This window comes from Streptomyces sp. NPDC101490 (genome assembly GCF_044767145.1).
Taxonomy (GTDB): Bacteria; Actinomycetota; Actinomycetes; order Streptomycetales; family Streptomycetaceae; genus Streptomyces.
On the sequence record NZ_JBIWNI010000001.1, the window covers coordinates 82,384 to 139,164 of the forward strand.

The following is a 56,781-nucleotide window of genomic DNA, read 5'->3' on the forward strand; positions in this document are numbered from 1 at the left end:
GGGTAGTCGGCTTGCGGGCCCCTGGGGCAGGGTGGGCCAGGTTGGGTTGATCGACTTTTCCCGAGGATTCCTTGTTGTCCGCTTTCATTGCATAAAATTCCTGGAGATGAGGGTTGGATCGACCTGTAGAGTCGCCTCAATTCGAAATCGTCATGCCGTTCGGATAGCGGCGGTGCGCACGAATCTGGACGCGTATTTGGGGAGGATGTCTAGTGGTGTCCATGAAAAGAAGGTCGTCTTTCGGGTGTCCCAGGAGGGGCCGTCTGATACCGGGCGTGGTGGCTGGCGCCATGATCACCTCGATCATGGCGGCCGTGCCCGCAACCGCCCTCACGTCGCAGGTGCCGCCCGGGGTGGCCGTGAGCCCGGCGTCCATTACCGATCCCGTCGCTGGCGGGTCGTTGAGCGATGAGGACTACGCGCTGCGGCGGGCCGCCGAGACGGGCCAGCCGTACGAGGTCGTCTCCCGGCGGTCGGAGAGCTCCGACACATGGGCCCAGCCCGACGGGTCGTTCAAGCTCGCCGAGCACGGGACGCCGGTGCGGCTGTGGCGTGAGGGGGGCTGGATCGCTGCGGACCCGACCCTGGAGTTTGCCGCGGACGGGTCGGTGGTCACCCGGGCGACCAGTGTCGCGGTGAGGTTCTCCGGCGGCGGGACCGCGCCGCTGATCCAGGGGGCGATGAACGGCCGGTCGCTGTCGCTGACCTGGCCGAACGCACTGCCCAGGCCCACCCTGGACGGCAACGTCGCCACTTACGCCGAGGTGCTGGCGGGCGTGGACCTCCAGCTGAAGGCGGAGGTGGAGGGTTTCTCGCAGGTCTTCGTGGTCAAGACGCCGCAGGCGGCGCAGAATCCTGAGCTGGCCCGTCTGCAGTTCGGTGTCAGCACCGACGGGCTCACGGTGGCGAAGGACCCGGAGACGGGGAGCCTGTCGGCCGTGGATCCCGGCGGGCAGGTCGTCTTCTCCAGCTCGGCGCCGATGATGTGGGACTCCACGAGGGTGTCCGCACCGGCTGCGAAGTCCGCCGCACCGGTTGCGGGGACCGTGGGAGCCGTAGACGACGGCAGTGCGTTCGACCCGGGTCTGGGCGCGCAGGACGCGGTGATGCCGACGGAGCTGACGGCGGACTCGCTGACGATCACTCCGGACCAGGGCCTGCTGACTGGTGCGGACACCACTTACCCGGTGTACATCGACCCGAGCTGGGGCTACGGGGACCGGCAGAAGTGGAACTGGACCCGGGTCTACAAGGCGTACCCGGGGCAGTCGTTCTGGAACTCCAAGGACCCCGTGCGGGTGGGCTACGAGTCCCAGACCGGCGGGTCGAATCGAGTCTCGCGGTCGTTCTTCCAGCTGGATGTGTCGCATCTGAAGGGCACGGAGGTGGAGTCGGCAAGGCTCCGGGTGAAGAACACCTGGTCGTGGTCGTGCCAGTCCCGTCCGGTACACCTCTACCCGACTGGCGACATCAGCTCCCGGACCAGCTGGAACAACCAGCCGGGCAAGCTCACGGGATCACCGCTGTCCACGGTCAACGATTCCAAGGGCTGGATTCCTCCGTCGGGGGACTCGGCGTGCCCGGCGGGCAACTTAGGGTTCGACGTCACCAGCTGGGTCAAGAGCAAGGCCCTGACGGGCTCCGAGAGCGTCACCTTCGGTCTGTACGCCGATGAGACCGACACCTTCGGCTGGAAGAAGTTCGACCCGAAGACCGTCGTCCTGGAGACCAAATACAATACGCCTCCGAACCTCCCGAGCAAGCTCGGCACCAGCCCGCTCACCCCGTGCGCGAGCGGCGGGGCTCTCGGCAACGTGACCGTCGGCCTGTACGCCACGATCACCGACGAGGACAAGGGGAACCTGACGGCCGAGTTCGAGGTGTACGAGAACAAGGCCGGTACCGCCACCCGCGTGCTGGCCAAGTCCGTGCCCGCGCTCAACGGCCGGGTGGCGACCCTGTCCGTCCCGGCGGCCCAGACCCCCGGCGGAGACGGCGTCAGTTACACCTGGCGGGTCCGTGCCCTCGACTCCGACAGGGCCGATTCCGGCTGGAAGACCGCCCCGTGCGCCTTCAAGGTGGATCGGCAGCGCCCGAAGAAGCCGCCGGTGATCGTCTCGCCCGTCCTTGGCGACGGCAAGCCGCTTTTCCCTCCGGGTGATGCGGGGTGGCCGGACCGCACGGGCGACGCCCGCCAGAAGGTGACGTTCACGTTTCTGCCGATCGAGCGAGACATCAAAAAGATCTTCTGGTGGACCGATACGGACCCGGACGTCAACGAGGTGGCGCCTGCCAACGGTGTCTACTCCGGTCTGGTGATGGTTCCGTCCTACGGCCCGCACATGGTCTACGCGTACAGCGTCGACGCGGCCGGCAACCGGTCCGATACCGCGACCTACCTCTACTACGCGAACAGGGACCAGGATCGGGACGAACCCAATGACATCAACGGCGACTGGTTCAAGGACATATGGAGCCCTGACAGCAACGGGACCCTGATCGGCTACACGGGCCACGGCGACCGGGTTTTCTCCGCCATGAACGCCGCGTCCGGCGGAGCCGTCTTTCCCGGCCAGCAGGTCGCCATGGTCGGGGACTGGCAGCAGGACGGCTACAACGACCTCTTGGCCCTCGTTCCCAATCCCAACCTCAACGGCGAGAAGGACCTCCAGGTCTACAGGAACAACGGCTCCGGACTCGTCAACACTGACGAAGGCCCCAAGACCCTGCGCCCGTCCGGGGGGAGCGGCAAGTACTGGAACCAGGCCGACCAGATCATCGGTGGGGACTTCGACGCCGACACCAAGCCCGACGTCCTGGTCAAGCAAGCGGACAAACTGTGGTTCTACCGCGGTGCCCGGACCGAGGTGCTAGGTGCATTCCGCGGCGGCCTCGTTCCGATCGGGGACGCGGCCTCGCGGTGGAACAAGTACACGATCGTCTCCACCGGCGACATCAACGGCGACAGACTCCCCGACCTGCTCCTGCGCGACGACGCCACCGGGGACGTCTTCCGCTCCCACGCCACCGCCGATCCCGGCAACCCGGCGAAGGCGAACTTCGCCACCTGGGGACGTAACCCGGTGAAGATCACCACGGGTCTGAAGATGTCTCTCTATCCGCAGATCGGCACGTCCGGCGACCTCGACGGCGACGGCTCCGGCGACGGCGTTACCGACGGTGACAGGATCATCGACCTGTGGGCCCGCAAGGCCGACAACACCATGGTGGGCATGCGCGGCAAGGGGACACCCACCAGCCTCACCGGCTTCGACGCCCCCTACGTCATCGATGGCATCACCGGCGGCATTCGCCTCGCGCCCAAGACCGTGATCGCCTCCGGCCACTCCATCACTGCCCAGGCATCCACCCTGACCATGGGCACCGAAGGCACCCTCTCCATCGCCAACAAGGCCGGTACCAAGGTCTGGAGCCGCACGGGTCCCTCGGGTTCCTTCGCGCGTGTCGAGGACAGCGGCAACATTGCCATCTGCATCACGGACAACGCCTGCACCAAGGTCACCGGCGCGACCAACCCCGGAGAAGGTTTCGCCGTCCTCAAGGACTCCGGCGACCTCACCGTCTACAACGACAAGAGCCACTCTCTCTGGTCCAGCGGCACGGCTGTCCGCCACGACTACAACCGCGACGGTCGCAGCGACATCGCGAACTGGTACGACTACGGCGACGGACACGACGAGATCCACAGCTTCGCCGCCAACTCGGACGGCTCGTTCAGGGCCCCCCAGCACGCCTGGACCACCCCGGCCGGCAACTACTGGGCCGAGAACATGAAGCACACCACCGGCGACTTCAACGGTGACGGCATCGGTGACATCGCAGCCTTCTACGGCTTCCAGGACGGCAGGATGAACCTGCGCACCTGGCTCGGTAAGGGGGACGGGAACTTCAACGCGCCCTTCGTCTCCTGGGAGGTCCCCTCCGGTCACTCGAGCTTCGACGCGATCCACGTGCAGTCGGGTGACTTCAACGGCGACGGTCGCGACGATGTCGCCACCTGGTACTCCTACGGCGATGGCAGCGACAAGCTGTTCACCTTCACCGCCAACGTCAAGGGGGGCTTCAACTACCCCCTCTCCTCCTTCTACCGGGCCGACGGCTGGTACGTGCCGAACATGAAATTCGCGACGGGTGACTACAACGGGGACGGCCGTGACGACCTCGGCGTGTTCTACGGCTACTCCAACGGTGACAGCAAGCTGTTCACCTTCACCGCCAAGCCCGATGGTGCCTTCGGGGAGCCCGTCGACAACTGGTCCAGCACCAGCTGGGGCAGCCTTGCGGCCACCTCCGTACACTCGGGCGACTTCAACGGTGACGGCCGGGACGACATCGTCACCTGGTACGACTACGCTGACGGACGCGACGCCATGATCACCTTCACGACGGGTACGGACGGGAAGTTCACCCGGAGCGAGAAGGAGGCGTGGACCGAATCGGCAGGTGTCTTCTGGCGCGGCAGCCTGAAGATCGTCACCGGTGACTTCAACGGTGACGGCCGGGACGACGTCGGTGGCCTGTACGGCTACGCGAACGGCGGTGTGAGGATGCTCACCTGGACCGCCAAGGCCGACGGAACGATCAACAACCACCTCGGCGGCTGGGAAGTCGGTCCCGGGAGCTGGAACTTCGACACCGTCCGTCTGATCGAGAGATACAGCCCGGCATAACGGTGCCCCGGGCGGTCACCCCGGAACCGTGACGACGGAACAGGCATGGGCCCCGGTGGCCACGGAGAGGGATCTCCGTGGCCACCGGAAGGCCAGTGCCTGTTCCGCGTCCGGGGGAGCACTCCGGCGGTACGGGCTCCACGAATGTCCGTGAGAGCTGACGAAACGGGGCGTTCACACCCCCCATCCCTGCGCGGGCAGCGGATGTGGGAGCGTAAAAGGGTGAGTGAGACACCGACGAACACCACCCTTCAATACCGCGTGGACGGACGCGACGACGCTCCCGTCCTGGTCCTCGGACCCTCGCTGGGCACCACGTTCCACATGTGGGACCGGCAGATCCCCGAACTCACCAAGGACTGGCGGGTCGTCCGGTTCGACCTTCCCGGGCACGGCGGCGCCCCCACCCAGCCCTTCAGCTCCGTCGCCGAACTGGGCGACCGGCTGCTCGCCACCCTCGACACCCTCGGCGTCCAGCGCTTCGGATACGCGGGCTGCTCCCTCGGCGGGGCCGTCGGCCTCGACCTCGCCCTGCGCGCACCCCACCGGATCGCCTCCCTCGCCCTGGTCGCCGCCTCGCCCCGGTTCGGCACCGCCGACGAGTTCCGCCAGCGCGGTGTCGTCGTCCGCGCCAACGGCCTGGAGCCGATGGCACGGACCGCCCCCGAACAGTGGTTCACCCCGGTCTTCGCCGGGGCGCAGCCCGCCATCGTCGACTGGGCCGTCCAGATGGTGCGCACCACCGACCCCACCTGTTACGTCGCCGCCTGCGAGGCCCTCGCCGTCTTCGACGTCCGGGCGGCCCTGGACCGGATCGGCGTGCCCGTCCTGGTCCTCGTCGGTTCCGAGGACCAGGTCACCGGGCCCGCCGAGGCCCGCACCCTGGTCGCGGGCATCCCCGACGCCCGGCTCGCCGTCGTCCCCGGCGCCTCGCACCTCGCCCCCGTCGAACAGCCCGCCGCCGTGACGGACCTGCTGCTGGAGCACCTGGCGGGCACCGCACCCGACACCAGCGGGCCGCTGACCCTGCCGCCGCTGCCCGCCGTCCCCGTGGCCGAGCCCGCCCCGCTCGCGGAGCCGGCGGACGAGGGGCGGCCCGACCCGTACGAGCGGGGGCTCGCCCTGCGCCGCGAGGTCCTCGGCGACGCCCATGTCGACCGCGCTTTGGCCGACGACCCCGACGGGGACTTCCAGGACCTCCTCACCCGGTACGCCTGGGGCGAGGTGTGGAGCCGCGAGGCCCTCGACCGGCGCACCCGCAGCGTCGTCACCCTGACCGCGCTCGTCGCGGGCGGCCACCGCGAGGCCCTCGCCGACCACACCCGCGCGGCCCTCCGCAACGGCCTGTCCGCCGCCGAACTGCGCGAGATCGTGCTCCACGCGGGCGTGTACTGCGGGTTCCCGGCCGCCGAGACCGCCCTGCGGGTCGTCGCCCGCGCCGTCGAGGAGGAGACCAGGCCCCCGGCGTAGTGTGGAGAGGGTGAAGCTGACGAAGAAGTCCCACGCCTGCGTCCGGCTGGAGAAGGACGGGCGGACGCTCGTCCTCGACCCGGGCGTCTTCACCGAGGAGGACGCCGTCCTCGGCGCCGACGCCCTGCTCGTCACCCACGAGCACCCCGACCACTTCGACGAGGGGCGGCTGCGGGCGGCCCTGGAGGCCGATCCGGCCGTCGAGCTGTGGACGCTGCGGAGCGTCGCGGAGCAGCTCACGGCCGCCTTCCCCGGCCGGGTGCACACGGTGGGGCACGGCGACGCGTTCACGGCGGCGGGGTTCGACGTGCGGGTGCACGGCGAACTGCACGCCGTGATCCACCCGGACATCCCCCGCGTCACCAACGTGGGCTTCCTCGTGGACGGCGCCGTCTTCCACCCGGGGGACGCGCTCACCGTTCCCGAGGAGCCCGTCGACACGCTGCTCCTGCCCGTCATGGCGCCGTGGAACAAGATCTCCGAGGTCATCGACTACGTCCGCGAGGTCCGTCCGCGCAGGGCGTACGACATCCACGACGCCCTGCTGACCGACCTCGCCCGCCCCCTCTACGACCGCCAGATCGGCGCCCTCGGCGGCACCGACCACCAGCGGCTCACCCCCGGGACCTCCGCCGAGGTCCTCGTCCCCGGGGCGCCCGCCGGGGGCTGAGCGGCCCCGCGCGGCCGCCGCCCCGAGCCCGGCGCGACGGCGATTGTCGGACCCCGCACGTAGGCTTGCGCCCATGCGCATCGCCACCTGGAACGTCAATTCCATCACCGCCCGGCTCCCCCGACTCCTCGCCTGGCTGGAGAGCACCGGCACCGACGTGCTGTGCATCCAGGAGACCAAGTGCACCGCCGAGCAGTTCCCCACCGAGGAGCTGCGCGCCCTCGGTTACGAGTCCGCGGTCAACGCCACGGGCCGGTGGAACGGCGTGGCGCTGGTCTCCCGCGTCGGCCTCGCCGATGTCGTCACCGGGCTGCCCGGCGGCCCGGAGTACGACGGCGCGGAGGAACCCCGGGCGATCTCCGCGACCTGCGGCCCGGTCCGCGTCTGGTCGGTGTACGTGCCGAACGGCCGGGAGGTCGGCCACGACCACTACGCGTACAAGCTGCGCTGGCTGGACGCGCTGCGCACGGCCGTCGGGCCCGACGCGGCGGGCGAGCGGCCCTTCGCGGTCCTCGGCGACTACAACATCGCGCCCACCGACGACGACGTCTGGGACGTCACCGTCTTCGAGGGCGCCACGCACATCACGGAGCCGGAGCGGGCGGCCCTCGCCGAGCTGCGTGCCGCGGGCCTCTCCGACGTGGTGCCGCGCCCCCTCAAGTACGACCACCCGTACACGTACTGGGACTACCGCCAGCTCTCGTTCCCGAAGAACAAGGGAATGCGCATCGACCTGGTCTACGGCAACAAGCCCTTCGCCGAGGCGGTCCGCGACAGCTATGTGGACCGCGAGGAGCGCAAGGGCAAGGGAGCGTCCGACCACGCTCCCGTCGTGGTCGATCTCGACGTGTAGGCCGCCCCGGGTCCGCCGCGTGCCCGCCCCGGTCCCGGCGCGCGGCGGGACACCCGGCCCGGCGGCCGTGACGTCCCCGCGTGCCGGGTGGTCGACCGGCGGGCGTCGGTGCGACGCTGGTGCGATGAACATCCCGTTCCTGGACAACTGGCTGAAGCGGCGCGAGCCCGGGCCGGTCACCTCCCCGCTGGCCGAGGCCCTCGACCGCGACCCCGTGGGCGTGGGCGAACTGCTCGCCGAGTGCGAGCTGCTGCGGGCCCGCGCGGACCGGTCCGGGGTCGCCCTCGACGACACCCCGCGCTCCCTCCAGGAGCTGGACCAGCTGCCGCCCCGCTGGCGCGACGACCCCGAGGAGCTGCCCTGGGTGGGGAACGACGCGGGGCTCTACCTCGGCACGGTGATCGTACGGAACGTGCCGGGGGCCCGCTGGCACGTGTGGCCGGACTCGGGACCGGTGGTGCGACTGGCCTCCGGGCGGGAGATCCAGGTCGTCGAGGCGGGACTCGACTGGGCGATGACGGGCTCGCCCGAACTCTCCCAGGTGTACGCGGAGGCCTCCGAGCACTGATCCCCTCGGCCCAGCCCGCGCCACCCTTCCGCAGTAAATACGGCTTATTGCGGTTTCATGCGTGTCGGGCGTGAAGTCCCTTTTCCGGTGGATAGTTTGCGCTGACTCGACACCGCTGAGAAATGGGGCAGGGCAGCGTATGGCCGTCGTCGATCCGCTGATCGAACTGCGTGACGTCAACAAACACTTCGGCACGTTGCACGTCCTCCAGTCCATCGATCTCACCATCGGCCGGGGGGAGGTGGTCGTCGTCATCGGCCCGTCCGGCTCCGGCAAGTCCACCCTCTGCCGGGCGATGAACCGTCTGGAGAGCGTCGAGTCCGGCGAGATCCTCATCGACGGTCAGCCACTGCCGGAGGAGGGCAAGGCGCTCGCCCGGCTGCGCGCGGAAGTCGGCATGGTCTTCCAGTCGTTCAACCTCTTCGCGCACAAGACCGTCCTCGCCAACGTCTCCCTCGCGCAGATCAAGGTCCGCAAGCGCGGGAAGGCGGAGGCCGACCGGCGCTCGCGCGAACTCCTCGACCGGGTGGGACTCGCCGCGCACGCCGACAAGTACCCGGCCCAGCTCTCCGGCGGCCAGCAGCAGCGCGTGGCCATCGCCCGCGCCCTCGCGATGGATCCCAAGGCGCTCCTCTTCGACGAACCGACCTCGGCCCTCGACCCGGAGATGATCAACGAGGTCCTGGAAGTCATGCAGCAACTCGCCCAGGAGGGCATGACGATGGTGGTCGTCACCCATGAGATGGGCTTCGCCCGCTCGGCGGCCAACCGGGTCGTCTTCATGGCCGACGGGAAGATCGTCGAGGACCGCGCGCCGGAGGACTTCTTCACCGCCCCGCGCAGCGAGCGCGCCAAGGACTTCCTCTCCAAGATCCTGAAGCACTGAGGGGCGGGCAACCATGCAGCGCACGCGCCGAACCCCGGCCCCGCTCGTCCTGCTGCTCGCCGTGGCGACGGCGCTCGGCGGCTGCGGAAGGGAGGGCAGCCCGCCCGTGAAGGGCCCGCAGCCCGACCAACTCCCCGTCTACCAGGTCCAGAAGTCCTTCACGCTGCCCGACTCCCCCACCTGGGAGCGGGCGAAGAAGCGCGGCCGGCTGGTCGTCGGAGCCAAGGAGGACCAGCCGTACATGGGGGAGAAGGACCCCGCGACCGGCCGCTACTCCGGCTTCGACATCGAGATCGCCAAGATGATGGCGGCCTCCCTCGGCTTCGACCCGGCCGGCGTCGACTTCCGGACGATCGCCTCCGCCAACCGCGAGACCGCCCTGCAGAACGGCCAGATCGACTACTACGTCGGCACCTACACCATCAACGCCAACCGCAAGAAGCTCGTCGGCTTCGCCGGGCCCTACTACCTGGCGGGCCAGTCCCTCCTGGTCCGCACCGACGAGAACGACATCCACGGCCCCCAGGACCTGGCGGGCAAGCGCGTCTGCTCGGCGACCGGCTCGACCCCGTACCAGCGGATCGAGAAGGACTACCCGAAGGCCCAGCTCGTCGCCTACGACACCTACTCGGCCTGTGTCGACAACCTGCTGACCTACCAGGTCGACGCGGTGACCACCGACGACACCATCCTCATGGGCTACGCCGCCAAGGTGCCGAACGAACTCAAGGTCGTCGGCAAGCCGTTCTCCGAGGAGCCCTACGGCATCGGCGTCCCGCGCGACGACAACGCGCTGCGCTTCGCCCTCGACGACGCCCTCGCCTTCCACGAGAAGAACGGCGACTGGAAGAAGGCGTATGACGCGACCCTCGGCCTCTCCGGGGTCCCCGCCCCTCAGCCGCCGCCCATCGACCGCTACCCGGCGAGCTGACCGGAGGAACTCCCATGGACGTCCTGACCGACAACTTCTCGCTCTACGGCAAGGGTTTCCTCGGCACCGTCGAACTCACCGTCTACTCCTCGGCCCTCGCCCTCGTGCTGGGCTTCCTGATGGCCTCCTTCCGGGTCGCGCCCGTCGGCTCCTTCCGGGTCTTCGGCACGGTCTGGGTGACCCTCCTGCGCAACACCCCGCTGACCCTGCTCTTCTTCGCCGTCATGCTGGGCCTGCCCCGCTTCGGACTCGTCCTGCCCTTCGAGCTGTTCGCGGTCCTCGCGCTCGGCTGCTACACCTCGGCCTTCATCTGCGAGGTGCTGCGCTCCGGCATCAACACGGTGCCGCGCGGCCAGGGCGAGGCGGCCCGCAGCCTCGGCATGACCTTCACCCAGACGCTCGGCACGGTCGTGCTGCCCCAGGCGTTCCGCACGGTCATCCCGCCGATCGGCTCCACCCTGATCGCGCTCGCCAAGAACTCCGCCATCGCGGGGGCGTTCAGCGTCACCGAACTCCTCGGCACCTACAAGACGCTCAGCGAACTCGGCTACGACATCGTCTGGACCTTCGTCTGGATCGCCGTCGGCTACCTGATCATCACCCTCACCATCAGCGCCCTCTTCCACGTCATGGAGAAGCGCTGGGGAGTCGCCCGATGACCGAGTCCACCGCCCTCTACGACGTCCCCGGCCCGCACGCCCGGCGACGCCATCTGATCTACGGCCTGGTGTCCACCGCGCTGATCCTCGCGCTGGCCGGCTGGATCCTCTACCTCCTCTTCGCCAACGACCAGTTCACCTCCACCAAGTGGTCGCCCTTCCTCTACAAGGGCATCCAGGAACTGCTGCTCCAGGGGCTCGGGAACACGCTCAAGGCCTTCGCCTACGCCTCGGTGCTCTCGCTCGTCCTCGGCGCCGTCCTCGCCGTCGGGCGCCTCTCCGAACACCGGCCGGTGCGCTGGGTGTCGACGCTGGTCGTCGAGTTCTTCCGCGCCATGCCCGTCCTCGTGATGATCTTCTTCATCTTCGTGGCGCTCAAGGTGCAGCCGCTGCCCGCGCTGGTCGCCGGACTGACCCTCTACAACGGCTCGGTCCTGGCCGAGGTCTTCCGTACCGGCATCCACGCCGTCGCACGGGGCCAGGGCGAGGCGGCGTACGCGCTCGGGATGCGCAAGACCCAGGTCATGACCTTCGTCCTGGCTCCGCAGGCCGTCCGGGCGATGCTGCCCGCGATCATCAGCCAGCTGGTGGTGGCCCTCAAGGACACCTCGCTGGGATACCTCATCACCTACGAGGAGTTCCTGCACGCGGGCAAGCTCATCGCATCGAACCTCGACTACGACCTGCCGTTCATCCCGGTGGTCATGGTGATCTCGCCGATCTACATCGGCATGTGCATGCTGCTCTCGTGGTTCGCCACCTGGGTGGCCAGGAGGGAGCGCCGCAGTCCGAAGACGGAGGCCGTGGGGGTCGCCCCGGCCGAACCGGAGACGCTGCTGCCGGGACGGTAGCGGCGGACCGCCACCCCGCCCGGCAGCAGCCGGTGATCACTCCTTCCGCAGCGGTACCGACACGTACGACGGGTCGGCCGGGGGAGAGGAGAAGGTCAGCTGCGCGCCGGTCGGGTTGTGCTCGATGTACAGCGGATCCACGGTGTCGACGACCAGCGCCAGCCGGTGCCCGGCCGGTACGTCGTACGCCGTGGAGAACAGCTCCAGATCGACACCGAAGGGCCTGCCCGGGGTCCGGTCGTGGAAGGTGTACGGGGCGTTGGTGACCAGCTTGCCGACGCCGAACGGGCCCACGTCGTAGAGGTACGCGACGAGGGTCCCGCTGCTCGCGGTGGAGGTGACGGTGGTGTGCACCCGCACGGTCCCGCGCACCCGCCGCGGTCCGTCCTGCCGGTCGGACTGCCAGACGCCCGCGAAGGCCCGGGGCAGCAGGGGGACGGAGACGACGGGCGGGGTGCGCAGGAACTGGTCGAGGGCGTTGGTGAGCAGGGTGGTGCCGCCGTTGGCCCCGGAGTCCACGTTCGCCAGGACCCGCTGGGTGCCGCCGAGGCCGAACCTCTCCTGGTCCGCCTGTACGGACTTCCAGTCGGGGTAGCCCTCGTAGCCGCCGGTGGAACGGGACTTGAGCTGGACCGGCTGTTCGCGGTCGACGCCGTTGTCGGCGCCCTTGAGGTGGTGGTCGAACCAGCGGCGGGCGCTCGTCCAGGTGTCGTTGGGCAGCCCGAAGAGGCCGGTGGCCTCCGCGGTGGCGTGGTCGCCGGGGCGGAACTCCAGCCGCTTGGGGCCGGTGAGCTTCTCGTAGAAGCTCGCGTACTGGTTGGGCGGGAAGATGGTGTCGCCCCAGGCGTTGCCGAGCATCACGGCGGTGCCGTGGGCGTTGATCCGGTCGAGCTGCTCGACGGCCGACCGCTTGCGGCCCCAGGCGATCATGGCGTCCTCCTTCTCCAGGTTCGAGGAGAGGAAGTCGCCCAGGATCTCCTTGAGTTCGGGTCCGGGGCGGCCGGTGAGGAAGCCCGCGCCGCCGAGCAGGGCGGCGGCCTGCACGTGCTGGGTGCGCCCGCTGTAGATGGACTCGATGAGGTCGGCCCAGCCGCTGAGCGCGGCGACCGCCTTGACGCGGGGGTCGGCCGCGGCGGCGAGCAGACTGATCCCGGCGCCGTAGGAGACCCCCGCCATGCCGATGTGGCCGGGGTCGGCGGTGGTGTGGGCGAGGGCCCAGTCGATGACCCTGGAGGCGTCGGCGACGTCCTTGGGCCCGGCCGTCTCGATCTCCCCGCCGGACTGCCAGAAGCCGCGCGAGTTGTAACTCACCACGACGTAGCCGGAGTCGGCGAGCACCTTGGCCTGGGCCAGGTACTCGATCTGGGGCATGGCCCAGCTGGTGGGCAGCACGACCAGCGGGTGCGGGCCGGGGCCGGAGGGGGCGACGACATTGGCCTTGAGGACGGTCCCGCCGTCCCCGGCGATGTCGACGAAGCGGATGCCGGTGTCGGCCCCGTCCGCCTGTGCGGCGGGTGCGAGGCCGAAGGCCGCGCCGGCCACGAGCACGGTGGAGACGGCGAGGGCGAGGGATGCGCGCACGGGTCACTCCTCATGGGGGGCACCGCCGGGGGGCGGTGGGGGAGAGGGGGTGCAAGGAGACAGGGGGTGCAGGGAGGCAGGGAATGGACAGGGACGCGGGGGTGGGTACGGGACCAGTACGGGGCCGGATGCGGGCGGTGAAAGTGACCCGACGGTAGCCGGGGCGTCGTACCTCAGGTAACCGCCCGGTAAGTTACGTGCGAGTAACGATTGGTCGGCCACGCCCGCCGGGAAGGAGACCGTCACGCCGCCCCCTGCCCGGCATCATGGACCCGTCCTCGTCCCTGCTCCGCCGCCCGGGGGAGGCGCGGTGGAGGGCCTGGCTCCGGAGAGTGCCGTGGAGGACGGGGCGGGGAGCGCCGCTCCGGAGCAGTGTCATGGAGGACAGAGCGAGGAGCGCGGCTCCGGAGAGCGTCATGGGAGGCACGGTGCGGAGCATGGCCCCGGAAGGCGGCACGGGAGACCCCGGCGGTCTCCCCGACGTCTTCGACCCCAGGATCTACGCCCAGGGCATCCCCCACGCACGCTTCCGCCTCCTGCGCGACCGGGCACCCGTCGCCCGCCAGGCGGAGCCGGGCGTCCTGGGCTGGCCCGAGGGGCCCGGCTTCTGGGCCGTCACCCGGCACGCCGACGTCGTCCGGGTGCTCAAGGACTCCACCACGTACTCCTCGTACCTCGGCGCCACCCAGATCCGCGACCCCGACCCGGCCGACCTGCCGTTCATCCGGCGCATGATGCTCAACCAGGACCCGCCGGGACACGGCAGGCTGCGGCGGCTCGTCAGCCGCGCCTTCACGCCCCGACGGATCGCGCGCTTCACCGCCACCGCCCGCGAACGGGCCCGGCGGCTCCTCACCGACGCGATCGACACGGCCGGTCCCGGCGGGACCGTGGACCTCGTCCGCACCGTCACCGACGACTACGCCCTGCTCAACCTCACCGATCTGCTCGGCGTCCCCGCGGCCGACCGGGGGCTGCTCCACACCTGGACCGAACGGGTCATCGCCTACCAGGACCCCGACCAGCCCCCCGTCCTCGACGAGCGGGGAGTCCCCGTGAACCCCCGCTCACCGGGGCGGCTGGCCGAGATGTTCGCCTACGCCCAGGAGTTGGCCGCCCACAAACGGGCCCGGCCCGCTGACGACGTCATGAGCGTCCTCGCCGCCTCCGAACTCGCCGACGCCGAACTGGAGATGTTCTTCTTCCTGCTGACCGTCGCCGGGAACGACACCGTCCGAAGCGCCGCCCCCGGCGGCCTCCTCGCCCTCGCCGAACACCCCGGCGAACAGGCGCGCTGGTGGCGCGGCGAGGTCGGCACCGGTACGGCCGTGGACGAACTCCTGCGCTTCCACCCGCCCGTGCTCTCCTTCCGCCGCACCGCCGCCCGCGACACCGAACTCGCCGGGCGGGCGATCCGGCGCGGCGACAAGGTCGTCGTCTTCCACGCCTCCGCCAACCACGACGAGCGCGTCTTCGCCGACCCGCACCGTCTCGATCTCGGCCGGAACCCGAACCCGCACGTCTCCTTCGGCGACGGACCCCACGTCTGCCTCGGCGCCCACTTCGCCCGCCTCCAACTCCAGCTCTTCTACGAGGAGATGCGCCTCGCCTGCGGCGGAGTCGAACTCGCCGGACCGCCCCGGCGGCTGGTCTCCCACTTCGTCAACGGCATCAAGTCGCTGCCGGTGCGGCTGCGGGAGCCGTCCGCGCCGGGGCGGTGACGTCCGCCACCAGCTCCACCACGTCGGGGCCGTACGCCCGCGAGTTCACCACTCTCAGGAGCAGCACGAACGAACCGGACCCGTACCGGCGCGCCAACCGCTCGTGGTGACGCGCCAGATAGCGGGTCGCCGCCTGATTGGTGATGGCCCGCTGACCGCAGAAGAGGAAGACCGGACGGCACTCCTCGCCCGCCATGAGCCGGGCGAGGATCACGTACTCCTCCGTGCCCGCGTCCATCCGGTACCGCTCCGCCCCGATCAGGAACGAAGCCTGGTCGGGGCCCCGTTCCGCGTCCGCGTTCACGGTCAGCCCCGGGAGCAGGGTCGCCAGATGGGCGGCGCTCCGCCGGTTCGACCCCGGTCCGCCGACGCAGAACTCCGTCCGGTCGCCGAAGCCCTGGTGCGCCTGGTCGTGCGACAGGATGCGGGCGTGCGCCCCGCACTCCTTGATGAGCGAGCAGAGTTCGAGGAGCGCGAAGACGTCGAAGCGGTGCACCGCGCCGCTGCCGCCCGCCTCCTTGTTGACCACGAGGAGGCACTCGGAACTCCCCGGCAGGCCGAAGAAGTCCCGTTTGCGCCGGAGCTTGCGCCGCCAGAAGTACGTACGGCCCAGCCAGCCGAACGAGGCGCTGACCCCCGTGGCGAGGACCCCGAGCACGATGTTGCGCAGGTCTTCGTTCATGGGCGCGCATGGTAGCGGGGAACACCCTTTCGTTCGAGGCGGTCCTGACGCGGGCGTCCCCGGGAAGTTACGCTGCGCGGACGGTTGTTGACTGTGGAGGTAGGGAATGCGTCGCTCCGTCGCTGGCAAGGTCTCCGTTCTCGCCGTCGCGGTGACGGTGCTTTCGATGGGGGCCGCCGTCCCGGCCCCGTCCCCGCCGGGCGCCCCGCCCGGCCCGCCCGCCAAGACGCCGGTGGCCGCCGGGTACGGCGGGGCCGTCGCCAGCGTGGACGCCGACGCCTCGGCCGCCGGGGTGGAGGTCCTCCGCAAGGGCGGCAACGCCGTCGACGCGGCCGTCGCCGTCGCGGCGGCCCTCGGCGTCACCGAGCCCTACTCGGCGGGCATCGGAGGCGGCGGCTACTTCGTCTACTACGATGCCCGCAGCCGTACGGTCCACACCGTGGACGGACGCGAGACCGCCCCCCGCACCGCCGGTCCCGGCCTGTTCCTGGAGAACAGCGCGCCCATCCCCTTCGAGGAGGGCCAGACCAGCGGTCTCGGCGTCGGCGCCCCCGGCACCCCGGCCACCTGGCGCACCGTCCTGGACGCCTGGGGCACCAAGCGGCTCGGCGCCCTGCTCGAACCGGCGGAGCGCCTGGCGCGCGACGGCTTCACCGTCGACGCCACCTTCCGCTCCCAGACCGCGGGCAACGAGGCCCGCTTCCGCGACTTCCCCGCGACCTCCGCGCTCTTCCTGCCCGGCGGCCTGCTGCCCGTGGTCGGCTCCACCTTCAAGAACCCGGACCTGGCCCGTACGTACGAGAAGCTCGGACGCGAAGGCGTCGGCGCGCTCTACCGGGGGCCGCTCGCCCGGGACATCGTCGACACCGTGCGCAAGCCCCCGGTGCGCGAGGGCGCCACCCGCAAGGTGCGCCCCGGCGATCTGACGGAGCGTGATCTCGCCGCGTACCGCACCGAGTTCCGCAAACCGACGAAGGTCGGCTACCGGGGGCTCGACGTGTACGGCATGGCGCCGTCCTCCTCCGGTGGCACGAGCGTCGGCGAGGCCCTCAACATCCTGGAGGGCACCGACCTCTCCGCCGCCTCCCAGGCCCGCTATCTCCACCGGTACATCGAGGCCAGCCGGATCGCCTTCGCCGACCGGGGCCGCTGGGTCGGCGACCCGGCCTTCGAGTCGGTGCCGGCCCGCGGTCTGCTCTCCCAGCGGTTCGCGGACTCCCGGGCCTGCCTGATCCGCGACGACGCCGTCCTCACCAGTCCGCTCGCGCCCGGCGACCCGAACAGCCCGGTGCCGTGCGCGCCCGGCGGTACGGCGGCCCCGACCACGTACGAGGGTGAGAACACCACCCACCTCACCGTGGCCGACAAGTGGGGCAACGTCGTCGCCTACACCCTCACCATCGAGTCCACCGGCGGCAGCGGCATCACCGTGCCCGGCCGGGGCTTCCTGCTCAACAACGAGCTGACGGACTTCTCCTTCGCCCCGGCGAACCCGGCCGTCCACGACCCGAACCTGCCCGGACCCGGCAAGCGCCCGCGCTCCTCGATCTCCCCGACGATCGTCCTCGACGGACACGACCGGCCCGTCCTGGCCCTCGGCTCCCCTGGCGGCGCGACCATCATCACTACCGTCCTGCAGACGCTCACCGGGGTCCTCGACCGGGGTCTGCCGCTCGTGGACGCCATCGCCGCGCCCCGCGCCAGCCAGCGCAACCAGACGACCACCGAACTCGAACCGGGCCTCTGGAACAGCCCGGTCAGGGCCCAGCTGGAGGCCATCGGGCACGGCTTCCGGCAGAACCCGGAGATCGGCGCGGCGACGGGCGTGCAGCGCCTGCCGGACGGCCGCTGGCTCGCGGCGGCGGAACCGGTCCGCAGGGGTGGCGGCTCGGCGATGGTGGTGAGGCCCGCGGGGAAGTAGGGCAGGAGCGGGACCCTCGGGGAGGTGTGCCCCCGAGGGAGCCGTGCCCTTGAGGGGGCTCCCCTACGGCCTGTGTTCCTGTGTTCCTGAGGGCGGGGGTACCCCTTGCGGGCCATGCCCCGCGCAGAGCCGTCACCTTCATGGCCGTCCCTGTGGGCCACCCCCTTCGGCCGCCCCCTCCGACCGCATCCCCGTGAGGCCGTTCCCTACAGGGCCGTCAGTACCCGGGGCCCCGCGTCCGTGACGGCCACCGTGTGTTCGGCGTGCGAGGCGCGCGAGCCGTCCAGGGTGCGGATGGTCCACCCGTCGCCCGCCGTGTAGTGGTCGTCCGTGCCGCCGCCGATCAGCATCGGCTCGATCGCCAGCACCATGCCGTGCCGCAGCTTCATCCCCCGGCCGGGCCGTCCCTCGTTGGGGACCCCCGGGTCCTCGTGCATCGCGCGGCCGATGCCGTGGCCCCCGAAGCCGTCCGGGATGCCGTACCCGGCGGCCCGGCAGACCCGGCCGATCGCGTACGCGATGTCGCCGATCCGGTTGCCGACGACGGCCGCCGCGATGCCCGCCGCCAGTGCCTTCTCCGCGGTGGCGATCAGCCGGGTGTCCTCCGGCGCGGCCGGTCCCACCGTGAAGCTGACCGCCGAGTCGCCAGCCCAGCCGCCCAGCGTCGCCCCGCAGTCCACCGAGACCAGGTCGCCGGGGGCCAGCCGGGTCCCGTCCGGGATGCCGTGGACGATCGCGTCGTTCACGGAGACGCACACGACCGCCGGGAACGGCACGGGGGCCCACTCCGGGTGGTAGTCGAGGAAGGGCGAGCCCGCGCCCGCCGCGTCCAGGACCTTCCGCGCGGCCCGGTCCAGTTCGGTCAGGGTGACGCCGGGCGCCGCCTTCTCCCGTACGGCCGCGAGGGCACGGGCCACGACCCGGCCCGACTCGCGCATCGACGCCAGGTTCTCGTTCGTCTTGATCTCCACCATGCCAATTACTATACCGGTATTAGAATGGGTCGCATGGTGCGCACACCCCTGACCCCAGAAGAGCGCGAGCGCGGCGAGCGGCTCGGCCGCCTCCTGCGTGAATCGCGCGGCGACCGGTCCATGGCCGAGATCGCCGCAGCCGCGGGACTGTCCGCCGAGACCCTCCGCAAGATCGAGACCGGCCGGGCCCCGACCCCGGCCTTCTTCACCGTCGCCGCCCTCGCCGGAGTCCTCGGCCTGTCGATGGACGAGCTGATCACCCGCTGCGCCTTCGTGCCCGTCTGACCCGCCGAGGAGCGGTGTCCGCCGGGAGATGTCCCACCGATCGTGCCGGGGGATCACGACCGAGGTCCTCACCGAGACCCCACGGGCCATGGAGCGCGACGGATTCCTCCGCCGTACCCCGTACGACGAGAACCCGCCACGCGTCGAGTACGCGCCGACCGCCCTCGGCCGCCCGCTGATCGGCCCGCCCGCCGACCGGCCCGCTCGACACCGCCTGCGCCTGCGCCTGGACCCGTGCCCGCCTCCCGGAGATCACGGAGGTCAGGAGCACGCACGAAGGGCGCCGACGGCGGACCCCGTCCTCCCGCGGCCTAGTCCCGGATGCGTCGGGCCGGGCCCTCGGACAGCGTGGAGCCGTGCACCGTCGACAGAAGACCCTCCTCGCCGCGCTCCTCGGCCCCCTGCTCCTCCTGGGGACCGCCTGCGGCGCGGGGGACACCGGCGCCCGGACCGATGCCGGGACCCTGCCCGCGGGCGTCGCCCCCGCGCGGTTCCGTCACCCCGGCGTCCTCGTCGGCGGCGCCCAGCTCGCGGCGGTGCGCCGCCACGTCGAGGCCGGAGAGGAGCCCTGGACCTCCGCCTACCGGGCGATGAGCGGCAGTCCGTACGCCTCCCTCGACTACGTGCCCCACCCCGCGAAGGTCGTCGCCTGCGCCTCCGGCGCCGGTACGGACGCCTGCGTCGCCGAGCGCGAGGACGCCATCGCCGCCTACACCCACGCCCTCATGTGGTCGGTGTCCGGCAGGGCCGCGCACGCCGCCAAGGCCGTGGAGATCATGGACGCCTGGTCGGCGACGGTGAAGGAGCACACCCGCGACGACGCCGACCTCCAGACCGCCTGGTCCGGCTCCTCCTGGGCGCGCGCCGCCGAGATCACGCACGCCGGCTATCCAGCCTGGGGCGGCCCCGCCGTCCAGCGGTTCAAGTGGATGCTGCGCAAGGCGTACCTGCCCGACGTCACGGCCAAGGTCCCCGACTACAACGGCAACTGGGAACTGGCGATGACCGACGCCGCCATCGGGATGGCGGTCTTCCTGGAGGACCGTACGGTCTTCGAGGACGCGGTACGGCGCTTCCGCGCGCGGGTCCCCGCCTACTTCTACCTCTCCTCCGACGGCGCCCTGCCCAAGCCGCCGCCCGGCGGCACCATCGACACCCCCGACGAACTGGCCACTTACTGGTTCGGCCAGCGCACCTACGCCGACGGGCTCGGCCAGGAGACCTGCCGCAACCTCATGCACATCGGATACTCGCTCGCCGCCACCGCCCACATCGCCGAGACCGCCTGGCACCAGGGCCTCGACCTCTACCGCGAGGAGGCCGAACGGATCGGCGCGGCCCTGGAGTTCCACGCCCGCTACCAGCTCGGCGCGACCCCGCCGAAGTGGCTGTGCGGCGGCAGGATCGAGCGGACCATGGGCCCGGACGTCGAGGTCGCCCTCAACCACCTCGAAGGACGGATGGGCATGAGGCTCCCGCAGACCGAGAAGCTCGCCGCCAGCCAGCGGCCGGGCGGCACGGACGACCTCTTCGTCGCCTGGGAGACCCTGACCCACGCCTCGAACCCGACCCCCGCATAGGCTCGCGGCCATGATGCCCGAAGAGCTGCGGCACGGCCGCTACGTCAGCCTGACCACCTACCGCAAGAACGGCACCGGGGTCGCCACGCCCCTCTGGTACGCGGTGGAGGGCGACGCGCTGTACATCTGGACCCGGGCCGACTCCTGGAAGGTCAAGCGGCTGCGCAACGACCCGAAGGTGGAGGCCGCTGTCTGCGACATGCGCGGGAACATCGCGGACACCGCCGGGCGCTTCACCGGCCGGGGCCGCCTCGTCGAGGGCGAGGAGATGCGCTCCATCAGGCGGATGCTGTCCCGGAAGTACAGCTGGCAGTTCTGGCTCCTGGACCTGCCCGCCACCCTCGCACGCTTCGGGAAGCGCCCGCACGCCGGGATCGTCGTGACCTTCGACTGAACGGCCACGTACGGGAAAACGGTCCGTAGCCGCCCCGTAACACACCTGTGGTCCGATACCCGCGGACTCGAAGGCTCCAGTCGACCGCGGGGCAGGTGCGTGACACATGACGAGGACTCGACCCTCCACGGAGACAGAGGCGGAGAGGGAGAGGGAGGCGGAGACGGAGGGGGAGACGGCCGCGTTCACCCGCTGGCTGACCGCCCTCGTGGAGCGCCTCCCCGCGAGCGGGGGCTGGTACGGGGTCTTCTCCACGCGCGACCCGGAGGGGATGCGCGCCTGCCTCGAAGGGGCGGAGATCCCGCCCTGGGACGTGATCGACTCCCTCCTCCGGGACACCGGCGAGGACGCCGGAGGACCGCTCGCCACCCGGGGCAGGAAGCTGTACGAGGAGGCCGTCACCGCCCATGACCGGAGGCCCGGCGGCGCGGACGCCCTGGCCGGGCTCCGGGACCTGATGGAGCGCGAACGCCGGTACGCCGAGTCCCGCGCCCGCGATCTCGACCGGTCCCTCCGCGCGGTTCCGCCACCGGACCCGGCGGCGACGGCCCGGCTGGAACACGACCTGGCCTGGGTCCGGGACGACCACGCCCGCGCCACCGCCAGGATCGCCGACCTGACGGCCCGCCTGGCGTCGCTCGCCCCGCCGCCCGCCGCCGGACCACCCCTCGTACGGCCCGCCCGGCGCCCCCGGGGCGCACGGTACGCCTGGCTGGACAGCGAAGAACACACGGACGCCGAGGGACGCCGGGACGCCGACGCACGCACGGACGCCGACCGCCACGGGGGCGGCGGCGCGGACGGCGGTGGCCACGGGGACGGCGTCGGACACGGGGCCGGTGGCGGTCGACGGGACAGGGGCGGGTCCAGGGGCGGCGACGGTTCCAGCGGCGGCGGGCGCAGTGGTGGCAGTCGCCCCGGCCACGCCCTGAAAGGACCGGAGCCCGCGCCCCTGCCCGTGCTCCCCGCCGGGGGAGCGGCGCCGCGCGGGGCCCGCTTCGGAGGCGCGCCCGTTCAGGAGAGAGCCCCCGCCGCCGCTCCGGCCGCCTTCACCGAGGTCGACACCCGCGCCGCCGCCAACGCCGTCTACGCGCTCCGGCGGCTCCGCGCCCAGGGCCGTACCGGCGAGGCGCACGCCCTGCTCTGCGAGGCGCTGAGCGGACCGCCCGCCCGGCTCCCCGCCCTCGCGGAGGAGTTGCGCCGTGCCGGACTCGCCGCCGACTGGGCCACCCTGCTCTGGGAGGCGGCCTCGCTGCCGCCCGCGCGGCTCGCCGCCGTCGCCGGAGCCCTCGCCGACGCCGGGCGCCCCGCCGACTGCGAGCGGCTGCTGAGCCAGGGTGTGGCGCGGCCCGTCGAGGAACTGGCCGGAGCGTGCGCCGCCCTGCGGGCCGAGGACCACCACCGGGAGGCCCACACGCTGCTCACCGCCTTCGTACGGGTCCGCGCGCCGGGGGACGCGGCCCGGCTCGCGGGCGCGGACCCGCGCGGACTCGTCCCGCAGTTGCTCGCGGCGGCCCGCGCGGTGTCCGTGGCCCGGGAGCGCGATCTGCTGCACGCCTTCCGGGTGGCGGGCCTCGCGGGGACGTGACCCGGCGCGGACGCGCGGAAGGGCAGCGGTGGCGCGGGGAGCCGGTCGCCCACGGGCGCCGGAGATGCCGTCGGGCGCAGGTCCCCGCAGGCGTCCGCCCGGGGGCGTCCTGCGGCCACGCGGTGTCGCTCCGTGTCGGTACGTGTCCGACGTGGACCACTCGGGTATGAAACATGATCGACCCGGCCGCTTCGCGGCGGCGGTCTTGCTCCGGGGTGTGACGGGGCTTACGTTCTCCTCCTACGTACCGCGTCTACGTGCGTAGAGGCTCTCTGACGCCGTGCCGAAGGAGCAGCTCATGACCGACGTCGTCCGCGCCGCGCTCGTCCAGGCCACCTGGACCGGCGACACCGAATCCATGATCGCCAAGCATGAGGAGCACGCCCGGGAGGCCGCCCGGCGGGGCGCCAAGGTGATCGGGTTCCAGGAGGTGTTCAACGCCCCCTACTTCTGCCAGGTCCAGGAGCCCGAGCACTACCGCTGGGCCGAGCCCGTCCCGGACGGCCCCACCGTCTCCCGGATGAGGGACCTCGCCCGCGAGACCGGCATGGTGATCGTGGTGCCGGTCTTCGAGGTCGAGCGCGAGGGCTTCTACTACAACACCGCCGCCGTGATCGACGCGGACGGCAGCTATCTCGGCAAGTACCGCAAGCACCACATCCCCCAGGTCAAGGGCTTCTGGGAGAAGTACTACTTCCGCCCCGGCAACGCGGGCTGGCCGGTCTTCGACACCGCCGTCGGCCGGATCGGCGTCTACATCTGCTACGACCGGCACTTCCCCGAAGGCTGGCGCCAACTCGGCCTCAACGGAGCCCAGTTGGTCTACAACCCGTCGGCCACCCACCGGGGACTCTCCGCCCACCTATGGCAGTTGGAGCAGCCCGCCGCCGCCGTCGCCAACGAGTACTTCGTCGCCGCCATCAACCGCGTCGGCGTCGAGGAGTACGGCGACAACGACTTCTACGGCACCAGCTACTTCGTGGACCCGCGCGGCCGGTTCGTCGGCGACGTCGCCTCCGACAAGGAGGAGGAACTCCTCGTCCGCGACCTCGACTTCGGCCTGATCGAGGAGGTCAGGCAGCAGTGGGCCTTCTACCGGGACCGCCGCCCCGACGCGTACGACGGGCTGGTGCGCCCGTGAGCGGCCTGTACGAACGGCACAAGGCCGTCATCCCCGACTGGGTCTCCCTCTACTACCGCGAGCCCATCGAGATCACCCACGGCGAGGGCAGGCACGTCTGGGACGCCGGGGGCCGGAAGTACCTCGACTTCTTCGGCGGCATCCTCACCACGATGACCGCGCACGCCCTGCCCGAGGTCACCAAGGCCGTCGCGGAGCAGGCCGGGCGCATCATCCACTCCTCCACCCTCTACCTCAACCGGCCGATGGTGGAACTGGCCGAGCGGATCGCCGGGCTCTCCGGCATCCCCGACGCCCGCGTCTTCTTCACCACCTCGGGAACCGAGGCCAACGACACGGCGCTGCTCCTCGCCACCGCCCACCGCCGCTCGAACCAGATCCTGGCGATGCGGAACAGCTACCACGGCCGTTCCTTCTCCACCGTCGGCATCACCGGCAACCGCGCCTGGTCGCCGACCGGACTCTCCCCGCTCCAGACCCTGTACGTCCACGGTGGCGTCCGCACCCGGGGGCCGTACGCCCAGTACACCGACGAACGGTTCGTCGACGCCTGCGTGGCCGACCTCGAAGACCTCCTCGGGCACACCCGGGACGTCGCCGCGCTGATCGCCGAACCCGTACAGGGCGTCGGCGGCTTCACCTCCCCGCCCGACGGCCTCTACGCGGCCTTCCGCCGGGTCCTCGACCGGCACGGCATCCTGTGGATCTCCGACGAGGTGCAGACCGGCTGGGGCCGTACCGGCGACAACTTCTGGGGCTGGCAGGCGCACGGACAGGCCGGACCGCCCGACATGCTCACCTTCGCCAAGGGCATCGGCAACGGCATGTCCGTCGGCGGTGTCGTCGCCCGCGCCGAGATCATGAACGGCCTCGACGCCCACTCGATCTCCACCTTCGGCGGTTCGCCCATCACGATGGCGGCGGGCCTCGCCAACCTCTCGTACCTGCTGGAGCACGACCTCCAGGGCAACGCGCGCCGGGTCGGCGGGCTGCTCATCGAGCGGATCAGGGCGGTCTGCGCCGGGGTCGAGGCGGTACGGGAGGTGCGCGGCCGGGGCCTGATGATCGGCATCGAGCTGACCGAACCGGGCACCGACCGGGCGAACCCGGACGCCGCCGCCACGGTCCTGGAGGCGGCCCGGGAGAACGGTCTGCTCATCGGCAAGGGCGGCGGCCACAACACCAGCACCCTGCGGATCGCCCCGCCGCTCTCGCTCACCGTCGCGGAGGCGGAAGAGGGCGCGGCAGCCCTCGAAAGCGCGCTGCGGAGCCTGTAGCCCGCACCGGTGGTGCCCGCCGGCAGCGCGCCCCCGGGCACCACCCCACCCGCCCCACCCCCGTCGTAGCGCCCCACGAGCAGGGAGACTCCGTGAGCACCCGTACCGTCATCCGGGGCGGCCTCGTCGTCACCGCCGCCGACGAACTCCACGCCGACGTGCTGATCGAGGACGGCCGTGTGGTCGCCCTCGCGGCCACCGGCTCGGACGTGGCGGACGGCTGGACCGCCGCGCACGTCCTCGACGCCACCGACCGCTACGTGCTGCCCGGCGGCGTCGACGCCCACACCCACATGGAACTGCCCTTCGGCGGCACGTCCGCCTCGGACACCTTCGAGACGGGGACGCGGGCGGCCGCCTGGGGCGGGACGACCACGATCGTCGACTTCGCCGTCCAGACCGTCGGCCGGAGCCTGCGCGAGGGACTCGACACCTGGTACGCGAAGGCCGACGGCAACTGCGCGATCGACTACGCGTTCCACATGATCCTCTCCGACGTGAACGAGCACACGCTCAAGGAGATGGACCTGCTGGTCCAGGAGGGCGTCACCTCCTTCAAGCTCTTCATGGCGTACCCGGGCGTCTTCTACAGCGACGACGGGCGCATCCTGCGGGCCATGCAGCGCTCCGCCGACAACGGCGGGCTGATCATGATGCACGCGGAGAACGGCATCGCGATCGACGTCCTCGTCGAGCAGGCCCTGGCCCGGGGCGAGACCGACCCCCGCTACCACGGTGAGGTCCGCAAGGCGCTGCTGGAAGCGGAGGCGACCCACCGGGCCATTCAGCTCGCCCGGGTCGCGGGCTCCCCGCTGTACGTGGTCCACGTGTCCGCGCGGGAGGCGGTCGCGGAGATCGCCACCGCCCGCGACTTGGGCCTCCCGGTCTTCGGAGAGACCTGCCCGCAGTACCTCTTCCTCTCCACCGACAACCTCGCGGAGCCGGGATTCGAGGGCGCGAAGTACGTGTGCAGTACGCCCCTGAGGCCGAAGGAGCACCAGGCGGCGCTCTGGCGGGGGCTGCGGACCAACGACCTCCAGGTGGTCTCCACGGACCACTGCCCGTTCTGCTTCACCGGGCAGAAGGACCTCGGGCGCGGCGACTTCTCGAAGATCCCCAACGGCCTGCCGGGGGTGGAGAACCGCATGGACCTGCTCCACCAGGCGGTCGTGGACGGGCACATCTCCCGGCGCCGCTGGATCGAGATCGCCTGCGCCACCCCGGCCCGCATGTTCGGGCTGTATCCGCAGAAGGGCACGATCGCGCCGGGCGCCGACGCGGACATCGTCATCTACGACCCGCACACCACCCAGGTGCTGTCGGCCGAGACCCACCACATGAACGTGGACTACTCCGCGTACGAGGGGAAGACGGTCACCGGCCGGGTGGAGACGGTCCTCTCGCGCGGCGAACTCGTCATCGACCGGGGCGCGTACGTCGGCCGCGCCGGACACGGCACCTTCGTCCCGCGCGCCACCTGTCAGTACCTGAGCTAGGAGAACGACGTTGGACTTCGGACTCGTCCTGCAGACCGATCCGCCCGCCTCGCAGGTGGTGGGGCTGATGCGCCGGGCGGAGCGCAACGGCTTCCGGTACGGCTGGACCTTCGACTCCGCCGTGCTCTGGCAGGAGCCGTTCGTCATCTACAGCCAGATCCTGGAGCACACGACGAAGCTCCGGGTGGGCCCGATGGTGACCAACCCGGGCACCCGTACGTGGGAGGTGACCGCCTCCACCTTCGCCACCCTCAACGACATGTTCGGCAACCGGACCGTCTGCGGCATCGGGCGCGGCGACTCCGCGATGCGTGTCGCCGGGCGCAAGCCGAACACCCTGGCCCGGCTCGGGGAGGCCATTGACGTCATCCGTGACCTCGCCGAGGGCCGGGAGGCCGAGGTCGACGGCAACCCGATCCGCCTCCCCTGGGTGAAGAACGGGAAGCTGCCGGTGTGGATGGCGGCGTACGGGCCCAAGGCCCTGGCCCTCGCCGGGCAGAAGGCCGACGGGTTCATCCTCCAGCTCGCCGACCCGTTCCTCACCGAGTGGATGGTGAAGGCCGTCAGGCAGGCGGCCGTCGACGCGGGCCGCGACCCGGCGTCGGTCACGATCTGCGTCGCCGCCCCCGCCTACGTGACGGCCGACGACTCACCGGAGGCGCTGGCGCACGCGCGGGACCAGTGCCGGTGGTTCGGCGGCATGGTCGGCAACCACGTCGCCGACCTGGTCGCCAGGTACGGCGAGCACTCGGGCATGGTCCCGGAGGACCTGACCGCGTACATCAAGGACCGGCAGGGCTACGACTACAGCCACCACGGCCGCGCGGACAACCCCGACACCGTCTTCGTCCCCGACGACATCGTCGACCGCTTCTGCCTCCTGGGCCCGGCCTCGTCCCACATCGCCAAACTCCGCCACCTTCGCGATCTCGGCGTCGACCAGTTCGCCGTCTACGCCATGCACGACGACAGGGAGGGCACGATCGACGCGTACGGGGCGGAGGTCATCCCCGCGATCAACGCCTGAGGACGGGAGCCCGGCAGGGGATCGGGCCCGGCGACGACCGGGGCGGCTCCGCTTCGGCCGCCGCGCGAAAGGGGCGCGCCCGGTTCGGGCGGCGGTGTCGTCAGCAGACCGTGCCCGGCGTGCGGGCGACGGCGGTCAGCAGCTCGCGGACGAGGTCGTAGTCGATCGCGGCGGGCCGCCGGAAGCGGATGCAGCCCTTGCCCATGTCCTGGCCGGCCAGCCGCTCGGCGAACGCCCCGACGACATCGGGGCGCATCAGGTAGAGGGAGACGTACTGCTTCTGGTTGGCGAACGCGACCTCCGCGGTCCCGTCGCGGGTGTACGCGGGCATGCCGTACGCGAGGGTCTCGGTGAAGCCGGTCAGCTCGGACCGACACAGCTCCCGCAGCCGGGCCAGGGCCGGGGCGCGGTCGCCACCGACACCGGCAAGGTAACCGTCGACGTCGGTGACGGGGGACTGGGACATGGTCACGAGTCTAGTCGTCGGCGTGGACGGCCACCCGCCGGAAGGGCACGGCTCGGCGTCGGCGTCGGCGTCGGCGTCCACGGGTCCACGGGTCCACGGGTCCACGGGTCCACGGGTCCACGGGTCCACCGGCCTTTAGCGATAACAAGCCAAAACTTGAGGATCTATTGGTGTACTTTTCATGAACTTGTAATGTGCCGAGAGCGCGACCGTGGAACCAGCACGGCCCATGACGACCGTTCACTCCCTCACCGGAGGTGTCATTTTGGCCCCTGCACGGACAACGACCCCGACGCGTCTCTCCCGCGTCCTCGGCACGCTCGCCCTGGGCGTCGGCCTGGGCGCCGCCTTCGTCACACCCGTATCGGCAGCCCCCGCGCAGACGTCCGAGGGGGTGACCGTGACCACCGTGGACAAGGTGGCCGTGGACTACCCCTGTTACTCGGTGTCCACGGCCGGGGCGATGAGCTGTTTCCAGCCCTACGGCGAGCACCTCTACACCTGTGACACCGCGGCCGACGGCCATCACCCGGGCACCGCGTACCGGATCAACGGCGGTACGTGGCGCGTCGTGGAGTACGACCTCGGCAACGGCAACTGCGCCGACCTCAACCTCTCCATCGGGGAGAGCGGCTACATCGACATCCAGGCTTGCAACTTCGAGGGGAACACGGTGCTGAACTGCAGCAGCGTCCGGCGGGTCTCCGCCAACGGCTGACGAGGCACCGAGCGGCCCCGCCCCCGTGGCGGGGCCGCCGCACCACGTCCGGCCCCGGGAGGGCACGCCTCGGACCGGTCGTGCGGGTGCCGCCCGCGTTCCTGCGGCCGTCGGCGCCGGTCGCGCTGTCGCCGTGGCCCGGACCGTGCTCCGGTGGCGCCTCCGGACGGGGGCTGTCAGCCAGCGGCGGAGCGACGGCCACCGGAACCCGCGTACAGGTGCCGATGTCAGTGGGCACCGCTACGGTCCTCTCCATGGAACAGGAACTCGCGGAGCGCTTCGATCCGTTGCCCGGACGGGTCGGTCACGTGGGCGGCATCGAGTCGCTCACGCTCGACGGGCGCCGCTACTACTTCGGCTTCGACTACCAGAGCGACCTGGTCGTCTCCCCGCTGATCGGTGACCCCGACGCGATGGCCGCCTTCGCGGCCGCGCACATGAGACAGTCCGACGGCAGCCACGACGCCTCCTACTGGGCGGAACTCGTCGCCCACGCGGTCGGGAGGTCGGACCTGGTCGCGGACGACACGAAGCGGGAGTTCACCGCCGAAGGGCTGCGCACGGGGATTCCGGCCCCCGGGAGCCATCTGCTCTACCTGCTGGACGCGGCCGGTGAATGGGACGACTCGTTCACCCTGCCGACGGACGTCGGGGAGGCGTTCGCGCGGCTGGGATTCGACGAGGACGACGCCATCGAATGCGTCGACGAGTGCCTGCGTGCCATCCGGGAGGACGGCGCGGACGCGAGACCCGACGAGCGCGCTGTCGCCCGCTGGTACCTCGCCTCCTCCGTGACGTGCCTGCCCGGGAACTGGGCCCTGCTCTTCGCCCCGCTCGCGGAGGGCGCCGCCGTCAGGTGATGAGCGGTTCCGCTCTCATCGGGGCGGGGATGCGTCGATGATGGGGAACGACCAGTCCTCGGGTGGAGCGGGTCGGTCCAGGAACCGAGCCGCATGACCTCATGGGGAAGGCGGTTCGCCTGCCCCATGAGGACGTCCTCGCCGAGCCCGTACCCCGGACCGCCGCACGCCCAGAAGGAGCCCCACCGTGTCGCAGGAACTCCTGATCCGCAAGATCCGCCACGGCTTCGACCGTTTCGACGTGGACGAGAGCGGTGACCTGACCGAGGCCGATCACGTACTCATGGGCCGGCGCTCCGCCCGTGCCCTCGGCCTCCCGGCCGGCTCGGACGGGGAACGGCGCATCGTGGACGCGTACGTGGGCATCTGGCGGAACCTGCACGTGCCGCACCTGCCGCCCGGCGTCGAGTCGATGACCCGGGAACAGTTCGTCGAGTCGACCCTGTCCCTGGCCGACGACCCCGAGGCGGCGAAGGCGACGCTGGGGGCTTTGGCGGAGGTCTTCCTCTCGGTCGCCGACGCGGACGGCGACGGTGTGTTGGACCCCGCGGAACACCTCTGCTTCCTGCGGGGCCACTTCCCCCAGGTGACGCGGGAGGAGGCCGACACCGCCTTCCGGCACCTGGACCGGGACGGGGACGGGGCGGTGTCCCGCGAGGAGTTCACCTCGGCCGTCATCGAGTACTGGACGAGCACGGACCCGCACGCGCCGGGCAACTGGTGGATCGGAGCGGGCTTCACCGAGTGATCCGCCCAGAAGACCGTTCCGTAGGAACGGTCCCCGGAGAGTCGTCCGGAAGATCACTCCAGGACAACACCTCGGGACGGAACGCCTCAGAACGGAACGCCTCGAAGGACGGGAGAAGAAGCCGGTCATGAGAAGTCAGGTGGACGCGGAGGTCATCGTCGTCGGACTCGGCGCGATGGGGAGCCAGACGCTGTGGCGGCTGGCCGAGCGCGGGACCGACGTCCTCGGCATCGAGCGGTTCGTCCCGGGACACGACCGGGGCGCCAGCCACGGGGAGTCCCGGATCATCCGCAGCGCCTACGCCGAGGGCGCCGCGTACGTACCGCTCGTCAAGAGGGCGTGGCGGCTCTGGCGGGAGCTGGAGGAGGCCTCGGGGCGGAGCCTGCTCGAACGGACCGGCGCCCTGATGGTCGGCCCCGCCGACTCGTCCGTCATCGCCGGTCCTCTCGCCTCCGCCCGGACCTGGGACCTGGAGTACGACCTCCTCCAGGGCGCCGAACTCCGGGAGCGGTATCCGCAGTTCGCCCACGCCGAGGGCCTTCTCGGATTCCACGAACGCGATGCCGGATACCTCCGGCCCGAAGAGGCAGTGACCGCCGGGGTGGCCGTCGCCGAGGCGCGCGGGGCCCGGGTCGTCCGCGAGACGGCCGTGACCGAGATCGTCCCCGATCCTGATCTTCCCCGTGTCCGCACCGGCGACCGCGAGTACACCGCGCGCCATGTCGTGGTCTCCGTCGGCGGCTGGCTGCGCGGACTGCTGCCCGCCACCGCCCCGCTGATGACCGTGGAACGCCGGGTCATGGGGTGGTTCCGTGCGAGCGACCCCCTGTCCTTCGCGGCGGAGCGTCTTCCCGTGTTCGTGCACAGTGACGCCTCAGGCGACCGGAGCCTCTACGGCTTCCCCTGCCTCGACGGAGAGACCGTCAAGATCGGCCTGCACACCTGGCCCGGCATCGACGAGCCGACCGATCCGGCCCTCGGCCACCGCCCGCCGGACCGCGCCGACGCGGAGCGGTTCGCCGACGCGATCGGCCGGACCCTCACCGGACTTGACCCGTACCCCGTCCGGATGCTCTCGTGCATGTACGCGCTCACCCCCGACCGGCACTTCCTGGTCGGACCGCGCCGGGATCTGCCAGGGCTCACCCTGCTCGGCGGCTTCTCCGGGCACGGATTCAAATTCGCCTCCGTCATCGGGGAGATCGCGGCGGAATTCGCGACGACCGGCGGCACCACTCTTCCCGTGGCCCCCTTCGACCCGCATCGATTCGACTGAACCGGGGTCTCGCGTCCGGCTCCGGAGGTGTCCGGCCGGGACCGTCAGTCCCGCCCGGGACGGAACACGTAGGGGGTCACCAGCGCGGTGAGTTCCTCGACCAGTTCCTCGCGCCGGATCGCGGGCCGGTCGAGGATCCAGCGGACGCTGAGGGCCTCCATCGCGGAGACCAGCACCCAGGCGCGGGTCGCGCCGCTCCCGGTCTCCGGGACGCGGCCCGCGAGGTAGGCGGAGCCCAAGTCCTGGACGCGGCGCCGGAGATGGCGTACATGACGCTCGTGGTAGCTCGGCGGCACCTCCTCGACCACGACACGAAGGAGTTGCGAGTCCTGTTCGAGCGCGGACAGCAGCGCCTCGACCGCGTTGGGCACGAGCCGCTCGGGCGGATCGGCGAGCCGGTCGGCGAGCGACGCGGCCACCCGGTCGCCCGCTTCCGCCCAGTAGCGCTCCATGAGCAGGTCCAGGAGCTCTTCCTTGTTCCGGAAGTACTGGTAGAGGGAACCGGGGCTGATGCCCGCCGTGTCGGCGACCCGGGTGGTCGCGAACCGCGCGTAGCCGTCGCGCGCCAGCACCACGCGCCCCGCGTCGACGATCCTCTCGACCATCTCCCGCGACCGCTCCTGACGGGGCGTCTTCCGCATACGCGAATTGTATGCGAGCAAATATTCGCATTACAACGGTGAGATGACGCAGAGCAACGAGGTTCGTGTCACCGGCCCTGTCCCGCACCCCTCCCCGGCCCCTGTCCCGCACCCCTCCCCGGCCCCTGTCCCGCACCCTTCCCCGGACCCTGTCCCGCACCCCTCCCCGGACCCGGACCCGGCCCCCTCCCGAGTGCCCTCCCCGGGCGGCCTCCCGGCTCCCTCCGCCGACTCCGCCCCGGCGCCCTCCCCGGGGCGCTCCCCGTGTCCCTCCCCGAGCCGTCTCCCGGGCCGCTTTCCGAGCCGCTTCCGTGAGGCCGAGGCGCGCGGACGCAGGATCGCCCGCCCGCTCTTCCTCTTCGCCGACATCGACAGGGACGTCGACGAGGCCCTCATGGAACGTCTGGGGGCCGGTCTCCTCAGGTGCGACGAACTCGGCGCCGCCCTCGCCCGGGCGATGAGCCTGCCCCCGGAGGACCCGGACCGGGTCACCCACTCCCTGATCACCGGTGCGCTGCGCGCCGCCCCGGACGTACCGGATGAACTTCCCCCGGCGCTGGCGGAGTTCATGAGTGAGGCGACAACCGTCCCCGACTGGGTCGCATGGGACCGGATCGAGCGCGGCGCGGCGGTCTTCCGTTCCCTCGGCCACAACAGCGGAGACGTCCTCGCCCTCCTCTCCCTCGTCGGCGGCTACCGCTTCGGCGGACCGGCCGACCTGCTGGTCCTCACCGGCGGCATGGGCGGTACACAGACCCTGCGGCGCCTCGGAGAGACGACCAAGTGGTCCCATGCCGTGACCCGCCCCGGCGGTCTCCGCCCGGGCGCCGAGGGCTGGCGCCTCACGCTCCACGTCAGGGCCATGCACGCCCTGGTGAACGCCCGTTTCGCACCCCGCTGGGACAGCGCGCGCTGGGGCCTGCCGGTCAACCAGGCCGACCAGGCGGCCACGCTCGGCCTCTTCGACGCGACCGTCCTCGTCGGCTGCCGGGGCCTCGGGGTGAGGCTGACCCGGCGGCAGCGGGGCGACTTCATGCACCTCTGGCGGTACGTCGGCCATCTGATGGGGGTCGCGCCGGAATGGCTGACCGACGACGAGAACGTCCGGCACCGCTGGAACCACCACATCCTGCTGTCCGCCGCCGGGCAGACCCAGGCCGGCCGGGACCTCGCCCGGCTGACCATGGACGCCCAGGGGCGACTGGCCCACGGTCACACCAGACCGGCCGTCGAACGGCTCCACCAGCGCTACGAGTACGCGCGCCGGATGAGCCTGCTCACCGTCTTCATGGGCCCGGCCGGGATGCGTGACCTGGGCCTGCGCCCCCGGCTCCCCTGGGGGCTCGCGCTCTCCGTCACCACGAACACGTTCCGGTACCGGCTCCTCGGAGCCCTGCCCGGTGGCCGGGAGCGCATCGAGCGACACGGCGCCCGGGCCCAGGACCGCGACCTGGCCGCGATGTTCCCCGACGGCCCGGCCGCCGTGGCCCACCTGCCGGAGGCGGGCTGACCGACCGTGCGGGTGCGGACCCGGGAGGCGCTGGGACCGGGCCGGACCGCGCGGCCCGGTGCGGTGCGGTGAGGCGGGGGACGGTGACGCGGTCGCGGTCGCGGAAATCCGTGTGCGTACCCGGCCGTGAGGCCGTACCGTCGCGGCTCCCGGCGGCCGTACCCGAGGCCCGCCCCGTACGGAGAGAGCCGTCCCATGACCGGCCGACAGGCGACGACGACACTCTGGCGCCCCACCGGACCCGAGGAGCTGGCCCTGGTCGAGGAGTCGGGTCGGCGCGCCTGGCCGCCCCGGCTGCCCGAGCAGCCGATCTTCTACCCGGTGCTCGACGAGGAGTACGCGGTGATGATCGCCCGGGACTGGAACGTCAAGCACAGCGGCGCGGGCTTCGTGACCCGCTTCGAGGTGGACACGGAGTTCCTCCGCCGCTATCCGGTCCGGCAGGCGGGCGGCCGGACGATCCTCGAACTGTGGGTACCGGCGGAGGAGCTGGACGAGTTCAACGCCCACATTGTCGGGGAGATCCGGGTGACCCACACGTTCCGCTGAACACGGAGGAGGACGGCGGAGGGCGCCGGAGTCCTGCCGGAGCCCAGCGAAAGGGAAGTCCCTCAGATCCCCGGCGGGCAGGCCACGAGCAGGGGCAGCAGGGGAGCGGTCAGGGCGGCCGAGGCCAGGGAGCCACGGAGGGCGGGATGGGGGGCCGGGCGGGGGCCCAGGATGCGCTTCATACGGAGCAGGGCCGTCGAGCCGCCCGCCCCGATCGCGCCCTCCGGGGTGCGGGCGGCGGCCATCTCGTACACCGCCGTCGCCAGGGTCTCGTCGGACTGGCGTCGCAGCGCGCGGTCGTCCGCGGTCATCTCCAGGAGCACGGCCATCTGGGTACGGGCCCGGCGGGCCAGCGGCAGCCAGGGGAAGACGGTCGCGAACGCCTCGGTCGCGGCCAGCGGCAGATGGTGGCGCCCGGCGACGTGGCACCGTTCGTGTTCGAGGACGGCGTCCATCTGCTCCGCCGTCAGCAGGCGCACGGCCGCGTCGCTCACGACGATGCGGGAGCGGAAGCCCGGCAGGCAGTACGCCCCGGGCACCGCGTGCGGCAGCACGGTGGCGCGGAGCCGTTCGCAGCGGGTCCCGACCTTGTCGAGCCGGTCGCGGTGGCGGGCACGGAGCAGACCGGAGCGCGCGAGATGGAACAGGAACGCGCCGCCGAACGCGGCGACGACGGCCAGCGGCATCGCCACGGCGAGCCGCCCGGCGATCGTGGGACCGGACGTCGTCGGCTCCGGCGCGTCCAGACCGCAGGCGTGCAGCAGCCCGACGAGCCCCGCGTGCAGATGCCGGGTGGGCGCCGCCAGCTGGGCGGCGGCGAGCGCCACGGCGACGGTGAACGACAGGATCAGGGCGAGCCACACGGTCGCCCCGAGCGCGGGCGCCCGGTACGGCCACGCGCTGCGGACGAGCAGGTGCGGGGCACCCGCGCCCACGGCGGCGGCGTACGCGAGCAGGACCGGGGCCGCGTTCACGGCTCGGCCCGTCGCCCGACGTCGCGGAGGGCCTTGCGCAGCGCCGCGATCTCCTCGGCGTCCAGGTTCTCCACGAACTGGGCGAGGGCGGCGGGCCGGTCCTCGCTGGCGCCCAGACCGTCCTCCATGAGGGCCGCCGCGTACGCCTCGCGGGTGGCGACGGCCCGGTACTGCCAGACCCTCCCGTCACGGGTACGGGTGAGGTGGCCCTTGTGGAAGAGGATGCTGGTGACCGTGGTCACCGTGGTGTAGGCGACGTCCCGGTGCAGGTTGATGTCGTCGACGACCTCGCGCACGGTGGCGAGGCGGTCCCATCTCCAGAGGCGGTCCATGATCTCCGCCTCGAGCTCCCCCAGCCGCCGCATGGGCCATGTCCTCTCCGCCGTTCCCGTACTCGGATGCATAGTAGACGGGCAGGTCGGGTGGCCTCCCGGCCGTGCGGAGCCGGTCGGCGTCAGCCGACGCGGACTCCCCACATGAAGGGCATCCCGCTGCGCGCGATGGACTCGTAGCGGACCTGCGCGCCCGGCTTGGGGGAGTGGAGGATCTGTCCGCCGCCCGCGTAGAAACCGACGTGGCTGAGGTCGGTGCGCATGATGATGAGGTCGCCGGGCTTCAGGTCGCTCAGCGAGTTGATGCGGGTCCCGATGTTCGCCTGGGCCTGCGAGGTGCGGGGGATGGACACGTCCGCCTGGCGGAAGGCCCAGGACGTGAGGCCGGAGCAGTCGAAGGAGGACGGCCCGACGGCGCCCCAGACGTACGGCAGCCCGACCCGGCTCTGGGCGGCCGCGAACGCGGCGGCGGCGCGGGTGGAGCCGCTGGTCTCGTTGCCGAGGTCGACGCGCTCGCTCGCCCGGTTGGCCCGGTCCTCCGCCGCGGCGATGCGCTCCCGCTCCTTCTCCGACAGGGTGTTGAGGAGGCGCTGCGCCTCGCGCAGCTTGCCCTGGATCTCGCTCTTCCGGTCGCCCAGCTCCTTCTCCACGGACGCGAGGTCTCCGAGCTTGCCCGCGGCCTCGCCGCGCTGCTGCTGGAGTGCGCGCTGCTGGGCGAGGAACTGCTGGAGGACGGCGGTCTGCCGGTCTCCGGCCCGGTCGAGGGCGGAGGCCTTCGCCAGATAGGTCTCGGGTTCCTCGGAGAGGAAGAGCTGCAGGGAGGGGTCGAGCCCGCCCGAACGGTACTGGCCGGTGGCGACGTTGCCGATGCGGTCCCGCAGTCCGTTGAGCTCGCCCTGCTTGCGGGCGACGGCGTCCTGGAGCTTCGCCACCTGCTCCTTGAGCGCCTCGGCCTTCTCCTTGGCCCCGTTGTACTTCTCGGTCGCCTGGGTCGCCGCCTCGTAGAGCCGGTCCACCTGCGCCTGCACGCCCTTCTTGTTGGGGTCGGGCAGCGGGTCGGCGGAGGCCGTCTGGGCGGAGAGGGCGACGGCCGCCGCCGCGGTGGCGGTCACGACTCCGGTGTAGCGCGCGCTGTGTTGCTTCGGACGGCGGTGGGAAGCCACGGGTGCTCCTTCTTGCTCGACCGCCGACCGGGCAGGGCGTACCGGGGGCACGGCGGCGCCTCCGCCGTGTGCCCCGGGTGGGCGATCAGACGTGCGAAGGCTCCGCGAATACTAAGCTTCTTAGATGCTAAGGCTCAATAAGGGTCCTTCGTCGTACGGCGACGGGGTCGGCCACCGGGCCCCACAGGGGCAGCAGTTCGGGGCGCTTGGGGGCCAGTGGCTCGACCGGGCCCCGGTGCAGCAGGTGCTGGCCCAGCCAGGGCAGGAAGTGCTCGCGGGCCCAGCGCAGATCCGGGAGCCGCTCCGCCTGCCGTGCCGGACCTGCCGTCGTGCCCGGTACGGGAGCGCCCGGCACCTGAGCGCCCGGCGCCGGAGCGTCCGGTACGGGGACGAGCCCCAGGACCTCTGCGCTGCGCAGCGCCACCCGGCGGTGTCCCTCGGAGGACAGGTGCAGCCGGTCCTCGCTCCAGGCGCTCGGACGCTGGAGGGACTTCATCGCCCACAGGTCGACGACCGGACAGCCGTGCCGGTCGGCGATGGCGTGGACGTGTGCCGTGTAGGTGGCGATCTTTCCCCGCAGTCGGCGCAGCACGGGGGTGTCTCGGGGATCGAAGCCGGTGAAGACGAGCACCGTCCCGGCCGTGGCCCGGAGTTCGACGACGGCTTCCTCGAACCGTTCGGTGATGCGGTCCACGGAACTGCCGAGCCGCAGGATGTCGTTGCCCCCGGCGCAGAAGCTCACCAGGTCCGGCGCCAATGCGGCGGCCCTGGGCACCTGCTCGGCGATGATCTCGTCGATGACCCGGCCCCGTACGGCGAGGTTGGCGTAGCGCAACGGGACGGGGGAGCGGCGGGCGAGGAGCCCGGCGAGCCGGTCCGCCCAGCCCGCGAGGGCGCCCTCGCTGGTCTCGTCGCCGAGGCCCTCGGTGAAGCTGTCCCCGACCGCCACGAACGAACCGATGGCGGCCCGGCCGGTCGTGCTCCGCTCTGTGGACACCTTGCTCCCCCTCCCGTTCTCCGCCCCGTCGCCGTGGGCGGCCGCGTCCGGGTCAGGCGCGCCCGGCGTAGTCGTAACCGGCGTCCTCGACCGTGTCCTCGATCAGCTTGTCGTCCAGCGGGGCGGCGCTGTTGACCGTGACGAGTCCGGTGGAGATCTCGATGTGCACGGTGTCCACGGCGTCCAGTTCCCGGAGCGCGCCGCTCACGATCGCCTTGCAGTGGCCGCTGTTGACGCCGGCGACCTTGTAGGTGGTGGTGTAGGCGGACATGGCACCCTCCCGGGCTCGATCTACATACCCCCTAGGGGTATCTCTCGCTGTTATGTATACCCTCAGGGGGTATCCATTCGCAAGGGGAGCCGAGACAGGAAGCCGCCCCTGCGGCCCGGGGCCCGCAGGGGCGGCGAGGAAGGGGTCCGGTGTGCCCAGCTCTCCGAGTCGACCCGGGCGTGCAGGTCGAAGGAGGTCTTCGGGCTGCTCTCGGTGCTCGTCACCTCCGGCTCGCAGGCGGTGTACGGGGCTCCGGTCCGGGACCCGGTGGCCGTCGTGGCCTTCGTGGTCGGCGGTGTCCTCGCGGTCGGCGGCTCCCACCCGGCGCCGGGTACCGGGTCCCTTCCCGGAGGACGGCCCCGTGCCCTTCCCGAAGCCGCTCGCCGGCTACGGCTGGGCCGTGGGCCTCGTCGCCTCCCCGCTCGTGCGCGTCCTCCTCATGAGGCGCGCGGGAGCCGCCCGGTGACCCCGGTGATCCAGTCGAGGTAGAAGCGGACGCGGGTGTTCACGGCAGGGGTCTCGGTGGCGCACTCCCTGCCGTAGGACACCAGCCCCACCACGTACGCCCGTCCCGCGACCGTGTGGACCAGCGGCCCGCCGGAGTCGTACTGGCAGCTGTCGCGGCCCGGGGCGTACGTGCAGAGCTGACCGGCGCCGACCTCCGTCATGCCCCGCCGGACGCAGACGGTGTTGCTCATCGTGCCGAGGGTCACGGTCCGCAGCACGTCGGAGGTACGGCCGCCGTAGGACACGGCGCCCCACCCGGGCACCTCGACCTGCACGCGGTCGAAGGCCCCGGGGGCGTACCCGACGGGCAGGGCGACCGGGCGCACGTCACGGCTGGGGGCGACAGGCTCGGCCAGCTCCACGAGCGCGAGGTCGTCGCGCTGTCCCGACGGGTCGTAGCCCGGGTGCGTGACGAACCGGACCGGGGCCGCGAGGACCGCGTCCGGACTGTCCGCGCCGGTCGTCAGGTCGTGGTCGCCGAGGAGCACACCGATCCGTGCGGTACGGGCGTACGCCCCCGTCAGGCAGTGGGCCGCGGTGAGCACCCACCGGTCGCCGACCAGGGCCCCGCCGCACACCACCCGACGCTCCACGACGTCCACGAGCCCCGCCATGAAGGGGTACTGGTGGGGCCTGGCCTCCCGCCCCCCGACGACCGCCCGCGCGGTCGGCGCGAGGCCCAGCGGGCCGACGGCCAGGACCGTGCCCGCGACCGTCGCCAGGAGCTTGCGCGGCCATCCCATGTGTTCTCCAACCGTCGGCGCCGTGTTCCGGGGCGGCCGACTGCGGAGACGTTTCCTCTCATGCGCCGCCCGGATCCCAGGCAGTCAACGAACGGCCGGGGGAGGGGTCACTGGACGCGCCCGCGACGGAGGTACGGACCGTCCGCGCCTCATGGGGGAGCGAGGGGCCGGGCGCACGCCCCCCGGCGCCGCCCCTCCCTCGATGCCGTTCCGCCCGCCGGGGCGCCCATCAGGCCGGGTCTCGCCCGTCCGCCTGGGTGTGCCTGCGGCGGGATCGGCCGAGGCCTCGGCCGACCGGACACGGCTCCGACTGCCGTGCTGGCACGTCTCCTGCTGACCTGCACGGCTCCGGCAGCCCCGGCACGTTTCCGGCCGCTCCGGCACTGCTCCGGTGGGCCGGGGCAAGGCCCGGCGACGCCGGAGCGACCCCGGCGGGCCGCGACCGGGCCGCGACCGGGCCGCCCCGGCGACCGCCCGTACCTACGGGACCCTGGCCGTCCACTCCGGGGTGCCGAACTTGGACTCCGCCAGTTCCTTCGCCCGCGCCAGCTCGTCCTCCGTGACCCGGCCCTCCGCGAGCCCGTACCGACCGCGGAAGGAGGCGATCATGCGCTCGATCACCGCCTCGCGCGGCAGACCTGTCTGGCGCCGCAGCGGGTCCACCCGCTTCTTCGCGCTCTTCGTGCCCTTGTCGGACAGCTTCTCGCGGCCGATCCGGAGCACCTCCGTCATCTTGTCCGCGTCGATGTCGTACGCCATCGTCACGTGGTGCAGGACCGCGCCCCCGCCCGCCACCATCCGCTTCTGCGCCGCTCCCGCGATCTTGCCCGCCTCCGTGGCGATGTCGTTCAGCGGCTGGTACCAGGCCCGCACCCCCATGTCCCCGAGTGCGCCGAGGACCCAGTCGTCCAGATACGCGTAGCTGTCGGTGAACGACAGGCCCTGCACGAGGGCGTCGGGCACCGAGAGCGAGTACGTGATCGTGTTGCCCGGCTCGATGAACATGGCGCCGCCACCGCTGATCCGGCGCACCACCTGGATCCCGTGCCGCTCGGCCGCCGCCGGGTCGACCTCGTTGCGCAGCGACTGGAAACTGCCGATGACCACCGCGGGGGCGCCCCACTCCCAGACCCGCAGCGTCGGCGGCCGCCGCCCGGCCGCGACCTCGGCCGTCAGGACCTCGTCCAGTGCCATGTGCAGCGCCGGGGACTGCGGCGGCATACGGACCAGCTGCCAGTCGTAGTCGGTCCAGTCGGTGGCGTGCGCGAGCGCCCGCCGGACCGCGACCCCGACACCCTCCGAGGTCAGCCCGAACATCTGGGTGCCCGGCGGCAGCGCCGCGTCGATCCGGGCGGCGAGCCCGCCGGCATCGGTGTCCACCGGCGCGCCCTCCAGGGCCCGGTCGATCGCCAGGATCGCCTCGTCGGGCTCCAGGAAGAAGTCGCCCGCGACCCGCACGTTCCGCAGGACACCGTCCTGGGCGTCGAGGTCGACGACCACCAGCTTCCCGCCGGGGACCTTGTACTCACCGTGGTACGCGCCGTGCACGGAACCCTCCCTGCCTGTAAGGGGTGAACTCGGCCAAAGGGTACTCCCCGGGGAAACGGACGGTGACGAACGCGACGGCCCGGCTGTCAGCCCCCCGTGCTTAGCTGGGGGACATGATCGATGAGTTCCCCGAACACGTCCTCGACGTCCCCCTGGCCGAGGTGGAGGAAGCGGTCCGCAAGGCCGCCGCCGCCGAGATCACCCCGCGCTTCCGGCAGCTCGCCGACGAGGAGATCCTGGAGAAGAACGGGCCGCACGACCTGGTCACCGTCGCCGACCGGGCCGCCGAGGCCCACCTCACCGCGTCCCTCACCGCGCTGCTGCCCGGCTCCGTGGTCGTCGGCGAGGAAGCGGTCCACGCCGACCCCGCCGTCTACGAGGCGCTGAAGGGCGACGCCCCCGTGTGGATCGTCGACCCCGTCGACGGCACCCGCCAGTTCGTCCACGGTGACCCCGGCTTCTGCACCCTCGTCGCGCTCGCGCTCCACGGCGACGTGCTCGCCTCCTGGACCTTCGCGCCCGCGCTCGACGAGTTCGCCGTGGCCGTCAAGGGCGGCGGCGCGCTCCTCGACGGGCGGCCGCTGCGCTCCGGCGCGCCCGCCCCCGGCGCCGGCCTGGAGGTCGCCACCTCCCACCCCGACTACACCACCCCCGACCAGAAGCGCGCCCTGCTCGGTCTGGTCACCGAGGGCGTCCGCCCCCGGCCCTGCGGCTCCGCGGGACTGGAGTACCTGGCGGTGGCCCGCGGCGCGCTCGACGCCACCGCCTTCTCCTGGGAGTTCGCCTGGGACCACGCGGCCGGACTCCTCCTCGTCACCGAGGCGGGCGGCACGCACACCACCGTCGCGGGCGAGCCGTTCCGGATCACCGGGGGGAACGCCCTGCCGTTCACGGCGGCACGCGACACGGCGACCGCCGAGCGGATACGCGCCCTGCTCGGGGGGCAGTGAGAAGGGCACGCCCACCGGCCTATCCTGTGAGCCTTGGCCATCGGCTGACGAAGGAGTCCGAAGGTGCCGAAGGGGACGTCCATGCTCGATGCCGTCGTCGTGGGAGCGGGGCCGAACGGCCTGACCGCCGCCGTCGAACTCGCCCGCAGGGGCTTCTCCGTGGCCGTCTTCGAGGCGAAGCCCACCGTCGGCGGCGGCGCCAGGACCGAGGAGCTGACCCTCCCCGGATTCCGGCACGACCCCTGCTCCGCCGTGCACCCGCTCGGCGCGGGATCGCCCGTCTTCCGCACGATGCCGCTGGCCCGGTACGGCCTGGAGTGGCTCCACCCCGAACTGCCCATGGCCCACCCCTGGGACGACGGCACCGCCGCCGTCCTCGCCCGCTCCGTCGCCGAGACCGCCGCCTCCTTCGGCCCGCACGACGCGGGGGCGTACCGCAGGCTCGTCGCCCCCTACCTCGGCAAGTGGGACACCCTCGCCCGGGACTTCATGCAGCTGCCCCTCACCGCGCTGCCCCGCGACCCCCTCACCCTCGCCCGCTTCGGCATCGACGGACTCCCGCCGTCCACCTGGCTGATGCGCCGCTTCCGCGACGAGAAGGCCAGGGGCCTGTTCGCCGGGCTCGTCGGCCATGTCATCGCCCCCCTCGGCGGCTTCGCCACCAGCGCCGTCGGCCTGGTCTTCGCCCTCGCCGCCCACGCGGGCGGCTGGCCGATGCCCCGGGGCGGCTCCCAGTCGATCTCCGACGCCCTCACCGCGTACCTCGGGGACCTCGGCGGCGCCGTGCACACCGACTTCGAGGTCAAGCGCCTCGACGACCTCCCCCCGGCCCGCGCCTACGTCTTCGACACCTCGCCGACGGCCCTCGCCCGGATCGCCGGATTCGGCGGGCACTACGACCACTACCGCTACGGCGCGAGCGCCTTCAAGATCGACTACGCCCTCGACGGGCCGGTGCCGTGGACCGCGCCGGAAGCCCGGCGCGCCGGAACCGTCCAGATCGGCCCCACCGCCGGGGAGATCGACACCGCCCTGCACCAGGCCTCCTCCGGCACCGCCCCCGACACCCCCTTCCTCATCACCGCGCAGCCCAGCCTCGTCGACCCCTCCCGCGCCCCCGAGGGCAAGCACGTCTTCTGGGCGTACGGCCATGTGCCCAACGGCTGGACCGGAGACCTCACCGACGCGATCGAGCGCCAGATCGAGCGCTTCGCCCCCGGCTTCCGCGACCGCGTCCTCGCCCGCGCCACCGCGGGACCGCCCCAGCTCGCCGCGCACAACGCCAACTACGTCGGCGGCGACATCGCCTGCGGCGCCGCCCGGGGCCTCCAGCTCCTGCTGCGCCCCACCCTCTCCGCCCGCCCCTACGCCACCCCGCACCCGGCGGTCTTCCTCTGCTCCGCGGCGACCCCGCCCGGCCCCGGCGTGCACGGCATGTCCGGGCACAACGCGGCGAAGGCGGTCTGGCGCCGCCTTCGAAAATAGACTGCCCCCATGGCAAAGTACTTCGACGTTCATCCCGAGAACCCCCAGGCCCGCACCATCGGCACCATCGCCGACAGCATCAGGAACGGGGCGCTCGTGGCGTACCCGACCGACTCCTGTTACGCGCTCGGCAGCCGCCTCGGCAGCCGGGACGGCATCAGCCGCATCCGCGCGATCCGCCACCTCGACGACCGGCACCACTTCACGCTGATGTGCCAGAACTTCGCCCAGCTGGGCCAGCTCGTCCAGGTCGACAACGACGTCTTCCGCGCTATCAAGGCCGCCACCCCCGGCCCGTACACTTTCATCCTGCCCGCCACCCGGGAGGTGCCGCGCCAGCTCCTCCACCCCAAGAAGAAGACCGTCGGCGTCCGCATCCCCGACCACGTCGTCACCCAGGCACTGCTGACCGAGCTCGGCGAGCCGCTGCTCTCCAGCACCCTGCTGCTCCCCGACGAGGCGGAACCCCTCACCCAGGGCTGGGAGATCAAGGAACGGCTCGACCACCAGGTCGACGCGGTGATCGATTCCGGCGACTGTGGAACCGAACCCACCACGGTGGTCGACTTCTCCAGTGGCGAGCCCGAGATCACGCGCCGTGGGGCCGGTGACACCACGCGGTTCGAGTAGGACGGCACGCCGGTACGCGCGACCGCGTACCGCCATGTGACCCTGTGCCGGCGTACGAGGCACCACAACGGGGGAGTTCCCTTCTCATGTCCATGCGTCGTCTTCGTGTCCCCGCCCTGTCCGCCGTCGCCCTGGCCTGCGGCCTCGCCCTGACGGGCTGTTCCGGCGCCACGACGACCGGCTCCGCGAGCGGCAGCTCGACGGATTCCGCCACTCCGGGCGGGACGCCGACCGGATCCGCCTCCGTGTCCGCCTCCCCGTCCGCTTCCTCCTCCGCGGACACCTCTGCCTCCGCGTCTCCGTCCGCGTCCTCGTCCGCGTCGGCCTCCGGCGGCTCCTCGGCCGGGTCCGACGACGCCGGGGCCGGGCAGCCCTGCCGCACCGCCGGTCTCGGCTTCGAGATCGCCCCCGGCAGCGGCGCCCAGGCCGTCGGCGAGGAGGGTGCGGTCGTGGTCCGGCTCACCAACAGGAGCGGGGCCGCCTGCACCCTCAAGGGCTACCCGGGCGTCGACCTCGTGGGCGCCAGCACCTGGTCCCTGCCCCGGCAGACCTCCCAGAAGCCCCGGCTCGTCACCCTCAAGCCCGGAGCCCGCACCGCCTTCACCGTCACCTACCAGTCGTACGGCGGCGACGGCGTCGAGCTGACCCCCCGGACGATGGTCGTCACCCCGCCCGGCGAGACCCGGGCGAAGACGCTGACCTGGACCTTCTCCCCGGTCCTGCTCCAGGACGGAGCCACCCGTCCGGGCTCGTACGTCGGCCCCGTCGGCGGCAACTGACCCGACCGGTCGCGGCGCCGGTCCCCGGCCGGGCGCCGCGACCAGGGCGGACGCCCATGTCGTTTTTCCGCCAGCCCGAGCGCCCCGCGTCGCCGATGCTTGACTCATGCACACCGACACGGAGCGCTGCGTACGGGCCGTCCAGTCGAAGGACGCCCGGTTCGACGGCGTGTTCTTCACCGCCGTCCGCACCACCCGGATCTACTGCCGGCCCAGCTGCCCGGCCCATCCGCCCAAGCCCGAGAACATGGAGTTCCACCCCAGCTCCGCCTCCTGCCAGCGGGCCGGATTCCGGGCCTGCAAGCGCTGCCGCCCCGACACCACCCCCGGCTCGCCCGAGTGGAACGTGCGCGCGGACGCCGTCGCCCGCGCCGTCCGCCTCATCCAGGACGGGGTCGTCGACCGGGAGGGCGTCCCCGGGCTCGCCCGGCGGCTCGGCTGGTCCACCCGCCAGATCGAACGCCAGCTCCTCGCCGAACTCGGCGCGGGCCCCCTCGCCCTGGCCCGCGCCCAGCGCGCCCAGACCGCCCGCGTCCTCATCGAGACGACCGCCATGCCCCTGGGCGAGATCGCCTTCGCGGCCGGCTTCGCCTCGATCCGCACCTTCAACGAGACCGTCCGCGAGGTCTTCGCCCTCACCCCCGGCGAACTCCGCACCCGCGCCCCCCGTCCCACGGGAGCCACCGGGGCCCCAAGAACCACAAGAGCCACAGGAACCACCAGAAGCATGGAAACCCCCGGGACCACAGGAACCACCGGACCCGCCCGCGCCGGCACCCCCGGCGCGATCTCCCTCCGGCTGCCGTTCCGCACCCCCCTGGAACCCTCCAACCTCTTCGGCCACCTCGCCGCCACCGCGGTCCCCGGCATCGAGGAGTGGCGCGACGGCGCCTACCGCCGGACGCTGAACCTCCCGTACGGCCACGGCATCGTCGCCCTCGCGCCCCGCCCCGACCACATCGCCTGCCGCCTCTCCCTCACCGACCTCCGCGACCTCACCCACGCCATCAGCCGCTGCCGCAGGCTCCTCGACCTCGACGCCGACCCCGTGGCCGTGGACGACCGGCTGCGCGCCGATCCGCTGCTCGCCCCCGTCGTGGACACCGCGCCCGGCCGCCGGGTGCCCGGGACCGTGGACCCCGCCGAGTTCGCCGTACGGGCCGTCCTCGGTCAGCAGGTCTCCACCGCCGCCGCCCGCACCCACGCCGCCCGGCTGGTCACTGCGCACGGCACCCCCGTCGACGACCCCGAGGGCGGCCTCACCCACCTCTTCCCCGGCCCCGAGGCCCTCGCCGCCCTCGACCCGGAGACCCTGGCCCTGCCCCGCAGCCGACGCACCACCCTGCTCACCCTCGTCCGGGCCCTCGCCGACGGCTCCCTGACGCTCGGCCCCGCCGAGGACCGCGAGGAGACCCGCGCCCGGCTGCGCGCCCTGCCCGGCTTCGGCCCCTGGACCACCGAGATCATCGCCATGCGGGCGCTCGGCGACCCCGACGCCTTCCTCCCCGGTGACCTCGGCGTCCGCCGCGCCGCCGAAGGACTCGGCCTCCCCGGCACCCCGGCCGCCCTCACCGCACGCGCGGCACACTGGCGCCCCTGGCGCGCGTACGCCGTGCAGTATCTATGGGCGACCGACGACCACCCGATCAACCTCCTGCCCACCGAAGGACACTGAACCGCCATGCCCCCCACCGTCCTGCACACCGTGATGGACAGCCCGTACGAGCCGCTGACCCTCGTCGCCGTCGACGGCGTCCTCAGCCGCGTCCACATGACCGGCCAGCGCCACCGGCCGTCCGAGGAGACCTTCGGCGCGCCCGACCCGCGCCCCTTCACCGAGGCGGTCCGCCAGCTCGACGCCTACTTCGCGGGCGAGCTCACCGAGTTCGACCTGCCGCTCCACCTGATCGGCACCGAGTTCCAGCGGCGCGTCTGGGCCGAGCTGTGCCGCATCCCGTACGGCGAGACCCGTACGTACGGTGAACTCGCCGACGTCCTCGGCAACCCGGGCGCCTCGCGAGCCGTCGGACTCGCCAACGGGAAGAACCCGGTCAGCGTGATCGTCCCCTGCCACCGGGTCGTCGGCGCGGGCGGCGGGCTCACCGGCTACGGCGGCGGTCTCGACCGCAAGCAGCGGCTCCTCGCCTTCGAATCGGGCCGTGACCACACGCTCTTCTGACCGGGCCGGGACCGCGTGCGGTCCCGGAACCACACTCCTGTGACACCGCGCCCGGACCGGTGCTACGGTCCCCGCATGGCCAAGGTCAATGTTGCACTCGACGCCGAACTCGTCGTGGAAGTCATGGTCCTCGCGGGCATCGGCAACCCGCAGGACGCCGTCGAGGCGGTGGTCCGCGACTACATCGAGCGGGGCCACCGCACCGAGGCACGGGTCGTCGGCCGGGACGAGCCCGTACGCACCGGCGAGGCGGTTCCGCCCGAGCCCCCGCAGGGCTGACGGACCCGGGCCCTCCCCGTGAGGCCGACGGACCCCGCCCCCGTGAGGCCGACGCCCCCGGACCTTCAGCCCTCGTCCTCCGGGGAGTCCGACTCCGTACGGGCCTTCGCCGCCCGGCGCAGCCTCGGATGACGGTTGGTGCCCTGCTCGGTCATCGCCTCCCCTACCAGGGTGCGGACCGCGTCCCGCATCCCGTGCAGGGCCTGGTGCCGGGCCGGGCCCGCCCCCGGATCCTCCCGCAGCTCCTTCAGGAGGGCGAAGCACAGCACCAGCATCACCACCACGAACGGCAGCGCCACCAGGATCGTCGCCGTCTGGAGCGAGTTCAGCCCGCCCGCGACGAGCAGCACCGCCGCCACCACGGCCATCAGCACGCCCCACGTCACCACCAGCCAGGTCGGCGGGTTGAGCGAACCCCGGCTGGTCAGCGACCCCATCACCAGGGACGCCGAGTCCGCGCTGGTGATGAAGTACGTCATCACCAGGAGCATCGCGATGACCGAGGTGACCGTGCCGATCGGCAGTGCCTCCAGCATCCCGAACAGGGAGGCCTCCGCCCCGTCCTTGACGGTCGACGCCAGATCGGCCGCACCCGTCGACTCCAGACGGATCGCCGTGCCGCCCATCACGCAGAACCACACCACGGTCGCGCCGGACGGCACGAGGAGCACGCCCACCAGGAACTCCCGGATCGTCCGGCCGCGTGAGATCCGGGCGATGAACGTGCCGACGAACGGCGCCCAGGACAGCCACCACGCCCAGTAGAAGATCGTCCACGCGCCCAGCCACTCCGGGTCGGTGAACGCCCCGGTGCGGCTCGCCATCGGCAGCAGCTGGTCCAGGTACCCGCCCACCGACGCCGGAATGGTGTCGAGGATGTACACGGTGGGGCCGAGCAGGAAGACGAACAGCATGAGACAGCCCGCGAGGAAGACGTTCAGCGTGGAGAGCCACTTCACGCCCTTGTGCAGCCCGGAGAACGCCGACAGCACGAAGGCGGCCGAGAGCGAGGCGATGATGATCAGCTGGATGGCCTTGGAGTCCTTCACACCCATCGTCAGGTTCAGCCCCTCGGCGACCTGGAGGGCGCCCAGCCCCAGACTCGTCGCCGTGCCGAAGACCGTCGCGAACACCGCGAGCAGGTCGATGGCCTTGCCCGGCCAGGAGTTCGCCCGCCGCTCGCCCATCAGCGGCACGAACGCCGAACTCAGCCGGTTGCCCCGGCCCTTCCGGAAGCCCGCGTACGCCAGCGCGAGCCCCGCGATGCCGTAGATCGCCCAGGGAGTCAGCGTCCAGTGGAAGAACGAGTACTCCAGGGCCGTCCGCGCCGCCGCGCCCGTGCCCGCCGGGACCCCGCTGGCCGGGGGAGGGCTGAGGAAGTGCGTCAGCGGCTCCCCGACGCCGTAGAACATCAGGCCGATGCCCATGCCCGCGCTGAACATCATCGCGATCCACGCCAGCGTGGTGAACTCCGGCTCCGAGTCGTCCGTGCCCAGCCTGATCCGGCCGAAGCGGCTCAGCGCGATCACCACGCACAGCACCAGGAAGGTGTCGGCGGCCACCACGAACAGCCAGGCGAAGTTGGTGAGGACCCATTGCAGGGCCGTGGCGGAGGCGCTGTCGAAGGAGTCCTTGCCGAGGGCGGCCCAGGCGACGACGGCGACGACCGCGGCCACCCCGATGCCGATGACCTTGCCGTCGGGCGCGTACCGCTCCTGTGGGTCCCTGTCGATCGGTTCCGTGCTCATGCGACCCCACTATGGTGCGGAATTTCGTCTTTTCCGGGGGTGGCACGCCGTCCGGGGCTCCGGATAGGGTCGGCCACGGCGCGACTGCACGTTCGAAAGCAAGGGATGCAAGGTGACGGACGGCGCAGCAACTCAGGTCGCCCACGTGCTCGTGGCGGCCGACAAGTTCAAGGGCTCGCTCACGGCCGTGCAGGTCGCGGAGCGGGTCACGGCGGGACTCCGCAGGGTCGTCCCGGAGCTGGTGGTGGAGACGCTGCCGGTGGCCGACGGCGGCGACGGAACCGTCGCGGCGGCCGTCGCGGCCGGATTCGAGCGCAGGGAACTCCCGGTGACGGGCCCCCTCGGCGAACCGGTCGTCGCCGCCTTCGCGCTGCGCGGCAGCACCGCCGTCGTGGAGATGGCCGAGGCCTCCGGCCTCCAGCTCCTCCCGGCCGGGGTCTTCGCGCCGCTCACCGCCACCACCTACGGCTCCGGTGAGCTGCTCCGCGCGGCCCTCGACGCGGGCGCCACCACGCTCGTCTTCGGAGTCGGCGGCAGTGCCACCACCGACGGCGGCGCGGGCATGCTCGCCGCGCTCGGCGCCCGGCTCCTCGACGCGGACGGCGAGCCCGTCGGACCCGGCGGAGCGGCCCTCGCCGCACTGGCCTCGGCCGACCTCTCCGGCCTCGACCCGCGCCTGGCCACGGTCGATCTGATCCTCGCCAGTGACGTCGACAACCCGCTGACCGGCCCCAAGGGCGCCCCCGCGGTCTACGGACCGCAGAAGGGCGCCACGCCCGACGACGTCCGCACCCTGGACGCGGCCCTCACCCACTTCGCCACCGTCCTGGAGAAGGCCGTCGGCCCCAGGGCCGCCGAGGCGGCCCTGGCCCCCGGCGCGGGCGGCGCGGGCGGCATCGGCTACGGCGCTCTCATCCTCGGCGCGAGCTTCCGCCCCGGCATCGAGCTGATGCTCGACGTCCTCGGCTTCGCCCCCGCCCTGGAGCGCGCCACCCTGGTCATCACCGGCGAGGGCTCCCTCGACGAGCAGACCCTGCACGGCAAGGCCCCGGCGGGCGTGGCCGCCGCGGCCCGCGCGGCGGGCAAGGAGGTCGTCGCGGTCTGCGGACGCCTGGCCCTCCCACCGGAGGCGCTGGGCGCGGCGGGCATCCGCCGGGCCTACCCCCTCGCGGAACTGGAGCCGGACCCGGCCACGTCCATGGCGAACGCGGGCCCGCTCCTGGAGGACGTGGCGGCGGCCATCGCCCGCGACTTCCTGAGGTGACCGCGCGGGCGGACCGCCCCGGCCGCCCCTCCGCACGTCACACGGGCGAAACAACACGGTGTGAGGCTCGGCGCATGAACGCACCGATCCGACCGGCCGCGGTGACCGAGGAGAACCGCTCCCACCCCGGCCTTCCCACCCTGCTCACCGCCTGCCACCTGGTCGACCAGGAACGGAAGGGAACGCCCGCGAATCAGCGCGCGGAGGCGCCCGCGCACCAGCTCAGGGAGAAGCCCATGGACCAGCCCCCGCACGAGTCCCCGCACGAGCGTCCGGAGAGGCACCCGGACGCCGGGTCCCGGCAGCCCGCCGACCGTGTCGCCCGTCTCACCGCCGCCGAGGTGCGCACCCACGCTGCCGAAGGGCTCGCCGCCCTGCTCGTGGACGCTGTGGACGACGGCGCCTCCGTGGGTTTCCTGGCACCCCTGGAGACCACCGTGGCCACCTCCTGGTGGTCAGGGGCCGCCGAAGAGGCGGAGCGGGGCGTACGGGAGGTCTGGGCGGCCCACGGGCCGGACGGGAGCCTCACCGGCGTCGTCACCCTGGTCCGCGCCGGTACGGCCAACGGACGGCACCGCGGCGAGATCTCCCGGCTGCTCGTCCACCGGTCGGCGCGCGGCCGGGGGCTCGGCCGCGCCCTGCTCGCCGAAGCCGAGGCGCACGCCGCCGCGACCGGGCTCACGCTGCTCGTCCTGGACACGCAGACGGACAGCCCGGCAGAGCGTCTCTACCGGGGCGCGGGCTGGACCGCCGCCGGAACGATCCCGGACTTCGCCGCCGACCCGGCGGGCGTCCCGCGCGCCACCACGCTCTACTACAAGCGCCTCGGCTGACCCCCTGCCGGCGCTTCCCGGCCCCGGGCACACGGGAAGGGCCCCGGAGGCGGCATCGCCTCCGGGGCCCTTCCCGTACGTCGTACGGCTACGGCAGCTGGGCCGCCCGCGACTCCCGGCTCTCACGCCGGTTGCCACGGAAGGTGTTCACCCGCCGGGCGGTCGCGAAGAGGGGGATCACGGCGCCCATCACGACCTGGAGCGCGCAGCCCGCCTGGAGCAGGAACGCGCCGCCGGGGGCGTCGAACGCCCACGCCGCCAGCATTCCCATGGCCCCGACGATCCAGCTGAGCATCGCCACCGCGAGAACGCCCCGGGGCTTCGGGTACTCGACCCGGCTCACCATCAGCCACGCGACACCGATGATCGCGAGCAGCGTCGGGATGAACGGCAGCTCCAGGAGCACGATCGAGACGACCGTCAGCGCTCCGAAGGGGCTCGGCATCCCCTGGAACATGCCGTCCTTCATCGTCACGCAGGAGAATCTGGCCAGTCGCAGCACCACAGCGAGCAGCACCACGATCGCGGCCACCGCCGAGACCTTCTGCTGGGCGTCGTCCGCGACCATTCCGTACACGAGGACGAAGTAGGCCGGGGCGAGCCCGAAACTGATCAGGTCCGACAGGTTGTCGAGCTCGGCGCCCATCGGCGAGGAGCGCAGCTTGCGCGCCACGATCCCGTCGAAGAGGTCGAAGATCGCCGCGGCGAGCATCAGGATGACGGCGGTGGCGGCGCTGTTGCGCGCCATGCCGGTCTCCGCGCTGCCCGTCAGGTGCGGGATGAGGATGCCGGTGGTGGTGAAGTACACCGCCATGAAGCCACACGTGGCGTTACCGAGCGTGAGGGCGTCCGCTATGGACAGCCTCAGCGACAACGGCATCTCCTCGTTGTCCTCGGCCGACTCGTCGTCGCTCCCGGCGACCCAGTCGGCGGCCCGTGTGTCGGGATCAATCACGGTCAATGCGAGTCACCCCCGCTGTGGTGGCCTGGCCGACCTCGACGGCGACCTCGACACCCTCGGGGAGATAGATGTCGACGCGCGAGCCGAAGCGGATCAGGCCGATGCGCTCACCCTGCTCGACCTTCGTCCCCTGGGGGATGTACGGCACGATGCGGCGGGCGACGGCGCCGGCGATCTGGACCATCTCGATGTCACCGAGTTCGGTGTCGAAGTGCCAGACGACGCGCTCGTTGTTCTCGCTCTCCTTGTTGAACGCCGGGACGAAACCGCCGGGAACGTGCTCCACGGACGTCACCGTGCCGGCCAGCGGCGCGCGGTTGACGTGGACGTTCAGCGGGCTCATGAAGATGGCGACCCGGGTGCGCCCGTCCTTCCACGGCATGATGCTCTGCACCACGCCGTCGGCGGGGGAGATGACCCGGCCCTGAGCGATCTCGCGCTCGGGGTCGCGGAAGAACCACAGCATGCCGGCCGCGAGCGCGGTGACCGGCACGGCGACGGCCGCGGCGCGCTTCGACTTGCGGGCGCGCACGAGGCTGAGCGCCGCGGTGGCGACGGTCGGCAGAAGCCACGGCGATGCTCCGCGCGCGAGGCGTACGCCGTTGAGGCTGTCGCGGTGTGCAGAGGTTTGGCTGTGGGGCATGGATGACCTTCGTAGCGGATGATGCCGCACTGGCAACGGGGGACGGCGGCTTTCCCTCGATGCTATCGGTTGCGGGGCGCAACTGGGTAAGCCAGGAACCGAGTCGGCGGCCGGAAGGCGAACACAGGGTGTGATCTTCTTCGCGGCCGAACCGACCCAAAACCGACAATCAGCCCTGGAAGCGGTACTCCTCGAGGAGTCGGCGACCAATGATCATTTTCTGGATCTCGGCGGTACCTTCACCGATGAGCAGCATCGGCGCCTCCCGGTAGAGACGCTCGATCTCGTACTCCTTCGAGAACCCGTAGCCACCGTGAATACGGAAGGCATCCTCGACGACCTCCTTGCAGTACTCGGAGGCGAGGTACTTCGCCATCCCCGCTTCGAGGTCGTTTCGTTCCCCGGAGTCCTTTTTGCGTGCTGCGTTTACCATCATCGCATGGGCGGCCTCGACCTTGGTAGCCATATCGGCGAGCTTGAACTGAATCGCCTGGTGCTGGGCGATCGGCTTGCCGAAAGTGTGACGTTGCTGGGCATACGAGACGCCGAGTTCGAAAGCACGCTGAGCGACACCACAGCCACGGGCCGCCACGTTGACGCGACCCACCTCCACGCCGTCCATCATTTGGTAAAACCCTCGGCCGGTGGCCCCGCCGAGGACCCGATTGGCCGGAATGCGCAGTCCGTCCATGATGAGCTCGGTCGTGTCGACGCCCTTGTAGCCCATCTTGTCGATCTTGCCGGGGATGGTCAGGCCCGGACGGACCTCCCCGAAGCCCGGCTCCTTCTCGACCAGGAAGGTCGTCATCGACCTGTGGGGGGCGGTGCCCTCCGGGTGTCCTTCGTCACTCCGGACCAGAACGGCCACCAGGGACGAGGTGCCACCGTTCGTCAGCCACATCTTCTGGCCGTTCAGGACGTACTCCTCGCCGTCCCGCACCGCCTTCGACGTGATGGCCGACACGTCCGAGCCGAGCCCCGGCTCCGACATCGAGAACGCGCCGCGCGTCTCGCCGGCCGCCATCCTCGGCAGGAAGTACTCCTTCTGCTCCGCCGTGCCGTGCTGCTTCAGCATGTACGCCACGATGAAGTGCGTGTTGATGATGCCGGAGACCGACATCCAGCCCCGGGCGATCTCCTCCACGCACAGCGCGTAGGTGAGCAGCGACTCACCCAGACCCCCGTACTCCTCGGGGATCATCAGACCGAACAGACCGAGCTCCCTGAGCCCGTCGACGATCTGCTGCGGGTACTCGTCGCGGTGCTCCAGCTCCGTCGCGACCGGGATGATCTCCTTGTCGACGAAGTCCCGGACGGTCCTGAGGATCTCCCGCTGGACGTCCGTGAGCCCGGCGGTCTGGGCGAGTCGGGCCATGGCTACTTCTCCGTCTTCTCTGTCTTCCGGGCGGGCTCGACGAGCTCGGGGCGGCCGGGCTGCTCCCCGCCGCGTTCCTGGACGTACGTCTCGGTGGGGACCATCACCTTGCGGCGGAAGACGCACACGAGGGTGCCGTCCTGCTTGTAGCCCTTGGTCTCGACGTGGACGACTCCCCGGTCGCTCTTCGACCTCGACGGGGTCTTGCCGAGGACGGTCGTCTCGCCGTAGATCGTGTCGCCGTGGAAGGTCGGGGCCACGTGCCGCAGCGACTCGACCTCCAGGTTGGCGATGGCCTTGCCGGAGACGTCCGGCACGGACATGCCGAGCAGCAGCGAGTAGACGTAGTTGCCGACGACGACGTTCTTTCCGAAGTCCGTCGTGTTCCCGGCGTAGTTCGCGTCCAGGTGCAGCGGGTGGTGGTTCATCGTCAGCAGGCAGAAGAGGTGGTCGTCGTACTCGGTGACCGTCTTCCCGGGCCAGTGCTTGTAGACGGCACCGATCTCGAACTCTTCGTAGGTACGGCCGAACTGCATGGGATCAGGCCTCCGGGATCTCGAAGGTGCCGGTGCGCTTCATGCCCGCGGCACGGCCCTTGCCCGCGATGACCAGGGCCATCTTGCGGGAGGCCTCGTCGATCATCTCGTCGCCGAGCATCGCGGAGCCCTTCCTGCCGCCCGCCTCGGAGGTGTGGTAGTCGTACGCGTCGAGGATCAGCTCGGCGTGGTCGTAGTCCTCCTGCGAGGGCGAGAAGATCTCGTTCGCGGCGGCGACCTGGTCCGGGTGGAGCACCCACTTGCCGTCGAAGCCCAGGGCGGCGGCCCGCCGGGCGACCGCCCGGTACCCCTCCTGGTTGCGGATCTGGAGGTAGGGGCCGTCGATCGCCTGGAGGTTGTTGGCGCGGGCGGCCATCAGGATGCTCATCAGGATGTGGTGGTAGGCGTCCGCCGGGTAGCCGGGCGGCTGCTCGCCGACGACCAGCGACTTCATGTTGATGGAGGCCATGAAGTCGGCCGGGCCGAAGATGATCGTCTCCACGCGCTGGGAGGCCCGCGCGATCGCGTTGACGTTGGTGAGGCCCTGGGCGTTCTCGATCTGCGCCTCGATGCCGATCTTGCCGACCTCGAAGCCCATGGTCTTCTCGATCTGGGTCAGCAGGAGGTCGAGCGCCACGATCTGCTGGGCGTCCTGCACCTTCGGCAGCATGATGCAGTCGAGGTTCTGGCCGGCGCCCTCGACGACCGTGACGACGTCCCGGTACGTCCAGTGGGTCGTCCAGTCGTTCACCCGGACCACCCGGGTCTTGCCGGTCCAGTCGCCCTCGTTGAGGAACTTCACGATGGTGTGCCGGGCCTCGGGCTTGGCCAGCGGGGCGCAGGCGTCCTCCAGGTCCAGGAAGACCTGGTCGGCGGCGAGGCCCTGGGCCTTCTCCAGGAACCGGGGGTTGGAGCCGGGGACCGCCAGGCAGGAGCGGCGCGGGCGGAGCCGGTTCACGGGGGAAGCGGGGCTGGTCATGCGAGGACCTCCGTACTTTCAAGGGGGCTGAGCTTGTGCGCTTTCCGGATCTCGTCGACGATACGGCCGATGATCTCCGTGATGCCGAAGTCCTTCGGGGTGAAGACGGCGGCCACGCCCGCCCGCTTCAGTTCGGCGGCGTCGGCGTTCGGGATGATCCCGCCGACGATGACCGGCACGTCGGCCGCGCCCGCCTCGCGGAGCCGGCCGAGGACGTCCGGGACCAGCTCGGTGTGCGAGCCGGAGAGGATCGAGAGGCCCACGCAGTGCACGTCCTCGGCGAGGGCCGCGCTCACGATCTGCTCGGGGGTCAGCCGGATGCCCTGGTAGACCACTTCGAAACCGGCGTCGCGGGCGCGCACGGCGATCTGCTCGGCGCCGTTGGAGTGCCCGTCGAGACCGGGCTTGCCGACGAGCAGCCGCAGCCGCCCGCAGCCGAGCTCCTCGGCGGTCCGCGCCACCTTCTCCCGCACCTCGGCCATCGGGGTGCCCGCCTCCGCCGTCACCGCGACCGGGGCGGAGGAGACCCCGGTGGGCGCCCGGTACTCGCCGAACACCTCGCGCAGGGCCCCGGCCCACTCGCCGGTCGTGACACCCGCGCGGACACACTCCAGGGTGGCCTCCATGAGGTTGTCCGTGCCCCGGGCGGCCTCCTTGAGCAGTTCCAGGGCCTGCTGGGTGGTGGGGAAGACGAACGGGTCGCCGTTGCCCTGCCGGTCGGTGGACTCCTGGCGCTCGGCGCGCCAGCGGCCGACGGCGCCGACCACCCGGGCCTCGACCGCCGGGTCGACCGTCATGATGGCGGTGTCCAGGTCGGCGGTGAGGGGGTTCTCCTCGGTCGACCGGAAGATGTTCACGCCGATGATCTTCTCGTCGCCGGCCTCGATGCGGGCGCGCCGCTCGGCGTGCGAGGAGACGAGCCGCGACTTGAGGTAGCCGGACTCGACGGCGGCCATGGCGCCGCCCATCTCCTGGATCCGGTCGATCTCCGCCAGGCACTCCCCGACGAGCGAGTCGACCTTGGCCTCGACGACATGGGAACCGGCGAAGATGTCCTCGTACTCCAGCAGGTCGGACTCGTGGGCCAGGACCTGCTGGATGCGCAGGGACCACTGCTGGTCCCAGGGCCGGGGCAGGCCGAGCGCCTCGTTCCAGGCGGGCAGCTGCACGGCCCGCGCGCGGGCGTCCTTGGAGAGGGTGACGGCCAGCATCTCCAGGACGATCCGCTGGACGTTGTTCTCCGGCTGGGCCTCGGTCAGGCCGAGCGAGTTGACCTGGACGCCGTAGCGGAACCGGCGCTGCTTGGCGTTCTCGATCCCGTACCGCTCGTGGGTGATCTTGTCCCAGATGCGTCCGAAGGCGCGCATCTTGCACATCTCCTCGATGAAGCGGACGCCCGCGTTCACGAAGAAGGAGATGCGGGCGACGACCTCGCCGAAACGGTCCTCGGGGACCTGGCCGGAGTCGCGGACCGCGTCGAGCACGGCGATCGCGGTGGACATCGCGTACGAGATCTCCTGGACCGGGGTGGCCCCGGCCTCCTGCAGGTGGTAGCTGCAGATGTTGATCGGGTTCCACTTGGGGAGGTGGC

53 protein-coding genes and 1 pseudogene (1 of these 54 only partly in view) are annotated in these 56,781 nt (G+C 71.8%); 35 read left to right on the forward strand and 19 right to left on the reverse strand.

All coding sequences use genetic code 11. The features are described 5' to 3' along the window. Positions 1-401 precede the first annotated feature (401 nt). The 9 genes from ACIRQY_RS00360 to ACIRQY_RS00400 all read left to right on the forward strand — a co-directional run bounded on the left by ACIRQY_RS00360 (position 402) and on the right by ACIRQY_RS00400 (position 11,579). A complete protein-coding gene (locus tag ACIRQY_RS00360; protein WP_403921055.1) occupies positions 402-4,691 on the forward strand; it encodes an FG-GAP-like repeat-containing protein in 4,290 nt (1,429 codons plus the stop codon). 222 nt (positions 4,692-4,913) lie between these two features. Continuing rightward, on the forward strand, positions 4,914-6,161 hold the full coding sequence (locus ACIRQY_RS00365; RefSeq protein WP_403921057.1) for an alpha/beta fold hydrolase: 1,248 nt from the start codon (positions 4,914-4,916) through the stop codon (positions 6,159-6,161). 10 nt (positions 6,162-6,171) lie between these two features. Beyond that, on the forward strand, positions 6,172-6,831 hold the full coding sequence (locus tag ACIRQY_RS00370; protein ID WP_351780376.1) for an MBL fold metallo-hydrolase: 660 nt from the start codon (positions 6,172-6,174) through the stop codon (positions 6,829-6,831). 73 nt (positions 6,832-6,904) lie between these two features. Beyond that, entirely contained in the window at positions 6,905-7,684 is a 780-nt protein-coding gene (locus tag ACIRQY_RS00375) for an exodeoxyribonuclease III (protein WP_403921061.1), read from the forward strand. A 124-nt stretch (positions 7,685-7,808) separates the two neighbouring features. Beyond that, a complete protein-coding gene (locus ACIRQY_RS00380; RefSeq protein WP_403921063.1) occupies positions 7,809-8,252 on the forward strand; it encodes a DUF6278 family protein in 444 nt (147 codons plus the stop codon). A gap of 139 nt (positions 8,253-8,391) precedes the next feature. Further along, a complete protein-coding gene (locus tag ACIRQY_RS00385; protein ID WP_403921065.1) occupies positions 8,392-9,138 on the forward strand; it encodes an amino acid ABC transporter ATP-binding protein in 747 nt (248 codons plus the stop codon). Between the two features lie 13 nt (positions 9,139-9,151). Continuing rightward, positions 9,152-10,069, forward strand: coding sequence for a glutamate ABC transporter substrate-binding protein (locus ACIRQY_RS00390; protein ID WP_351780368.1), 918 nt, complete (start codon positions 9,152-9,154; stop codon positions 10,067-10,069). Positions 10,070-10,083: 14 nt separating this feature from the next. Next, positions 10,084-10,728, forward strand: coding sequence for an amino acid ABC transporter permease (locus tag ACIRQY_RS00395; protein WP_366442742.1), 645 nt, complete (start codon positions 10,084-10,086; stop codon positions 10,726-10,728). Next, a complete protein-coding gene (locus tag ACIRQY_RS00400) occupies positions 10,725-11,579 on the forward strand; it encodes an amino acid ABC transporter permease (RefSeq protein ID WP_403921069.1) in 855 nt (284 codons plus the stop codon). The genes ACIRQY_RS00395 and ACIRQY_RS00400 overlap by 4 nt, the downstream gene beginning before the upstream one ends. Positions 11,580-11,615: 36 nt before the next feature. Here ACIRQY_RS00400 and ACIRQY_RS00405 read toward each other — a convergent pair whose 3' ends face one another. Beyond that, entirely contained in the window at positions 11,616-13,160 is a 1,545-nt protein-coding gene (locus tag ACIRQY_RS00405) for an alpha/beta fold hydrolase (protein WP_403921071.1), read from the reverse strand. Positions 13,161-13,597: 437 nt separating this feature from the next. On the opposite strand from ACIRQY_RS00405, the gene ACIRQY_RS00410 reads away from it, so the two are divergent. After that, positions 13,598-14,881, forward strand: a complete 1,284-nt coding sequence (locus tag ACIRQY_RS00410) for a cytochrome P450 (protein WP_403921074.1) — start codon at positions 13,598-13,600, stop codon at positions 14,879-14,881. Here the strand turns inward: ACIRQY_RS00410 and ACIRQY_RS00415 are convergent. Beyond that, a complete protein-coding gene (locus ACIRQY_RS00415; RefSeq protein WP_351780361.1) occupies positions 14,832-15,563 on the reverse strand; it encodes a hypothetical protein in 732 nt (243 codons plus the stop codon). The genes ACIRQY_RS00410 and ACIRQY_RS00415 overlap by 50 nt on opposite strands. Positions 15,564-15,669: 106 nt before the next feature. On the opposite strand from ACIRQY_RS00415, the gene ggt reads away from it, so the two are divergent. Next, positions 15,670-17,484, forward strand: coding sequence for a gamma-glutamyltransferase (ggt, locus tag ACIRQY_RS00420; RefSeq protein WP_403921077.1), 1,815 nt, complete (start codon positions 15,670-15,672; stop codon positions 17,482-17,484). 206 nt (positions 17,485-17,690) lie between these two features. On the opposite strand, the gene map is transcribed toward ggt, so the two are convergent. Further along, positions 17,691-18,458 (reverse strand): type I methionyl aminopeptidase, encoded by a 768-nt coding sequence (map, locus tag ACIRQY_RS00425; protein ID WP_351780357.1) that lies wholly within the window; start codon positions 18,456-18,458, stop codon positions 17,691-17,693. Between the two features lie 33 nt (positions 18,459-18,491). Between map and ACIRQY_RS00430 the strand changes: the two genes are divergently transcribed. From ACIRQY_RS00430 to ACIRQY_RS00465, 8 genes are all read left to right on the forward strand, one after another. Continuing rightward, entirely contained in the window at positions 18,492-18,743 is a 252-nt protein-coding gene (locus tag ACIRQY_RS00430; RefSeq protein WP_351780355.1) for a helix-turn-helix transcriptional regulator, read from the forward strand. 356 nt (positions 18,744-19,099) lie between these two features. Further along, positions 19,100-20,323, forward strand: coding sequence for an alginate lyase family protein (locus ACIRQY_RS00435; protein WP_403921080.1), 1,224 nt, complete (start codon positions 19,100-19,102; stop codon positions 20,321-20,323). 10 nt (positions 20,324-20,333) lie between these two features. Then, complete coding sequence (locus ACIRQY_RS00440; protein WP_351780351.1) at positions 20,334-20,717, forward strand: PPOX class F420-dependent oxidoreductase; 384 nt, start codon at positions 20,334-20,336, stop codon at positions 20,715-20,717. A 106-nt stretch (positions 20,718-20,823) separates the two neighbouring features. After that, the gene (locus ACIRQY_RS00445) at positions 20,824-22,305 is read left to right on the forward strand and encodes a UL36 very large tegument protein (protein WP_403921083.1); all 1,482 of its coding nucleotides are present in this window, start codon (positions 20,824-20,826) and stop codon (positions 22,303-22,305) included. Between the two features lie 298 nt (positions 22,306-22,603). Further along, positions 22,604-23,446, forward strand: a complete 843-nt coding sequence (locus ACIRQY_RS00450; RefSeq protein WP_351780347.1) for a nitrilase-related carbon-nitrogen hydrolase — start codon at positions 22,604-22,606, stop codon at positions 23,444-23,446. After that, positions 23,443-24,723: an aspartate aminotransferase family protein gene (locus ACIRQY_RS00455; protein ID WP_403921086.1), complete on the forward strand. Its 1,281-nt coding sequence runs from the start codon at positions 23,443-23,445 to the stop codon at positions 24,721-24,723. Before ACIRQY_RS00450 ends, ACIRQY_RS00455 begins: the two co-directional genes overlap by 4 nt. 92 nt (positions 24,724-24,815) lie before the next feature. Further along, a complete protein-coding gene (hydA, locus tag ACIRQY_RS00460; RefSeq protein WP_403921088.1) occupies positions 24,816-26,219 on the forward strand; it encodes a dihydropyrimidinase in 1,404 nt (467 codons plus the stop codon). A 10-nt stretch (positions 26,220-26,229) separates the two neighbouring features. Further along, complete coding sequence (locus ACIRQY_RS00465) at positions 26,230-27,246, forward strand: TIGR03842 family LLM class F420-dependent oxidoreductase (protein ID WP_403921091.1); 1,017 nt, start codon at positions 26,230-26,232, stop codon at positions 27,244-27,246. Between the two features lie 100 nt (positions 27,247-27,346). Here the strand turns inward: ACIRQY_RS00465 and ACIRQY_RS00470 are convergent, their stop codons facing one another. Continuing rightward, the gene (locus ACIRQY_RS00470) at positions 27,347-27,712 is read right to left on the reverse strand and encodes an iron chaperone (RefSeq protein ID WP_403921093.1); all 366 of its coding nucleotides are present in this window, start codon (positions 27,710-27,712) and stop codon (positions 27,347-27,349) included. A gap of 265 nt (positions 27,713-27,977) precedes the next feature. Between ACIRQY_RS00470 and ACIRQY_RS00475 the strand changes: the two genes are divergently transcribed. The 4 genes from ACIRQY_RS00475 (at position 27,978) to solA (ending at position 31,314) form a co-directional block, all read left to right on the forward strand. Further along, a complete protein-coding gene (locus tag ACIRQY_RS00475; RefSeq protein ID WP_351780317.1) occupies positions 27,978-28,430 on the forward strand; it encodes a hypothetical protein in 453 nt (150 codons plus the stop codon). Positions 28,431-28,684: 254 nt separating this feature from the next. After that, entirely contained in the window at positions 28,685-29,290 is a 606-nt protein-coding gene (locus ACIRQY_RS00480; protein ID WP_403921096.1) for a hypothetical protein, read from the forward strand. A 187-nt stretch (positions 29,291-29,477) separates the two neighbouring features. Next, the gene (locus tag ACIRQY_RS00485; protein WP_351780312.1) at positions 29,478-30,038 is read left to right on the forward strand and encodes an EF-hand domain-containing protein; all 561 of its coding nucleotides are present in this window, start codon (positions 29,478-29,480) and stop codon (positions 30,036-30,038) included. A 127-nt stretch (positions 30,039-30,165) separates the two neighbouring features. Then, complete coding sequence (gene solA, locus ACIRQY_RS00490) at positions 30,166-31,314, forward strand: N-methyl-L-tryptophan oxidase (protein WP_403921099.1); 1,149 nt, start codon at positions 30,166-30,168, stop codon at positions 31,312-31,314. Between the two features lie 44 nt (positions 31,315-31,358). Here solA and ACIRQY_RS00495 read toward each other — a convergent pair whose 3' ends face one another. Then, on the reverse strand, positions 31,359-31,955 hold the full coding sequence (locus tag ACIRQY_RS00495; protein ID WP_403921102.1) for a TetR/AcrR family transcriptional regulator: 597 nt from the start codon (positions 31,953-31,955) through the stop codon (positions 31,359-31,361). A 394-nt stretch (positions 31,956-32,349) separates the two neighbouring features. Between ACIRQY_RS00495 and ACIRQY_RS00500 the strand changes: the two genes are divergently transcribed. Then, complete coding sequence (locus ACIRQY_RS00500; protein ID WP_403921105.1) at positions 32,350-33,465, forward strand: oxygenase MpaB family protein; 1,116 nt, start codon at positions 32,350-32,352, stop codon at positions 33,463-33,465. Between the two features lie 195 nt (positions 33,466-33,660). Next, positions 33,661-34,014 (forward strand): hypothetical protein, encoded by a 354-nt coding sequence (locus tag ACIRQY_RS00505; protein ID WP_401237489.1) that lies wholly within the window; start codon positions 33,661-33,663, stop codon positions 34,012-34,014. Between the two features lie 62 nt (positions 34,015-34,076). Here ACIRQY_RS00505 and ACIRQY_RS00510 read toward each other — a convergent pair whose 3' ends face one another. The 5 genes from ACIRQY_RS00510 to ACIRQY_RS00530 form a co-directional block, all read right to left on the reverse strand. Then, complete coding sequence (locus tag ACIRQY_RS00510; protein WP_403921108.1) at positions 34,077-34,988, reverse strand: M56 family metallopeptidase; 912 nt, start codon at positions 34,986-34,988, stop codon at positions 34,077-34,079. After that, positions 34,985-35,353 carry a BlaI/MecI/CopY family transcriptional regulator gene (locus ACIRQY_RS00515; RefSeq protein ID WP_351780294.1) on the reverse strand — a complete coding sequence of 123 codons (369 nt, stop codon included), beginning with the start codon at positions 35,351-35,353 and terminating at the stop codon, positions 34,985-34,987. Before ACIRQY_RS00515 ends, ACIRQY_RS00510 begins: the two co-directional genes overlap by 4 nt. 89 nt (positions 35,354-35,442) lie before the next feature. Continuing rightward, on the reverse strand, positions 35,443-36,483 hold the full coding sequence (locus ACIRQY_RS00520; protein WP_351780292.1) for an NlpC/P60 family protein: 1,041 nt from the start codon (positions 36,481-36,483) through the stop codon (positions 35,443-35,445). 127 nt (positions 36,484-36,610) lie between these two features. Beyond that, positions 36,611-37,480 (reverse strand): GDSL-type esterase/lipase family protein, encoded by an 870-nt coding sequence (locus tag ACIRQY_RS00525; protein ID WP_403921111.1) that lies wholly within the window; start codon positions 37,478-37,480, stop codon positions 36,611-36,613. A gap of 52 nt (positions 37,481-37,532) precedes the next feature. Beyond that, complete coding sequence (locus ACIRQY_RS00530) at positions 37,533-37,751, reverse strand: heavy-metal-associated domain-containing protein (RefSeq protein WP_351780287.1); 219 nt, start codon at positions 37,749-37,751, stop codon at positions 37,533-37,535. A gap of 270 nt (positions 37,752-38,021) precedes the next feature. On the opposite strand from ACIRQY_RS00530, the pseudogene ACIRQY_RS00535 reads away from it, so the two are divergent. Next, positions 38,022-38,217, forward strand: a pseudogene (locus ACIRQY_RS00535) (nitrate reductase); the annotation flags it as partial. Here ACIRQY_RS00535 and ACIRQY_RS00540 read toward each other — a convergent pair. Beyond that, complete coding sequence (locus ACIRQY_RS00540) at positions 38,189-39,001, reverse strand: serine protease (RefSeq protein ID WP_403921114.1); 813 nt, start codon at positions 38,999-39,001, stop codon at positions 38,189-38,191. The pseudogene ACIRQY_RS00535 and the gene ACIRQY_RS00540 sit on opposite strands and share 29 nt — an antisense overlap. Before the next feature lie 480 nt (positions 39,002-39,481). Beyond that, a complete protein-coding gene (locus ACIRQY_RS00545; protein ID WP_351780283.1) occupies positions 39,482-40,549 on the reverse strand; it encodes a biotin/lipoate A/B protein ligase family protein in 1,068 nt (355 codons plus the stop codon). A 113-nt stretch (positions 40,550-40,662) separates the two neighbouring features. Between ACIRQY_RS00545 and ACIRQY_RS00550 the strand changes: the two genes are divergently transcribed. The 7 genes from ACIRQY_RS00550 to ACIRQY_RS00580 all read left to right on the forward strand — a co-directional run bounded on the left by ACIRQY_RS00550 (position 40,663) and on the right by ACIRQY_RS00580 (position 46,851). Then, positions 40,663-41,499 carry an inositol monophosphatase family protein gene (locus ACIRQY_RS00550; protein ID WP_403921117.1) on the forward strand — a complete coding sequence of 279 codons (837 nt, stop codon included), beginning with the start codon at positions 40,663-40,665 and terminating at the stop codon, positions 41,497-41,499. A gap of 81 nt (positions 41,500-41,580) precedes the next feature. Beyond that, positions 41,581-42,984 carry a phytoene desaturase family protein gene (locus ACIRQY_RS00555; protein ID WP_403922244.1) on the forward strand — a complete coding sequence of 468 codons (1,404 nt, stop codon included), beginning with the start codon at positions 41,581-41,583 and terminating at the stop codon, positions 42,982-42,984. 9 nt (positions 42,985-42,993) lie between these two features. Then, positions 42,994-43,614, forward strand: a complete 621-nt coding sequence (locus ACIRQY_RS00560; protein WP_403921121.1) for an L-threonylcarbamoyladenylate synthase — start codon at positions 42,994-42,996, stop codon at positions 43,612-43,614. Positions 43,615-43,706: 92 nt separating this feature from the next. Continuing rightward, positions 43,707-44,393 (forward strand): DUF4232 domain-containing protein, encoded by a 687-nt coding sequence (locus ACIRQY_RS00565; protein WP_403921123.1) that lies wholly within the window; start codon positions 43,707-43,709, stop codon positions 44,391-44,393. Positions 44,394-44,499: 106 nt separating this feature from the next. After that, positions 44,500-46,068: an AlkA N-terminal domain-containing protein gene (locus tag ACIRQY_RS00570; RefSeq protein ID WP_403921126.1), complete on the forward strand. Its 1,569-nt coding sequence runs from the start codon at positions 44,500-44,502 to the stop codon at positions 46,066-46,068. A 6-nt stretch (positions 46,069-46,074) separates the two neighbouring features. Then, positions 46,075-46,572: a methylated-DNA--[protein]-cysteine S-methyltransferase gene (locus ACIRQY_RS00575; protein WP_403921129.1), complete on the forward strand. Its 498-nt coding sequence runs from the start codon at positions 46,075-46,077 to the stop codon at positions 46,570-46,572. A 75-nt stretch (positions 46,573-46,647) separates the two neighbouring features. Next, complete coding sequence (locus ACIRQY_RS00580) at positions 46,648-46,851, forward strand: type II toxin-antitoxin system VapB family antitoxin (protein WP_351780266.1); 204 nt, start codon at positions 46,648-46,650, stop codon at positions 46,849-46,851. Between the two features lie 65 nt (positions 46,852-46,916). Here the strand turns inward: ACIRQY_RS00580 and ACIRQY_RS00585 are convergent, their stop codons facing one another. Continuing rightward, the gene (locus ACIRQY_RS00585) at positions 46,917-48,599 is read right to left on the reverse strand and encodes a BCCT family transporter (protein WP_403921132.1); all 1,683 of its coding nucleotides are present in this window, start codon (positions 48,597-48,599) and stop codon (positions 46,917-46,919) included. 112 nt (positions 48,600-48,711) lie between these two features. Here ACIRQY_RS00585 and ACIRQY_RS00590 point away from each other — a divergent pair, with 112 nt between their 5' ends. Both ACIRQY_RS00590 and ACIRQY_RS00595 read left to right on the forward strand, forming a co-directional pair. Continuing rightward, complete coding sequence (locus ACIRQY_RS00590) at positions 48,712-49,863, forward strand: glycerate kinase (protein WP_403921135.1); 1,152 nt, start codon at positions 48,712-48,714, stop codon at positions 49,861-49,863. Between the two features lie 74 nt (positions 49,864-49,937). Continuing rightward, entirely contained in the window at positions 49,938-50,696 is a 759-nt protein-coding gene (locus ACIRQY_RS00595) for a GNAT family N-acetyltransferase (protein ID WP_403921138.1), read from the forward strand. Between the two features lie 88 nt (positions 50,697-50,784). On the opposite strand, the gene pssA is transcribed toward ACIRQY_RS00595, so the two are convergent. From pssA to ACIRQY_RS00625, 6 genes are all read right to left on the reverse strand, one after another. Further along, positions 50,785-51,651, reverse strand: a complete 867-nt coding sequence (pssA, locus tag ACIRQY_RS00600; RefSeq protein ID WP_351780619.1) for a CDP-diacylglycerol--serine O-phosphatidyltransferase — start codon at positions 51,649-51,651, stop codon at positions 50,785-50,787. Continuing rightward, the gene (locus tag ACIRQY_RS00605) at positions 51,644-52,300 is read right to left on the reverse strand and encodes a phosphatidylserine decarboxylase (protein ID WP_351780256.1); all 657 of its coding nucleotides are present in this window, start codon (positions 52,298-52,300) and stop codon (positions 51,644-51,646) included. The genes pssA and ACIRQY_RS00605 overlap by 8 nt, the downstream gene beginning before the upstream one ends. A gap of 169 nt (positions 52,301-52,469) precedes the next feature. After that, the gene (locus ACIRQY_RS00610) at positions 52,470-53,675 is read right to left on the reverse strand and encodes an acyl-CoA dehydrogenase family protein (RefSeq protein WP_403921141.1); all 1,206 of its coding nucleotides are present in this window, start codon (positions 53,673-53,675) and stop codon (positions 52,470-52,472) included. A 2-nt stretch (positions 53,676-53,677) separates the two neighbouring features. Then, positions 53,678-54,211, reverse strand: coding sequence for a MaoC family dehydratase (locus ACIRQY_RS00615; RefSeq protein WP_351780251.1), 534 nt, complete (start codon positions 54,209-54,211; stop codon positions 53,678-53,680). A gap of 4 nt (positions 54,212-54,215) precedes the next feature. Continuing rightward, positions 54,216-55,190 (reverse strand): CoA ester lyase, encoded by a 975-nt coding sequence (locus ACIRQY_RS00620; protein ID WP_351780249.1) that lies wholly within the window; start codon positions 55,188-55,190, stop codon positions 54,216-54,218. After that, a protein-coding gene (locus ACIRQY_RS00625) for a protein meaA (RefSeq protein WP_351780246.1) crosses the window boundary here: on the reverse strand, positions 55,187-56,781 show its 3' portion. 466 nt of this gene lie beyond the right edge of the window; the window shows 1,595 of its 2,061 coding nt (coding positions 467-2,061); the start codon falls outside the window, past its right edge; the stop codon is at positions 55,187-55,189. Before ACIRQY_RS00625 ends, ACIRQY_RS00620 begins: the two co-directional genes overlap by 4 nt.

Excerpts from the sequence above, each read along its gene's own strand:
- ACIRQY_RS00415 (WP_351780361.1), bottom strand. The coding sequence starts at position 15,563 with ATGAACGAAGACCTGCGCAACATCGTGCTCGGGGTCCTCGCCACGGGG.
- ACIRQY_RS00505 (WP_401237489.1), top strand. The coding sequence starts at position 33,661 with ATGACCGGCCGACAGGCGACGACGACACTCTGGCGCCCCACCGGACCC.
- ACIRQY_RS00620 (WP_351780249.1), bottom strand. The coding sequence starts at position 55,190 with ATGACCAGCCCCGCTTCCCCCGTGAACCGGCTCCGCCCGCGCCGCTCC.
- ggt (WP_403921077.1), top strand. The coding sequence starts at position 15,670 with ATGCGTCGCTCCGTCGCTGGCAAGGTCTCCGTTCTCGCCGTCGCGGTG.
- ACIRQY_RS00480 (WP_403921096.1), top strand. The coding sequence starts at position 28,685 with ATGGAACAGGAACTCGCGGAGCGCTTCGATCCGTTGCCCGGACGGGTC.
- ACIRQY_RS00550 (WP_403921117.1), top strand. The coding sequence starts at position 40,663 with ATGATCGATGAGTTCCCCGAACACGTCCTCGACGTCCCCCTGGCCGAG.
- ACIRQY_RS00380 (WP_403921063.1), top strand. The coding sequence starts at position 7,809 with ATGAACATCCCGTTCCTGGACAACTGGCTGAAGCGGCGCGAGCCCGGG.
- ACIRQY_RS00385 (WP_403921065.1), top strand. The coding sequence starts at position 8,392 with ATGGCCGTCGTCGATCCGCTGATCGAACTGCGTGACGTCAACAAACAC.
- ACIRQY_RS00470 (WP_403921093.1), bottom strand. The coding sequence starts at position 27,712 with ATGTCCCAGTCCCCCGTCACCGACGTCGACGGTTACCTTGCCGGTGTC.
- ACIRQY_RS00565 (WP_403921123.1), top strand. The coding sequence starts at position 43,707 with ATGCGTCGTCTTCGTGTCCCCGCCCTGTCCGCCGTCGCCCTGGCCTGC.
- ACIRQY_RS00605 (WP_351780256.1), bottom strand. The coding sequence starts at position 52,300 with ATGCCCCACAGCCAAACCTCTGCACACCGCGACAGCCTCAACGGCGTA.
- ACIRQY_RS00430 (WP_351780355.1), top strand. The coding sequence starts at position 18,492 with ATGGTGCGCACACCCCTGACCCCAGAAGAGCGCGAGCGCGGCGAGCGG.
- ACIRQY_RS00450 (WP_351780347.1), top strand. The coding sequence starts at position 22,604 with ATGACCGACGTCGTCCGCGCCGCGCTCGTCCAGGCCACCTGGACCGGC.
- ACIRQY_RS00580 (WP_351780266.1), top strand. The coding sequence starts at position 46,648 with ATGGCCAAGGTCAATGTTGCACTCGACGCCGAACTCGTCGTGGAAGTC.
- ACIRQY_RS00595 (WP_403921138.1), top strand. The coding sequence starts at position 49,938 with ATGAACGCACCGATCCGACCGGCCGCGGTGACCGAGGAGAACCGCTCC.
- ACIRQY_RS00555 (WP_403922244.1), top strand. The coding sequence starts at position 41,581 with ATGCTCGATGCCGTCGTCGTGGGAGCGGGGCCGAACGGCCTGACCGCC.
- ACIRQY_RS00615 (WP_351780251.1), bottom strand. The coding sequence starts at position 54,211 with ATGCAGTTCGGCCGTACCTACGAAGAGTTCGAGATCGGTGCCGTCTAC.
- ACIRQY_RS00610 (WP_403921141.1), bottom strand. The coding sequence starts at position 53,675 with ATGGCCCGACTCGCCCAGACCGCCGGGCTCACGGACGTCCAGCGGGAG.
- ACIRQY_RS00575 (WP_403921129.1), top strand. The coding sequence starts at position 46,075 with ATGCCCCCCACCGTCCTGCACACCGTGATGGACAGCCCGTACGAGCCG.
- ACIRQY_RS00500 (WP_403921105.1), top strand. The coding sequence starts at position 32,350 with ATGGAACGTCTGGGGGCCGGTCTCCTCAGGTGCGACGAACTCGGCGCC.
- ACIRQY_RS00440 (WP_351780351.1), top strand. The coding sequence starts at position 20,334 with ATGATGCCCGAAGAGCTGCGGCACGGCCGCTACGTCAGCCTGACCACC.
- ACIRQY_RS00585 (WP_403921132.1), bottom strand. The coding sequence starts at position 48,599 with ATGAGCACGGAACCGATCGACAGGGACCCACAGGAGCGGTACGCGCCC.
- ACIRQY_RS00570 (WP_403921126.1), top strand. The coding sequence starts at position 44,500 with ATGCACACCGACACGGAGCGCTGCGTACGGGCCGTCCAGTCGAAGGAC.
- ACIRQY_RS00515 (WP_351780294.1), bottom strand. The coding sequence starts at position 35,353 with ATGCGGCGGCTGGGGGAGCTCGAGGCGGAGATCATGGACCGCCTCTGG.
- ACIRQY_RS00530 (WP_351780287.1), bottom strand. The coding sequence starts at position 37,751 with ATGTCCGCCTACACCACCACCTACAAGGTCGCCGGCGTCAACAGCGGC.
- ACIRQY_RS00560 (WP_403921121.1), top strand. The coding sequence starts at position 42,994 with ATGGCAAAGTACTTCGACGTTCATCCCGAGAACCCCCAGGCCCGCACC.
- ACIRQY_RS00445 (WP_403921083.1), top strand. The coding sequence starts at position 20,824 with ATGACGAGGACTCGACCCTCCACGGAGACAGAGGCGGAGAGGGAGAGG.
- ACIRQY_RS00395 (WP_366442742.1), top strand. The coding sequence starts at position 10,084 with ATGGACGTCCTGACCGACAACTTCTCGCTCTACGGCAAGGGTTTCCTC.
- ACIRQY_RS00400 (WP_403921069.1), top strand. The coding sequence starts at position 10,725 with ATGACCGAGTCCACCGCCCTCTACGACGTCCCCGGCCCGCACGCCCGG.
- map (WP_351780357.1), bottom strand. The coding sequence starts at position 18,458 with ATGGTGGAGATCAAGACGAACGAGAACCTGGCGTCGATGCGCGAGTCG.
- solA (WP_403921099.1), top strand. The coding sequence starts at position 30,166 with ATGAGAAGTCAGGTGGACGCGGAGGTCATCGTCGTCGGACTCGGCGCG.
- ACIRQY_RS00495 (WP_403921102.1), bottom strand. The coding sequence starts at position 31,955 with ATGCGGAAGACGCCCCGTCAGGAGCGGTCGCGGGAGATGGTCGAGAGG.
- ACIRQY_RS00410 (WP_403921074.1), top strand. The coding sequence starts at position 13,598 with ATGGCCCCGGAAGGCGGCACGGGAGACCCCGGCGGTCTCCCCGACGTC.
- ACIRQY_RS00390 (WP_351780368.1), top strand. The coding sequence starts at position 9,152 with ATGCAGCGCACGCGCCGAACCCCGGCCCCGCTCGTCCTGCTGCTCGCC.
- ACIRQY_RS00375 (WP_403921061.1), top strand. The coding sequence starts at position 6,905 with ATGCGCATCGCCACCTGGAACGTCAATTCCATCACCGCCCGGCTCCCC.
- ACIRQY_RS00540 (WP_403921114.1), bottom strand. The coding sequence starts at position 39,001 with ATGGGATGGCCGCGCAAGCTCCTGGCGACGGTCGCGGGCACGGTCCTG.